Annotated in this window: 55 protein-coding genes (2 of these 55 cut by a window edge); 37 read left to right on the forward strand and 18 right to left on the reverse strand. The window is 73.9% G+C overall.

What is annotated here, in order from left to right:
• From BCAV_RS08270 to BCAV_RS08280, 3 genes are all read right to left on the reverse strand, one after another.
• Positions 1 to 612, reverse strand: the 5' portion of a protein-coding gene (locus BCAV_RS08270) for a hypothetical protein (protein WP_015882138.1). The gene continues 150 nt to the left of window position 1, outside the view; 612 of the gene's 762 nt are visible here — the first part of the coding sequence; the start codon lies at positions 610 to 612; its stop codon lies beyond the left edge, outside the window.
• A gap of 233 nt (positions 613 to 845) precedes the next feature.
• On the reverse strand, positions 846 to 1,253 hold the full coding sequence (locus BCAV_RS08275; RefSeq protein ID WP_015882139.1) for a DUF1304 domain-containing protein: 408 nt from the start codon (positions 1,251 to 1,253) through the stop codon (positions 846 to 848).
• 132 nt (positions 1,254 to 1,385) lie between these two features.
• Positions 1,386 to 2,132: a ZIP family metal transporter gene (locus BCAV_RS08280; RefSeq protein ID WP_015882140.1), complete on the reverse strand. Its 747-nt coding sequence runs from the start codon at positions 2,130 to 2,132 to the stop codon at positions 1,386 to 1,388.
• A 100-nt stretch (positions 2,133 to 2,232) separates the two neighbouring features.
• Here BCAV_RS08280 and BCAV_RS08285 point away from each other — a divergent pair, with 100 nt between their 5' ends.
• The gene (locus BCAV_RS08285) at positions 2,233 to 3,213 is read left to right on the forward strand and encodes a DNA topoisomerase IB (RefSeq protein ID WP_015882141.1); all 981 of its coding nucleotides are present in this window, start codon (positions 2,233 to 2,235) and stop codon (positions 3,211 to 3,213) included.
• 15 nt (positions 3,214 to 3,228) lie between these two features.
• On the opposite strand, the gene BCAV_RS08290 is transcribed toward BCAV_RS08285, so the two are convergent.
• Complete coding sequence (locus BCAV_RS08290; protein WP_015882142.1) at positions 3,229 to 3,645, reverse strand: VOC family protein; 417 nt, start codon at positions 3,643 to 3,645, stop codon at positions 3,229 to 3,231.
• 104 nt (positions 3,646 to 3,749) lie between these two features.
• Here BCAV_RS08290 and BCAV_RS08295 point away from each other — a divergent pair, with 104 nt between their 5' ends.
• Entirely contained in the window at positions 3,750 to 4,076 is a 327-nt protein-coding gene (locus BCAV_RS08295; RefSeq protein ID WP_015882143.1) for a histone-like nucleoid-structuring protein Lsr2, read from the forward strand.
• Position 4,077: 1 nt separating this feature from the next.
• On the opposite strand, the gene BCAV_RS08300 is transcribed toward BCAV_RS08295, so the two are convergent.
• Genes BCAV_RS08300 through BCAV_RS08310 form a run of 3 tightly spaced genes read right to left on the reverse strand, consistent with a single transcriptional unit; the run spans position 4,078 to position 6,146 of the window.
• Positions 4,078 to 4,458: a DUF3592 domain-containing protein gene (locus tag BCAV_RS08300; protein ID WP_015882144.1), complete on the reverse strand. Its 381-nt coding sequence runs from the start codon at positions 4,456 to 4,458 to the stop codon at positions 4,078 to 4,080.
• A gap of 8 nt (positions 4,459 to 4,466) precedes the next feature.
• On the reverse strand, positions 4,467 to 5,219 hold the full coding sequence (locus BCAV_RS08305) for a metallophosphoesterase family protein (protein ID WP_015882145.1): 753 nt from the start codon (positions 5,217 to 5,219) through the stop codon (positions 4,467 to 4,469).
• 30 nt (positions 5,220 to 5,249) lie between these two features.
• Positions 5,250 to 6,146 (reverse strand): LysR family transcriptional regulator ArgP, encoded by an 897-nt coding sequence (locus tag BCAV_RS08310; RefSeq protein ID WP_015882146.1) that lies wholly within the window; start codon positions 6,144 to 6,146, stop codon positions 5,250 to 5,252.
• Between the two features lie 28 nt (positions 6,147 to 6,174).
• Here BCAV_RS08310 and BCAV_RS08315 point away from each other — a divergent pair, with 28 nt between their 5' ends.
• Positions 6,175 to 6,834 (forward strand): LysE/ArgO family amino acid transporter, encoded by a 660-nt coding sequence (locus tag BCAV_RS08315; protein WP_015882147.1) that lies wholly within the window; start codon positions 6,175 to 6,177, stop codon positions 6,832 to 6,834.
• On the opposite strand, the gene BCAV_RS08320 is transcribed toward BCAV_RS08315, so the two are convergent.
• Complete coding sequence (locus BCAV_RS08320; RefSeq protein WP_015882148.1) at positions 6,800 to 7,588, reverse strand: class I SAM-dependent methyltransferase; 789 nt, start codon at positions 7,586 to 7,588, stop codon at positions 6,800 to 6,802. The genes BCAV_RS08315 and BCAV_RS08320 overlap by 35 nt on opposite strands.
• 1 nt (position 7,589) lies before the next feature.
• Positions 7,590 to 8,219 (reverse strand): GNAT family N-acetyltransferase, encoded by a 630-nt coding sequence (locus tag BCAV_RS08325; protein WP_015882149.1) that lies wholly within the window; start codon positions 8,217 to 8,219, stop codon positions 7,590 to 7,592.
• Between the two features lie 128 nt (positions 8,220 to 8,347).
• Between BCAV_RS08325 and BCAV_RS08330 the strand changes: the two genes are divergently transcribed.
• Genes BCAV_RS08330 through BCAV_RS08375 form a run of 10 tightly spaced genes read left to right on the forward strand, consistent with a single transcriptional unit; the run spans position 8,348 to position 18,293 of the window.
• The gene (locus BCAV_RS08330; protein ID WP_050761699.1) at positions 8,348 to 9,559 is read left to right on the forward strand and encodes an ROK family transcriptional regulator; all 1,212 of its coding nucleotides are present in this window, start codon (positions 8,348 to 8,350) and stop codon (positions 9,557 to 9,559) included.
• A complete protein-coding gene (locus tag BCAV_RS08335) occupies positions 9,556 to 10,833 on the forward strand; it encodes an ABC transporter substrate-binding protein (protein WP_015882151.1) in 1,278 nt (425 codons plus the stop codon). The genes BCAV_RS08330 and BCAV_RS08335 overlap by 4 nt, the downstream gene beginning before the upstream one ends.
• Positions 10,830 to 11,786 (forward strand): carbohydrate ABC transporter permease, encoded by a 957-nt coding sequence (locus BCAV_RS08340; RefSeq protein ID WP_015882152.1) that lies wholly within the window; start codon positions 10,830 to 10,832, stop codon positions 11,784 to 11,786. The genes BCAV_RS08335 and BCAV_RS08340 overlap by 4 nt, the downstream gene beginning before the upstream one ends.
• Positions 11,779 to 12,633 (forward strand): carbohydrate ABC transporter permease, encoded by an 855-nt coding sequence (locus tag BCAV_RS08345; RefSeq protein ID WP_015882153.1) that lies wholly within the window; start codon positions 11,779 to 11,781, stop codon positions 12,631 to 12,633. Before BCAV_RS08340 ends, BCAV_RS08345 begins: the two co-directional genes overlap by 8 nt.
• On the forward strand, positions 12,630 to 13,847 hold the full coding sequence (locus tag BCAV_RS08350; protein WP_015882154.1) for a Gfo/Idh/MocA family protein: 1,218 nt from the start codon (positions 12,630 to 12,632) through the stop codon (positions 13,845 to 13,847). Before BCAV_RS08345 ends, BCAV_RS08350 begins: the two co-directional genes overlap by 4 nt.
• Positions 13,844 to 14,899: a Gfo/Idh/MocA family protein gene (locus BCAV_RS08355; protein WP_015882155.1), complete on the forward strand. Its 1,056-nt coding sequence runs from the start codon at positions 13,844 to 13,846 to the stop codon at positions 14,897 to 14,899. The genes BCAV_RS08350 and BCAV_RS08355 overlap by 4 nt, the downstream gene beginning before the upstream one ends.
• Positions 14,896 to 15,936 carry a Gfo/Idh/MocA family protein gene (locus tag BCAV_RS08360; RefSeq protein ID WP_015882156.1) on the forward strand — a complete coding sequence of 347 codons (1,041 nt, stop codon included), beginning with the start codon at positions 14,896 to 14,898 and terminating at the stop codon, positions 15,934 to 15,936. Before BCAV_RS08355 ends, BCAV_RS08360 begins: the two co-directional genes overlap by 4 nt.
• A gap of 41 nt (positions 15,937 to 15,977) precedes the next feature.
• Positions 15,978 to 16,586, forward strand: coding sequence for a DUF4282 domain-containing protein (locus tag BCAV_RS08365; protein ID WP_015882157.1), 609 nt, complete (start codon positions 15,978 to 15,980; stop codon positions 16,584 to 16,586).
• A complete protein-coding gene (locus tag BCAV_RS08370) occupies positions 16,583 to 17,401 on the forward strand; it encodes an HAD-IIB family hydrolase (protein ID WP_015882158.1) in 819 nt (272 codons plus the stop codon). Before BCAV_RS08365 ends, BCAV_RS08370 begins: the two co-directional genes overlap by 4 nt.
• Positions 17,402 to 17,435: 34 nt before the next feature.
• Positions 17,436 to 18,293: an ankyrin repeat domain-containing protein gene (locus BCAV_RS08375; RefSeq protein WP_015882159.1), complete on the forward strand. Its 858-nt coding sequence runs from the start codon at positions 17,436 to 17,438 to the stop codon at positions 18,291 to 18,293.
• On the opposite strand, the gene BCAV_RS08380 is transcribed toward BCAV_RS08375, so the two are convergent.
• Positions 18,290 to 19,864: a molybdopterin-dependent oxidoreductase gene (locus tag BCAV_RS08380; RefSeq protein WP_015882160.1), complete on the reverse strand. Its 1,575-nt coding sequence runs from the start codon at positions 19,862 to 19,864 to the stop codon at positions 18,290 to 18,292. The two genes, BCAV_RS08375 and BCAV_RS08380, sit on opposite strands and share 4 nt — an antisense overlap.
• A 237-nt stretch (positions 19,865 to 20,101) precedes the next feature.
• Here BCAV_RS08380 and BCAV_RS08385 point away from each other — a divergent pair, with 237 nt between their 5' ends.
• Both BCAV_RS08385 and BCAV_RS08390 read left to right on the forward strand, forming a co-directional pair.
• Positions 20,102 to 22,000 carry an ABC transporter ATP-binding protein gene (locus tag BCAV_RS08385; RefSeq protein ID WP_015882161.1) on the forward strand — a complete coding sequence of 633 codons (1,899 nt, stop codon included), beginning with the start codon at positions 20,102 to 20,104 and terminating at the stop codon, positions 21,998 to 22,000.
• On the forward strand, positions 21,997 to 23,817 hold the full coding sequence (locus BCAV_RS08390) for an ABC transporter ATP-binding protein (protein WP_015882162.1): 1,821 nt from the start codon (positions 21,997 to 21,999) through the stop codon (positions 23,815 to 23,817). Before BCAV_RS08385 ends, BCAV_RS08390 begins: the two co-directional genes overlap by 4 nt.
• A 284-nt stretch (positions 23,818 to 24,101) precedes the next feature.
• Here BCAV_RS08390 and BCAV_RS08395 read toward each other — a convergent pair whose 3' ends face one another.
• Together BCAV_RS08395 and BCAV_RS08400 are read right to left on the reverse strand one after the other, a co-directional pair.
• Entirely contained in the window at positions 24,102 to 24,875 is a 774-nt protein-coding gene (locus BCAV_RS08395; RefSeq protein ID WP_015882163.1) for a putative protein N(5)-glutamine methyltransferase, read from the reverse strand.
• Positions 24,876 to 24,879: 4 nt separating this feature from the next.
• A complete protein-coding gene (locus BCAV_RS08400; RefSeq protein WP_015882164.1) occupies positions 24,880 to 26,853 on the reverse strand; it encodes an ABC1 kinase family protein in 1,974 nt (657 codons plus the stop codon).
• A gap of 441 nt (positions 26,854 to 27,294) precedes the next feature.
• Here BCAV_RS08400 and BCAV_RS08405 point away from each other — a divergent pair, with 441 nt between their 5' ends.
• Positions 27,295 to 28,032, forward strand: coding sequence for a GAF and ANTAR domain-containing protein (locus tag BCAV_RS08405; RefSeq protein WP_015882165.1), 738 nt, complete (start codon positions 27,295 to 27,297; stop codon positions 28,030 to 28,032).
• Positions 28,033 to 28,047: 15 nt separating this feature from the next.
• On the opposite strand, the gene BCAV_RS08410 is transcribed toward BCAV_RS08405, so the two are convergent.
• Genes BCAV_RS08410 through BCAV_RS08420 form a run of 3 tightly spaced genes read right to left on the reverse strand, consistent with a single transcriptional unit; the run spans position 28,048 to position 31,190 of the window.
• Positions 28,048 to 28,539, reverse strand: a complete 492-nt coding sequence (locus BCAV_RS08410) for a nucleoside deaminase (protein WP_015882166.1) — start codon at positions 28,537 to 28,539, stop codon at positions 28,048 to 28,050.
• Positions 28,540 to 28,599: 60 nt separating this feature from the next.
• Complete coding sequence (locus BCAV_RS21585; protein ID WP_015882167.1) at positions 28,600 to 29,907, reverse strand: FAD-binding protein; 1,308 nt, start codon at positions 29,905 to 29,907, stop codon at positions 28,600 to 28,602.
• A complete protein-coding gene (locus tag BCAV_RS08420) occupies positions 29,904 to 31,190 on the reverse strand; it encodes an ROK family transcriptional regulator (protein ID WP_144016747.1) in 1,287 nt (428 codons plus the stop codon). Before BCAV_RS08420 ends, BCAV_RS21585 begins: the two co-directional genes overlap by 4 nt.
• Before the next feature lie 179 nt (positions 31,191 to 31,369).
• On the opposite strand from BCAV_RS08420, the gene ggh reads away from it, so the two are divergent.
• The 20 genes from ggh (at position 31,370) to BCAV_RS08520 (ending at position 52,607) form a co-directional block, all read left to right on the forward strand.
• Positions 31,370 to 32,695: a glucosylglycerate hydrolase gene (ggh, locus tag BCAV_RS08425; RefSeq protein WP_015882169.1), complete on the forward strand. Its 1,326-nt coding sequence runs from the start codon at positions 31,370 to 31,372 to the stop codon at positions 32,693 to 32,695.
• Positions 32,692 to 34,911: a xanthine dehydrogenase family protein molybdopterin-binding subunit gene (locus BCAV_RS08430; protein WP_015882170.1), complete on the forward strand. Its 2,220-nt coding sequence runs from the start codon at positions 32,692 to 32,694 to the stop codon at positions 34,909 to 34,911. Before ggh ends, BCAV_RS08430 begins: the two co-directional genes overlap by 4 nt.
• Positions 34,908 to 35,390, forward strand: coding sequence for a (2Fe-2S)-binding protein (locus BCAV_RS08435; RefSeq protein ID WP_222836677.1), 483 nt, complete (start codon positions 34,908 to 34,910; stop codon positions 35,388 to 35,390). The genes BCAV_RS08430 and BCAV_RS08435 overlap by 4 nt, the downstream gene beginning before the upstream one ends.
• Positions 35,387 to 36,292: an FAD binding domain-containing protein gene (locus tag BCAV_RS08440; RefSeq protein WP_015882172.1), complete on the forward strand. Its 906-nt coding sequence runs from the start codon at positions 35,387 to 35,389 to the stop codon at positions 36,290 to 36,292. Before BCAV_RS08435 ends, BCAV_RS08440 begins: the two co-directional genes overlap by 4 nt.
• Entirely contained in the window at positions 36,289 to 37,266 is a 978-nt protein-coding gene (locus BCAV_RS08445) for an LLM class flavin-dependent oxidoreductase (protein WP_015882173.1), read from the forward strand. Before BCAV_RS08440 ends, BCAV_RS08445 begins: the two co-directional genes overlap by 4 nt.
• The gene (locus BCAV_RS08450; RefSeq protein ID WP_015882174.1) at positions 37,263 to 38,375 is read left to right on the forward strand and encodes an NAD/NADP octopine/nopaline dehydrogenase family protein; all 1,113 of its coding nucleotides are present in this window, start codon (positions 37,263 to 37,265) and stop codon (positions 38,373 to 38,375) included. The genes BCAV_RS08445 and BCAV_RS08450 overlap by 4 nt, the downstream gene beginning before the upstream one ends.
• On the forward strand, positions 38,369 to 39,574 hold the full coding sequence (locus BCAV_RS21590) for an amidohydrolase family protein (RefSeq protein ID WP_015882175.1): 1,206 nt from the start codon (positions 38,369 to 38,371) through the stop codon (positions 39,572 to 39,574). The genes BCAV_RS08450 and BCAV_RS21590 overlap by 7 nt, the downstream gene beginning before the upstream one ends.
• Before the next feature lie 17 nt (positions 39,575 to 39,591).
• Positions 39,592 to 40,884, forward strand: a complete 1,293-nt coding sequence (locus tag BCAV_RS08460; RefSeq protein ID WP_015882176.1) for an ABC transporter substrate-binding protein — start codon at positions 39,592 to 39,594, stop codon at positions 40,882 to 40,884.
• Positions 40,885 to 40,947: 63 nt separating this feature from the next.
• A complete protein-coding gene (locus BCAV_RS08465) occupies positions 40,948 to 41,898 on the forward strand; it encodes a carbohydrate ABC transporter permease (RefSeq protein WP_015882177.1) in 951 nt (316 codons plus the stop codon).
• Positions 41,895 to 42,722, forward strand: coding sequence for a carbohydrate ABC transporter permease (locus BCAV_RS08470; RefSeq protein WP_015882178.1), 828 nt, complete (start codon positions 41,895 to 41,897; stop codon positions 42,720 to 42,722). Before BCAV_RS08465 ends, BCAV_RS08470 begins: the two co-directional genes overlap by 4 nt.
• Position 42,723: 1 nt before the next feature.
• On the forward strand, positions 42,724 to 43,962 hold the full coding sequence (locus tag BCAV_RS08475; protein ID WP_015882179.1) for an amidohydrolase family protein: 1,239 nt from the start codon (positions 42,724 to 42,726) through the stop codon (positions 43,960 to 43,962).
• A complete protein-coding gene (locus BCAV_RS08480; RefSeq protein ID WP_015882180.1) occupies positions 43,959 to 45,146 on the forward strand; it encodes an MFS transporter in 1,188 nt (395 codons plus the stop codon). Before BCAV_RS08475 ends, BCAV_RS08480 begins: the two co-directional genes overlap by 4 nt.
• Positions 45,143 to 46,345, forward strand: a complete 1,203-nt coding sequence (locus tag BCAV_RS08485) for an enolase C-terminal domain-like protein (protein WP_015882181.1) — start codon at positions 45,143 to 45,145, stop codon at positions 46,343 to 46,345. Before BCAV_RS08480 ends, BCAV_RS08485 begins: the two co-directional genes overlap by 4 nt.
• Positions 46,342 to 47,292: a 2-hydroxyacid dehydrogenase gene (locus tag BCAV_RS08490; RefSeq protein ID WP_015882182.1), complete on the forward strand. Its 951-nt coding sequence runs from the start codon at positions 46,342 to 46,344 to the stop codon at positions 47,290 to 47,292. Before BCAV_RS08485 ends, BCAV_RS08490 begins: the two co-directional genes overlap by 4 nt.
• 30 nt (positions 47,293 to 47,322) lie before the next feature.
• The gene (gene fgd, locus BCAV_RS08495; protein WP_015882183.1) at positions 47,323 to 48,333 is read left to right on the forward strand and encodes a glucose-6-phosphate dehydrogenase (coenzyme-F420); all 1,011 of its coding nucleotides are present in this window, start codon (positions 47,323 to 47,325) and stop codon (positions 48,331 to 48,333) included.
• The gene (locus tag BCAV_RS08500) at positions 48,333 to 49,451 is read left to right on the forward strand and encodes an XdhC family protein (protein WP_015882184.1); all 1,119 of its coding nucleotides are present in this window, start codon (positions 48,333 to 48,335) and stop codon (positions 49,449 to 49,451) included. Before fgd ends, BCAV_RS08500 begins: the two co-directional genes overlap by 1 nt.
• A complete protein-coding gene (locus BCAV_RS08505) occupies positions 49,438 to 50,115 on the forward strand; it encodes a nucleotidyltransferase family protein (protein ID WP_015882185.1) in 678 nt (225 codons plus the stop codon). The genes BCAV_RS08500 and BCAV_RS08505 overlap by 14 nt, the downstream gene beginning before the upstream one ends.
• Positions 50,112 to 51,194, forward strand: coding sequence for a GTP 3',8-cyclase MoaA (moaA, locus tag BCAV_RS08510; protein ID WP_015882186.1), 1,083 nt, complete (start codon positions 50,112 to 50,114; stop codon positions 51,192 to 51,194). The genes BCAV_RS08505 and moaA overlap by 4 nt, the downstream gene beginning before the upstream one ends.
• Positions 51,187 to 51,498 (forward strand): MoaD/ThiS family protein, encoded by a 312-nt coding sequence (locus BCAV_RS08515; RefSeq protein WP_015882187.1) that lies wholly within the window; start codon positions 51,187 to 51,189, stop codon positions 51,496 to 51,498. The genes moaA and BCAV_RS08515 overlap by 8 nt, the downstream gene beginning before the upstream one ends.
• 317 nt (positions 51,499 to 51,815) lie before the next feature.
• Entirely contained in the window at positions 51,816 to 52,607 is a 792-nt protein-coding gene (locus tag BCAV_RS08520; RefSeq protein ID WP_245528986.1) for a type IV toxin-antitoxin system AbiEi family antitoxin, read from the forward strand.
• Positions 52,608 to 52,730: 123 nt separating this feature from the next.
• Here the strand turns inward: BCAV_RS08520 and BCAV_RS08525 are convergent, their stop codons facing one another.
• Genes BCAV_RS08525 through BCAV_RS08535 form a run of 3 tightly spaced genes read right to left on the reverse strand, consistent with a single transcriptional unit; the run spans position 52,731 to position 55,436 of the window.
• Positions 52,731 to 53,159 (reverse strand): molybdenum cofactor biosynthesis protein MoaE, encoded by a 429-nt coding sequence (locus tag BCAV_RS08525; protein WP_015882189.1) that lies wholly within the window; start codon positions 53,157 to 53,159, stop codon positions 52,731 to 52,733.
• Complete coding sequence (moaCB, locus tag BCAV_RS08530) at positions 53,152 to 54,231, reverse strand: bifunctional molybdenum cofactor biosynthesis protein MoaC/MoaB (protein WP_015882190.1); 1,080 nt, start codon at positions 54,229 to 54,231, stop codon at positions 53,152 to 53,154. The genes BCAV_RS08525 and moaCB overlap by 8 nt, the downstream gene beginning before the upstream one ends.
• A gap of 23 nt (positions 54,232 to 54,254) precedes the next feature.
• Positions 54,255 to 55,436 (reverse strand): HesA/MoeB/ThiF family protein, encoded by a 1,182-nt coding sequence (locus BCAV_RS08535; protein ID WP_015882191.1) that lies wholly within the window; start codon positions 55,434 to 55,436, stop codon positions 54,255 to 54,257.
• Positions 55,437 to 55,591: 155 nt separating this feature from the next.
• On the opposite strand from BCAV_RS08535, the gene BCAV_RS08540 reads away from it, so the two are divergent.
• Positions 55,592 to 56,054: the 5' end (the start) of a LacI family DNA-binding transcriptional regulator gene (locus tag BCAV_RS08540; protein ID WP_015882192.1), read on the forward strand. Its footprint extends 566 nt past the window's final position; the window shows 463 of its 1,029 coding nt (coding positions 1–463); the start codon lies at positions 55,592 to 55,594; its stop codon lies off the right edge, out of view.

Genomic DNA, 56,054 nt, shown 5'->3' on the forward strand with positions numbered 1-56,054 from the left:
GGTGGCGAGGGAGAGAACAAAGGCCGACTGCCCGCGGAGCCAGACCTCGTCGTACGCAACGTCGAGGAGGCGGCCGTCGCCATCAGTCGTAGCCACCACGCCGTGCTGAGCGCCGCCGTCATGGCGGGCGTGGCGGCGTGACTCGAGTCGCCCGCGCTGATCCACCACCGCACGCAGCACCTCGTCGACGAGACCCTTCAGGGCCTGCTCCGCGGCCCGCCGCTCGACGGCGCCCGCCGGCTGCTCGGCGATGATCGCGTGCAGTCCGCCCGGGAGGGTGTCCGACGCCGGCGGCATGGGCCGGGTAGCGGGCGGCGAGTCGCGCAGCCGCTCCGACACCGACGCCAGCACTGTCCGCAGCCGCCCGGCGTCGGCCGCTCGCACGGTGCTGCACACCACGGCCCCGAGCTCCTCCGGCTCGTAATGCTGTGGCCAGTCGGCGTCGACGACCACCGAGGAGATCGCCCCCGCCTTGTCGACGTGCACCGTGACTGACCCGGTGACGTCCGTCGCCTCGGCGGTCGCACCCTCGGCCTCGACCGCCTCCGCGACCTGGTGCATCCGATCCAGCGACTCCCGGATCTCGGCGATCCGGTCCAGGTCGACACCCATGCTTCCAGCCCCCGACGTGCTCGTGGACCCGCCCGCGTCCTCATCCGGTGAACGGCGATCGGAGGCGCGGCGGCGCGTGGTCGGTCCACGCAGGCTCCATCGTGGGCACGCCGGGATCGCGACGCGTCCGCCGTGCGGCGGCTCTCGGCCTACGTCACCGGACGTAGGCAGGTCCGGACGGGACGAGCCCGCCGGCACACGGGCGGCGAGACGCGAGCCCGACGACGTGGTCCTCAGCCGGCGGGCAGCGCCGCAGCGACCAGCGTCACCAGCGGCGGCAGGCTCGACCCGATCGTGCCGAGCACGCTGCCGCCCCGGGGGCGCCAGAGACCCATCAGGTCGGCGACACCCATCGCGAGGCTCGCGAGCAGCATGTACCAGGCCGCGGTGAGGACGATCGTCCGGCCGACGACGGCGTCTCCCGTCGTGAGGATCGCGAGCCCGACGAGCATCCCGACGCCGGCGAGCAGGTTCCGGGCGCCGACGACGAACGCCCACATCCGGATGTCGTCGACGTTGTCCGCCTCGACGTGCAGGAACCTCCGGGCGCGCTCGGAGGCGACGAGGAACATCTCGAGCGGAGCGGCCCCGAGGTACGCCACCGCGGCGACGAGCGCGGCGACCTGCGCGACGCCGTTCACGGTTCGTGCTCCGGAGTCATCGTCGAACCTCCCGCCGCGTCGGGCCGCGCCCATCCCACGACCAGTACCGCACCGAGCGTCCGCCGGGGCAACAGTGTTTTCCCTCGGCCCTCAGGGCTTCGAGCGGCCGCGTCAGCCGAACGCGGTGAGAGCCGCCGCGACGGCGAAGCCCAGCACGGCGAACAGCCCTGCCCCCATGCCGGCCTTCCTGGCCGCCTCCGGGATCATCGAGTCGATGAGCATCACGAGCAGTGCGCCGGCGGCGAAGCCGTCGACGGCGGCCTGGAACGTGGGCGAGGCGACGTCGGCGATCGCCCAGCCGGCCACCGTCGCCGCGGCACACACCACGGCGATCCCGAGCCACAGGCGCACGATCCACGCCCTGCTGTGACCCGACGCTCGCATCTCGACCGCGGCCCCGACCGACTCGGGCAGGTTGGACACGAAGATCGCCGCGAGCAGCCCGACGCTGACGCCGTCGCCGATCGCCAGCCCGATCCCGAGGACCGCCTGCTCGGGGATCCCGTCCAGGAACGCGCCGAGCGCGAGCGCCGTGCCGGACCCAGACCCGGATCCGGATGACGACCCGGTCCCCACGGACCCACCCGTGCGCCGACGCTCGCTCAGCCTGTCGAGCAACCGGTCCGCGGCGACGTACGTCAGCGCGCCGACCGCGAGCCCGACGGACACCGGCACGGCACCGGCCAGCCGTGCGCCCTCGCTGGCCAGGTCGAAGCTCACCGCGCTGATGAGCGCGCCGGCACCGAACGCGAGGACACCGCCGATGGCCTGGCGCGGCCAGTCCCTCACGACGCCCAGCACAGCACCGATCAGGAGGGACGAGGCGGCGACGGCGCCCCACAGGAGGGCCGCCGTCATCGCCCGGCCCCGGCAGGCCGGGCGTGGCTCGCGGTCGTCACCATGCCGGGATGATCCCACCGCCTAGGGTGTCCGGCATGACGTCGGAGGAGCACCGCTGATGCGCCTGCGCCGCAGCAACGTCCAGGGACGAGGCTTCCGGCGCGCCCGTGCCGGACGCGGCTTCACCTATACGGATCCGCGCGGGGCTCGCGTGACCGACCAGGCCACGCGCGCCCGCATCGAGGAGCTCGCTATCCCGCCGGCGTGGCAGGACGTGTGGATCTCGCCGCACGAGAACGGGCACATCCAGGCCACCGGCGTCGACGCCGCCGGACGTACGCAGTACCTCTACCACGCCGCCTGGCGCGCGAAGCGGGACCGCGTGAAGTTCGACCGCGCGCTGGAGCTGGCCGCGACGCTCCCTGCCGCCCGTCGCGGGGTGACTCGCGACCTCTCCGCACCGGAGCCGACGGCGGCTCGGGCGCTCGCCGTCGCGTTCCGCCTGCTCGACACCGCGTACCTGCGCATCGGGAGCGAGCGGTACGCCTCTCGGCACGGAAGCCGCGGCCTCGCGACGCTCCTCGTGCGTCACGTCGCCGTCGACGGCGACGTGGTCGAGCTCGAGTTCCCGGGCAAGAGCGGCGTCCTCTGGTCGGCACGGCTCGAGGACGCCCGGCTCGCTCGGGTGGTGGAGGAGATGCGGGACCGCCCCGCCCGGCAGCGGTTCCTGGCGTGGAGCGAGCGCGGCAGCTGGACGCCGCTCACGCCGGTGGAGATCAACGACGACGTCCGTGCCCGCACCGGGGAGGAGTTCAGCTCGAAGGACTTCCGGACCCTGCACGGCACGGTGATCGCGGCACGCGCCCTGGCCGACGCCGGACCGGCCCGCACCCGCCGGCAGCGGCAGGAGCGGGTCGTCGAGGCGGTGCGGCACACGGCAGCGACGCTCGGGAACACGCCGGCCGTGGCGCGCGCGAGCTACATCGACCCGCGCGTCGTGGACCGCTACCAGGCCGGGGAGGTCATCGTCGTACCCTCCGGCGGCTCGGCGGAGGCCGCGTTGCGGCGGCTCGTGCTCGGCGACGACGCCGAGTCGTGATCGGGCGCCGACGCGTCAGCCGCCCGCTCCGGCGGCGTTGACCATCCAGGCCACGCCGTACTTGTCGGTGACCATGCCGAACGTGTCGCCCCACGGCGCCTTGACGAACGGCTCCTGGACGGTGCCGCCGTCGGACAGCTTCTCGAACCACTCGCGGAGCTGCGGCTCGTCGTCGCCGCTGAGCGAGACGGAGTACGCGTTGCCCACCGTGTGGTCCATGCCGCTCGGGGTGTCCGCGCCCATGAGGGTGAACCCGTCGGCGGTCTCCAGCTGGCTGTGCATGACCCAGTCCTGCTCGGCCGGGTCCTGCGCCATCTGGAACTCACCGAACGTGCTGACGGTCAGCTCGCCGCCGAGAACCGACCGGTAGAACTCCATCGCCTCGCGCGCCTGACCGCGGAACGACAGGTAGGGGTTGAGTCGCGTGGCCATCGTGCATCCTCTCCGTGGACCTGGTGCTTCCAGTGTCGACCTACGCGGCGCCCGACGCGCGCGGTAGTGTTCGCCCGGCGTCGATGCGACGGATGGGAGTCTCGGTGGTCCAGAAGACGGTGGTGCACCTCACGGACGATGTCGACGGGGGGCCGGCTCAGCACACCCTGACGTTCGCGCTCGACGGCGTCGGCTACGAGATCGACCTGAGCGAGCAGAACGCCGGTCGGTTCCGCCAGTCGCTCGCTCCGTTCGTGCGTGCGGCGCGCCGGGCGGGCACGCCCCGTCGTCCGGTGCCGGTGCACGTCGAGGTCGACTCCTACGACCCCCAGGCCGTCAGGGCCTGGGCCCGCTCACGCGGGATCGACCTCCCGCCGCGCGGACGGATCCCGCAGGACGTCGTGGAGCAGTTCCACGCGGCGGGGAACTGAGTCACATCGCGAGCACGACGACGAGGATCGCGACCGCGACTGCGCTGGACAGCATCGTGATCCCGAGGAGGCGCTGCGTCCGCAGCTGAGCGTGCGTCGTGGTCTGCTCGGGCTGCACCGGGTGCACGAGGATCTCCACGGTGTCGCCCACGGTGTGCTGACCGCCGACGTCAGCCTCGTGCTCGGCGCCGCTGGAGTCGCGATAGGCGACGCGCGCGTTGTAGGTGGTGCCCTCCGAGGAGGGCGCCACCTGCGTCGAGCGCACGACGGCGCCGACGCGCCGCCACCCGGTGCGCCGGCCCTGGGCGCGAAGCAGGAACGTCGCCCCGATCGCGGCCTCGACGACGGCGAGCCCGAGCAGGACGACGGAGACGATCGGCATGGGCACAGTCAATCAGCCGGGCGGTCGATCCGTGCCCCGCGGTAGACGGCGGTGCGCAGCTCGTGGGCGTACTCCGCGAGCTGAGGCATGCCGGACCGCCGCGCGACGGCGAGCTCACCGTCCACGTCGTACGGCACGCGGACGATCTGGACCCCGAAGGGGTGGGCCGCGGATCCACCTGCCACGCCCTCGACGACGACGTACGCCGCCGTCGTCTCGTCCAGAGGGTTCCCGACGCTCCCGACGTTGAGCAGCGTCCGGCCGCCGCGCTGGGCGACGTAGGCCGCGTGGATGTCGCCGTAGCCGACGACCGACGGCGCCGGGCCGTCGCCCGTGAACGGCGTCGCCTGGAACATCCCGTCGAACTCGGCGTCGGTGTGCTGGGCGTGGACGCGGTCGAACTCGCTCGTCGCTGACGCGTGGAACAGACGGATCCGGCGCCCGCTGAGCTCGACGTCGTGGCTCCCCGGCAGGCCGGCCAGCCAGTCCCGGTTCTCCGCACCGAGCTCGGCGTGCCACCACTGCCCGCCCTCGGCGCGGTACACGTCGGGGCTCGTGAGGTAGTGCTCCCAGTTGCCGCGCACGGTGACGGCGCAGCGCTCCCTGCTGATCTCGGCAGCGAGGGCGCCGCGGGGACCCTTCCCGGCCACGTCGCCGAGGTTGTAGACGGTCGCGATGCCGCGGGCCGCGATGTCGGCGAGCACGGCCTCGAGCGCCGTGACGTTGCCGTGGATGTCCGAGACGATCGCGATGCGGTCCACGCAGGCACGCTACCGGCACGCCCGAGCGCGCTACCGGCGTCGGGTGGGTGGGCGCAGCGCCGCACGCGCACCGTCGGCCACGGCGGAGGCGAGCGCGTCGAGCGCCGGGGAGCGGAGCTTCCACTGCTGCCAGTAGAGCGGCACGTCCACGGGACGCTGCGGATCGAGCTCCACGAGCCCGTCGGCGGCGCCGACGACTCCGACGTCGAGCTCCATGAGCAGCCCCCAGCCGAAGGACAGCCGGACCGCCCGCGTGAACGCCGCCGTCGCCGGCACGTAGTGGCGGGGCGGGGACCAAGCCCGCTGCGACCGGCGGCGCAGGTACCGGTCCTGCAGGTCGTCCTTGCGGTCGAAGACCACCATCGGTGCCACGGCGAGGGCGTCGACGGTGACGCCGTCCGGGAACCAGCGCTCGGCGTACGCGGGAGTGGCCATCGCGCGGTAGCGCATCCGTCCGAGCGGGGTCACCGTGCATCCCTGGACCGGCGTCCGCAACGATGTCACCGCCGCCATCGCGGTGCCGTCGCGGAGCAGGCGTGCCGAGTGGTCCTGGTCCTCCCGGACGATGTCGACGCGGACCCGGTCGGCGACGGGCGCGAGCGCCGGCAGCGCCCAGGTGTCCAGCGAGTCCGCGTTGACGACGATCGGCACCGACGGGGGAGCGGAGGGCGCCTGGCCGAGCGCGCGGCCGGCGTCGTCCGTGAGCACCTCGACCTGTCTCGCGAGACGGAGGACCTCCTCGCCCGACGCCGTCATCCGCGCCGGGTGCGTGCGGACGACGAGCACCCGCCCGACCATCTGCTCGAGCGCCTTCACGCGCTGGCTGACGGCGGACGGGCTGACGTGCAGGCGCCGCGCCGCGCCGTCGAACGTGCCCTCCGACGCGACGGCGGCGAGCGCAGCGAGCTGGCCGAGGTTCCACTCCATGAAGCGATGCTAACGGGAGCGCAGAAAGATGAGCTGTACTTCATGGCCCCGTCTCCGTAGCGTCGCTCCCGTGCCCGCCTCGGTCCTCGCCACGCTCTCCGGCCTCGTGACCGGCCTGGGGCTCATCGTCGCGATCGGCGCCCAGAACACGTTCGTGCTGCGCCAGGGCCTGCGCCGGGAGCACGTCGGCCGGGTGGTGGCGGTGTGCCTGCTCTCCGACGTCGCGCTGATCGTGGCCGGCGTGGGAGGCATCGGCACGCTCGTGGAGCGGCTGCCCGCCGTCGTCACCGTGCTGACCTGGGCGGGCGCGGCGTTCCTGGCCGGGTACGGCGTGCTCGCCGCACGCCGGGCGTTGTCCCCGGACGGGGCTCTCGGCGACGCCGCGCCACCCCCGACGTCCGGCCGGTCGGCGGTCGCCGTCGCCGCCGCGCTCACCTGGCTCAACCCCCACGTCTACCTCGACACGGTGGTCCTGCTCGGTTCCGTCGCGAACGCGCAGCCGGGCGTGCTGCGGTGGTGGTTCGCCGCCGGGGCCGTCGTGGCGAGCGCCGTCTGGTTCGGGGGCCTCGGATTCGGAGCGCGGCTGGTGGCCCCAGCGCTCGCGCGCCCGAACGCCTGGCGCATCCTCGACGGCGCGATCGCCGTCGTCATGCTCACGCTCGCGGTGCTGCTGGTGCTGCGCGCGTAGGTGCCGGCCGGCGCGCGACCGCGTACCGGAACGCGCACGCCAGGCGGTAGCTGCCGTCCGTGCGGCGGAACGGTGCGGCGGCAGCGAGCACGACGGGCGCCGTCGTCGCGATGGTGGCGTCGTCCTCCCCGAGCAGGACGGCGCGCACGAGCGTCTCGTCGTCGGCGGCGTCCCACGGAGTGTCGACCAGGCCCGCCTCGACGAGGGTCAGCCCGGCATCGGCGAGGAGGGCCTCCAGGCCACCGGCCCCACGGAGCTCGCCCTCCGGGAGCGACTCCTCGCCGTCGGCGGCGGCGACGGCGGCCTCGATCGTGGCGAGGTCGTTGCGGCTGTCCTCGGCCCAGCTCGCGACCGCCACGTGCCCGCCGGGAGCCGTCACCCGGACGAGCTCCGCCAGTGCCGCGTCGACGTCGTCGGCGAACTGCAGGGCGTTCACCGCCGTCACGAGGTCGAACGCCCCGTCGCCCCACGTCAGCGACTCGGCGTCGCCGGGTCGCAGGTCAGCGCCAGGCAGCCGCGCCCGCGCCTGGGCCAGCATCCCCGGCGCCGGGTCCACGCCGGCGACCCGCAGGCCGCGCGCTTCCAGGTGGGCGAGCAGGTCGCCCGAACCGCAGCCGACGTCGAGCACGCGGGCACCGGCCCCGGCCTCGCTGGCGCGCAGCAGGGCGTCCCAGGCCGGTGCGGCGAGATCGCCCCAGAGGCGTGACCAGTCCTGTGCCACGAGCGACCAGCGGTCCGGGTCGGCGCCGTCCACCTCAGCGCGCCGCCCCGTCGGCGAGGGCGAGGCGCACCACGGCGCGCCCGGGGCGGGGGCTCGAGACGACGGTGAAGCCGGCACCCTCGAACAGACTCACGGTGCCGTGGTAGAGCTCGTTCGACGACACCCGCCGGGTACCCGGATCGACCGGGTAGGCCTCGACCGTGTGCGCGCCGTGGGAGCGGGCGTGCTCGACGGCGGCCCTCAGGAGCGTGCGGGCGAGGCCGCGGCGGCGATGCCCCGGCCGCACCACGAAGCACGTCACCGACCAGACGCCGTCGCGCTGCGAGCTCCCGCGCTCGACGTCGGCGCCCAGTGCCGACGGCGAGGTCCACAGCCGCGGGTAGGCGGACCAGGGCGCCACGGCGCACCAGCCCACCGGCTCGCCGTCGAGCGTCGCGACGACTCCCGGCGAGGGTCCGTCGGTGGCGAGATCGGTGCGCATCCGCTCCCGCAGGTCGTCGACGGCCAGCGGCCGCATGGCGGCGTTGGTCAGCCGGAAGAACTGGCACCAGCACCGAGAGGCGTCGCCCCGGGTGCCCATGACCGCGGCGACGTCCTCGAACGCGGGGGAGGACGTGGTGAGCATGCCGTCCCCGCCGCCCCGGGCTCCCGTCGACCCTGCCATGGCACGTGACCCTAGGCGACGGTCCAGTCAGCGGTCGAGAGTGGACAACAGCGCTCGTCGCCCGTACGGTCAGGTTCCGGCAAGGGGGTTAACATATTTCGGGACGGGGGGGTGCGACCGTGCGTGACGTGACCGCCGCGCGCCCGTCGGCCGAGCGCGCCGCCAACACCGATCGTGTGCTGGCCGCGCTCGCTCCGGACCTCTCGCTCACCCAGACGGAGCTGCGCGAGGCCACCGGCCTCTCCCGGCCCACCCTGGCCGCGATCCTCCGTGAGCTGCTCGCGGAGGGGTGGATCGTCGCCGTCGCCCCCACGAGCCGAGCCGGTGCCGCCGGCGCCGGCCGGCCGGCCCGCTCCTTCCGGATCGACCCGGACGCGATCACCGTCGCCGGCGTCGACGTCGGACTGCACGCCGTCCGCGTGGTCGTCGCCGACGCGACGGGCGCCCGGCTGCACGCCGTGCACGTCGACGTCGCCCCGGACGCGGCCGGCGCGGAGCGGCTCACGCTCGTGCAGCAGGCGATCGCCGGCGCGGCCCGCGCGACCGGGCGCGACGTGTCCGCCCTCGCGGCGATCTGCGTCGGCGTCCCCGGCATCGTGGACGCAGCGGGCCGGATCCGCAGGTCGTCGGTCATCGCCGACTGGAGCGGCTTCGACGTCGGCAGGGCGATCGGGCGGTGGGCGGGTTGCCCCGTCGACGTCGTCAACGACGCCAACCTCGCCGCCGTGGGCGAGCACTGGACGGGCGCCGCGCGCATGTGCGACGACGTCGTCTACCTCCACCTCGGCCGTCGGACGAGCGCGGGGCTGCTGCTGGACGGTCGCGTGCACCCCGGCCGCACCGGCGCCGCGGGCGAGATCGGGAGCATCCCCGCGCTGTTCCTCGACACGCCCAGCGTGCTGATCGAGCCCGACGCCGCGCAGGACGACCCGCGCATCCCGGAGGTCTTCACCGCCGCTGCGGCGGGCGACGAGGGTGCGGCGGCACGCGTCGAGGAGTTCGGCCGCCGCGTCGCGGAGAGCGTCGAGATGCTCACGAAGATCCTCGACCCCGACGTCGTCGTGCTCGGCGGCGGGCTCTCGCGCGCCGGAGCGGCGCTCCTCGATGTGGTGACGCGACACGTCGCGTTCGTCGACGGCGTCGCGCCCCCCGTCGTGCTCGGGGCGCTCGCCGACGAGGCGGTGACGTCGGGCGGCGTGCGCCGCGCCCTGCTCCTGGCGGCCCGCGAGGAGCCGCTGCTGCGCCCGCTGCTCGCCGCGGGCACGGCCCGCACCACGCGTCCGCCGGCGGACGTCGGCGGGCGTGAACCCGAGACCACCGCACCTGAGAGGTCAGCATGAGACGCCGCACGTTCCTCGGTGCCGCGGCCCTGGCGCCGCTGGGCGCCGCCGTCGCCGCCTGCTCCGACCCGCCGGACGGGGGAGAGCGGCCGGCCGGCCGCGCCCGGATCTCCTACGGCATGTGGGACCAGCTCCAGGTGCCCGCCATGCAGGAGGTCATCGACGCGTTCAACGTCGAGCACCCCGACATCGAGGTGACGATCCAGCTCACCCCGTTCAGCACGTACTGGACCCGGCTGCAGACGTCCATCACGGGCGGGGGAGCGGCCGACGTCTTCTGGATGAACGGCCCAAGCATCCGGAAGTTCGCGCACTACGGCACGCTCCTCCCGCTCGGTGAGCGGCTGGCGGCCGACGGCGTCGACCTCGCCGCCGACCACCCCGCGAACCTCGTGGACCTGTACGCCTACGACGGCGAGCAGTACGGGGTCCCGAAGGACTACGACTGCATCTCGCTCTACTACAACAAGGCGCTCTTCGACGAGATGGGCGTCCCGTACCCCGATGCCACGTGGACCTGGGACACCGTGCGCGACGCCGTGGCCGAGTTCCGCGACCCCGCGCGCGGACGCTACGGCATCAGCTCGGCGATCGACCGGCAGCGCAACCTCTACCCCCTCGTGTTCCAGAACGGGGGAGAGGTGATCGACGGCGGTCGGTCGGGGTTCGACTCCGAGGCCACGATCGGCGGCCTGGAGTTCTGGACGGACCTCGTCAACGACGGCCTCGCCCCGAACGCCATGGCCACCGCCGACACGCAGGGCCGCTCCCTCTTCCTCGGCGGCCAGATCGCCATGTACTACGGGCTGCCGAACGACGCCGTCGAGGCGTACGACGACCCCGCGATCCGGGAGCGCACGGACATCGCCGTCCTCCCGGCCGGGACCGAGCGCGGCAACGTCATCCACGGGCTCGCCAACGTCGTCAACGCCCGCACGGCCTTCCCCGACGCCGCCTACGAGCTCGTGAAGTTCATGGCGGGTCGCGAGGCGGGTGAGATCCAGGGCGCGAGCGGGTCCATCCTGCCGAGCTTCGCCGGCACGGAGGCGGCGTACCTGGCGTCGAAGCCCGAGTTCAACCTGCAGGCGTTCATCGACCAGATCCCCGACTGCACGGCCTACCCCGTGTCCATGAACACGAACACCTGGGAGAACATGCAGTACACCTACCTCGCCCCCGCCTGGATCGGCGACCCGTCCCGGTCCGTCGCCGACGCCTCGCGGCGGCTCGCGACCGAGATGAACCGGGTGCTCGACGCGGAGCCGGCCACGTGAGCGCCGCCACGCCGGTCACGGCGACGGCGCCGGCCGTCACGCCCGCACGCCGGCGCGGTGGCGCCGCGACCGCGCGCCGCCGCACCGCCGTCGTCGGCTACCTGTTCGTGGCGCCGGTGGCGCTCGGCCTGCTCTGGCTGTACATCTACCCGGCGCTCGCGACGTTCGTGCTGAGCTTCACCGAGTGGGGTCCGTTCGGCGGCAACACGTTCAACGGCTTCGCCAACTACGTCGCCGTGTTCTCGTCGCAGACGTTCTGGCGGTCCCTGCTCAACACGTTCGGGTACATGCTCATCGGGCTGCTCGTGATCCCGGTCGCGATCGTCGTCGCGGCGCTGCTCAACAAGCCCGGCCTGCGCGGCGTCGGCGTCTACCGCGCGCTGTACTTCATCCCGTTCATCACGCTGCCCGTGGCGAGCGGCATGGTGTGGAAGTGGCTGTACAACGGCGAGTACGGGCTCATCAACCAGTTCCTCGGGGTCTTCGGGATCTCCGGCACCTACTGGGTGGCGAACCCGGCGACGGCGCTCGTGGCCATCGGGATCGTGCAGGTCTGGTCGCAGATCGGCTACTACCTGGTGATCTTCATCGCCGGCATCAAGGGCATCCCGGCGGAGTACTCCGAGGCCGCCGAGCTCGACGGCGCCGGCTCCTTCCGGCGCTTCAGCCACATCACGCTCCCGCTGCTGAGCCCGAGCATCTTCTTCTGCACGGTCATCAACGTCATCGCGACCCTGCAGATCTTCGACCTCATCTACGTGATGTCGCAGAGCTCGAGCGCCAACCCCGCGTTCCAGGCGTCGCAGTCGATCGTCACGCTGTTCTACGAGATGGCGTTCGTCGACAACACGAAGGGTCCGGCGACGGCGCTCGCGTTCATCCTCATGATCCTCATCGCGGCCCTCACGGCCGTCCAGTTCCGGCTCCAGCGGAGGTGGGTCCAGTATGCGTAGCCGACTCGTCAGCGGCCCCTCCGCCCGGGGCACCCGGCTCGGAAGCGTCGGGACGCACGCCGTCCTCGCGCTCGGCGCCGTCGTGATGATCTTCCCGTTCGTGTGGCAGGTGCTCACCGCGTTCAAGTCGCAGGCCGAGGCCATCGCCGTGCCGGTGACGATCCTGCCGGCCGAGTGGCGGTGGGACACGTTCCGCGAGGTGTTCACGGTGCTGCCGTTCTTCGACCAGCTCCGCAACACGGCGCTCGTGGCCGTCGCCCGCACGCTCGGACAGCTCCTGCTCTGCTCGCTCGCGGCGTACGCGTTCGCGCGGCTGCGCTTCCCCGGCCGGAACGTCGTGTTCGCGCTGTTCCTGTCGGTGCTCATGGTGCCGAGCCAGCTGCTGATCCTGCCGCAGTACGAGATCATGGCGGACCTCGGGCTGCTCAACACGATCCCGGTGCTCATCCTGCCGGGCCTGTTCTCGGCGTTCGGGACGTTCCTGCTGCGCCAGTTCTTCATGACGATCCCGAACGAGATCGAGGAGGCGGCGCTGCTCGACGGCGCGAGCCGGTTGCGGATCTACTGGAGCATCATGCTGCCGCTCGTGCGCCCGGCCCTGGCGGCGCTCGCCGTCATCACGCTCATGAACGCGTGGAACGACCTCCTGTGGCCGCTCGTGGTCAACACCGACCCCACCGTCATGCCGATCAGCGCAGGGCTGACGACGCTCCAGGGCCAGTTCGCGACGAACTACCCGGTGCTCATGGCAGGCTCCTTGCTCGCCAGTCTTCCCATGCTCGTGGTGTACCTCGTGCTGCAGCGGCAGTTCGTCCAGGGCATCGCGCTGTCCGGAACGAAAGGATGACGCACGTGGGTGCGAAGGTGCTGAAGCTTGGGGTCGTCGGAGTCGGTGCGCGGGCCTCGCTCGCGCAGCATGCGGCGGCGGCCGGCGGGCGGGTGGTCGTCGCCGCGGATCCCGCCGCCGCGGGGCGCGCGCGGGCGCGCGAGCTCTTCGGGGACGACGTCGCGGTGGTCGCCGACCACCGCGAGCTCCTCGACGCCGGCCTCGACGGGGTGTTCGTGCTGAGCCCGGACGACACCCACGCGCGCATCGCCGTCGACCTGCTCGACGCCGGGATCGCCGTCTACCTCGAGAAGCCGATGGCCACGACGCTCGAGGACTGCGACGCCATCCTCCGCGCCCAGGCGAGGTCGGGAGCGCTCCTCGTGCCGGGGCACAACATGCGGCACATGCCCGTCGTCACCACCATGAAGCAGCTCATCGACGACGGCGCGATCGGTGACGTGCAGGCGGTCTGGTGCCGGCACTTCGTCGGGCACGGCGGGGACTACTACTTCAAGGACTGGCACGCCGACGCCAGCCGGTCCACGGGCCTGCTTCTGCAGAAGGGCGCGCACGACATCGACGTCATCCACTGGCTCGCCGGCGCGCACACCGACGTCGTCGTCGGCATGGGGGCGCTGCAGGTCTACGGCGGGATCGACGACCGGCGGGACAACTCCGACCGCCGCCTGCGCGAGTGGTTCTCGACGAGCAACTGGCCGCCCACCGCCCAGCGCGAGCTGCACCCCGTCGTCGACGTGGAGGACACGTCCATGATCCAGATGCACCTCACGAACGGCGTCCTCGCCAGCTACACGCAGTGCCACTTCACGCCCGACTACTGGCGCAACTACACGGTCATCGGCACCGCCGGACGGCTGGAGAACTTCGGCGACACCTCGGGCGCCGAGATCCGCGTCTGGAACCGGCGGCACGACTATGACGCTGACGGCGACACGCGCGTGCGGGTCGCGGAGCCGGACGGCGGTGCTGCCGGGCACGGCGGGGCCGACGCGTCGATCGTCGCGGAGTTCTGCGCCGCCGTGCGCGGGGAGCAGACGCCGCGCACCACGCCGCTCGACGCCCGCGCCGCCGTCGCGGCCGGGACGTGCGGGACGGCCTCGATCCGCGGCGGCTCGGTGCCCGTGCCGATCCCGCCCCCCGACCTCGGTCCAGGTGCGCAGCTCGACGACGCCCCGAACCGCAGACACACCGACAAGAAGGAGTCCGCGTGACGAACAGGCCGGGCGACGGGATCACCGTCGCACTCATCGGGGCCGGCGGGATCGCCGGCGTCCATCTCGCGGCATGGCTCGCGCTCGGCGCGACGGTGCGGGTGTACTCGCACGACCACGCGGCGGAGCTCGTGCGCCGGTACGGCGGCGGCGAGGTCGTGGCGACGCTCGACGACGCGCTCGACGGCGCCGCCCTGGTCGACATCGTGACACCCACGTTCGCGCACCACGAGGTCGTGCGGGCCGCCGTCGCCGCCGGCTGCGACATCGTCTGCGAGAAACCGCTGGCGCTCACGTCCGAAGAGGTCGCGGAGATGATCGCCGAGTGCGCCGCGGCCGGGGTCCGGCTGTACCCGGCGCACGTCGTGCGGTACTTCCCGGAGTACGCCGCCATGCGCGCCCACGTCGCGGCCGGCGGGGTCGGGCGCGTCGCCGTCCAGCGCTTCGCGCGGTCCGGTTCCCGCCCGGCGCGCGGCTGGTTCGCCGACGCCTCCCGGAGCGGCGGCATCGTGATGGACCAGATGATCCACGACCTCGACTTCGCCCGGTGGACGGCCGGCGACGTCGCACGCGTCTTCGCGCGCCAGTCCACCACCGAGGACTCCGGTGACCGGCTCGGCGTCGTCAGCGCCCAGGTCGTGCTCACCCACGTCTCCGGCGCGCTGAGCTATGTGACCGGGACGTGGGCCGCGCCGGGGAGCGCCTTCCGGACGCGGTTCGAGGTGACGGGCTCCGACGGTCTCGTGCACCACGACTCCGCCGAGCACGCACCCCTGCGGATCGACGGGGGTTCGGCGGGTGAGGGCCGCGGCCTGCTCCCGGGCACGGCGTTCACGGAGAGCCCGTACCTGACCGAGCTGCGCGAGTTCCTGCTCGCGTGCACGGCCGGCGGTCCGGAGCCGCGCGTCAGCGCACAGGACGGGCTCGAGGCCGTCCGGCTCGCCGAGGCCGCCAACCACTCCCTGCGTTCGGGGGACGTCGTCGACCTCGCCGCGGCCGGCACCGCCGGCACGGCAGCAGCAGTTCCGACCAGCACGGGAGCGCCCGCATGACCACGCCCAACCTCAAGATCGGCCTGGCGTCCTTCGCCCACACGCACGCCGGCTCGTACGCCCGCGTGCTCGCCTCCATGCCCGGGGTCGAGGTGCTCGCCACCGACCCCGACCACGCGGACCGCGCCCCGGAGAGCGGCGGACCCGCGATGGCCGCCGAGCTCGGGGTCGAGTACGTGCCCGACCTCGACGCGCTGCTCGCCTGGGAGCCCGACGGCGTCGTCGTCTGCGCGGAGAACGCGCGCCACCGCGCGTACGTGGAGCGGATCGCGGCGGCCGGCGCCCACGTGCTGTGCGAGAAGCCGCTGGCGACGTCGGTCGCGGACGCGGAGGCCATGGTGGCCGCGTGCGACGAGGCGGGCGTCTTCCTCATGGTCGCGTTTCCGGTGCGCTTCTCGCCGGCGTTCACGGCGCTGCGCGAGGCGGTCGACGCCGGCACGCTCGGCACGGTGGCCGCAGTGACCGGGACGAACAACGGCCGACTCCCGAGCGGGCGGTCCTGGTTCACCGACCCCGCACTGGCGGGCGGCGGCGCGATGACCGACCACACCGTGCACGTCGCGGACCTCATGGACGCGCTGCTGGGCGGCGCGCCGGCCACGAGCGTGTACGCGCAGTCGAACGCCGTCCTGCACGCCGGCGAGGTCGACGTCGAGACCGGGGGCCTGGTGTCCATCGGGTACGCGACCGACGCCGGCGACGTCGTCGTCACCATCGACTGCAGCTGGTCGAAGCCCGCCGACTACCCGACGTGGGGTGGGCTGACGCTCCAGGTGGTCGGCTCGGACGGCGTCGCCGACATGGACGCGTTCGGTCAGCGGGTGGACGGCTTCTCCCAGTCGGCGGCGGCGCCGGTGTGGCTCGCGTACGGGGCGAACCTCGACGAGGCGCTCGTGGCGGAGTTCGTCGACGGCGTCCGGACCGGTCGCGCGCCCCAGCCGGACGGGGCGGTGGGCGTCCGCACGACGCGGATCGTCGAGGCCGCCTACGCCTCGGCGGCCGCAGGGCGCCCCGTGGCACTGCACACGACCCCCTAGGCTGGGGCCGGATCCGTGACGCGCACCCGAGGAGACGCCGCATGAGTCAGCATTCCGTGCCGCCCCAGCAGCCGGGTTACCCGGCGCCCGGGCAGCCCACGCCGCCGCCTGCCCCGCAGCAGGGCGGTCAGGGCGGCTACGCGCAGCCCGGCGCCTACCCGACGCCGTCGCAGGGGTATGCCGCGCCGTCGCAGGGCTACGCGCAGCCTGGCGCGGCCGGACAGCCAGCCCCCGCGCAGCAGCAGTGGGGTGCGCACCCCGGGCAGCCCCAGCACCCGGGCTACGGCGGCCAGTACCAGCCGGTGGCGCGCACCGAGCCGGGGTTCTTCGGGCGCCTCTTCGACACGAAGTTCGCCCACCTGGTGGCGCCGAAGTACGTCTCCGGGGCGTACATCGCCGTCATCATCGTCGCCGGGGTCTTCACGCTGAGCGGTCTCGTCAACGCCGTGAACACCCTCTCGCTCGGGGCGTCCCTGTACGGGAGCGCGACCACCGTGCTCTCCGGCCTGGTGCAGATCCTCGTCGCGCCCGCGATCGGGCTCGCGATCCTGCTCGTCGGCCGGCTCGCGCTCGAGGCCGTCACGCACCTCGCCAGCTCGAGCGCGTCGCTCGCGGCACTGCGCAAGGACTCGGACGGCCCCGCGGAGTGACGACGCCCGACACCGACGCTCTGCCCAGCCGGATCGGGCTGGTGGCGTTCGACCTCGACGACACGCTCGCGCCCTCGAAGACGGCGATCGACCCGGTCATGTCCGCCCTGCTGGGCGAGCTGCTCGACCTCGTGCCCGTGTGCATCATCTCCGGCGGCCGGTACGAGCAGTTCGAGATGCAGGTCGTCCGCCGGCTCGACGCGCCCGCGCAGTCGCTCGCGCGCCTTCACCTCATGCCGACGTGCGGCACGCAGTACTACCGGTACGCGCCCGGGGCCGGGGACTTCGAGCAGGTCTACGCGCACACGCTGACCGCCGACGAACGCGACCGGGCGCTCGCCGCGCTCGAGGGCGAGGCGAAGCGGCTCGAGCTCTGGGAGGCACGGACCTGGGGCCCGATCCTCGAGGACCGCGGCACGCAGATCACGTTCTCGGCGCTCGGGCAGCAGGCGCCCGTCGACGCCAAGGCGGCGTGGGACCCGACGGGGGAGCGAAAGGAGCGGCTGCGCCACGCCGTCGCCGCCCTGCTGCCCGATCTTGAGGTCCGCTCGGGCGGCTCGACCTCGGTCGACATCACGCGGCAGGGGATCGACAAGGCGTACGGGATGCGCGCGCTCACCGAGCTCGCAGGAGTCGGCCTCGCCGAGATGTTCTTCATCGGTGACCGCCTCGACCCGGGCGGCAACGACCGGCCGGTGCTCGACCTGGGGGTCGCCTGTCACGCCGTCGAGGGCTGGGAGGAGACGGCGGAGTACCTCTCCGGCACGCTGCTGCCCGAGCTGCGCCGTCGTGCAGAGGCGATGACGCCGTCCTGACGTCCCCTCCGAGTGTTTGGTATACCATTCATGGATGCCATGTGACTCCGAGGTGCGCACGCGGGCGCGCGAGCCGTCCACCGAGTCGCGGCGACGGGCGCGTCTCCGGCGCGCCTCCCTCGTCGCGGGCTGCCTGGCGGTGATCGCCGTCGTCGCCGGCTGCACGGCGCCCGGCGACGGTGCCGAGGCCACCGACGTCCCCTCGGCCCCGAACGTCACCGAGCCCACCACCGCCACGGAGGTCCCGATGCCCACGACGACGCGGCCCGCGATGTCGCCCGAGGAGGCGACGGCTGCTCTGCACGCCGCCGTCGCGGCCGACGACGTCGCCGGCGTGACCTCGGCGATCGAGGCGGGAGCGGACCTCGAGGCACGCGGCGCCGGTGGGGCCACCGCGCTCGTCGTGGCCACCAAGGCGAACCGCGTCGCCATCGCGCGCGTGCTCCTCGAGGCGGGGGCGGACCCGAACGCGACGGACGACATCTCCGACTCCGCGTTCCTGTACGCCGGCGCGGAGGGCCTGGACGAGATCCTCGTCATGACGCTCGCTCACGGCGCCGACGTCACGAGCACGAACCGGTTCGGCGGCACGGCCCTGATCCCGGCGAGCGAGCACGGCCACGTCGAGACCGTGCGCATCCTCATCGAGGCCGGTGTCCCGGTGAACCACATCAACAACGTGCCGTGGACGGCGTTGCACGAGGCGATCGTCCTCGGCGACGGCGGGCCGGACCAGGTGGAGGTCGTGCGCCTGCTGCTCGGCGCGGGTGCTGACCCGACGATCCCGGACGGCGCCGGCGTTCCGCCTCGCCGCCTGGCCGCGGATCGCGGCTTCGACGAGATCGTCGCCCTGCTCGACGTCGCCCTGCTGACCTGGGACGCGCCCGCCTAGGGGAACCGCACGCTGACGTGGTGCCAGCCCTCGGCGCCGTCCGGGACGACGTCGACGGGACCCTCGGGCTGCGGGCCGTCGGCGTCCCAGGCGCGGACGGTGATCCGGTGGTCGCCGGACGTCACCTCGGTGGCGTCCCAGGCGTAGGACCACTGGCGCCACGTGTCGATCGTGTCCTCGGCCGCGAGGTCGGCGTCGTGCCACTCGCCGTCGTCGACGCGGATCTCGACCCTGACCACGCCGCGGTGCTGCGCCCAGGCGGTGCCGCCGACCATGATCACGCCGGGCTCGGCCCGGGTCGCGGTGCGCGGCACGTCGATCCGCGACGCCGTCTTCACCGGCCCGCGCTCGGACCAGCCGCGCTCCGTCCAGTAGGCCTCGGCGCGATCGAACCGGGTGACCTCGAGATCGACGACCCACTTCGTCGCGGAGACGAAACCGTAGAGGCCGGGCACGACGAGCCGCACGGGGAACCCGTGGTCGACCGGGAGGGGCTCCCCGTTCATCCCGACGGCGAGGAGCGCGTCGCGGCCGTCGGTGAGCGCCTCGATCGGGGTCGACGCCGTGAAGCCGTCCACGCTGCGCGACAGCACCATGTCGGCGTCGGGCAGGGGACCGGCCTCCGCGAGCAGCTCGCGCACGGGCAGCCCGAGCCACAGAGCGTTCCCGGCGAGATCGCCGCCGACCGGGTTCGACACGCACGTGAGCGTCACTCGCGCCTCCACGAGATCCCTCTCGAGCAGCTCGGCGAAGTCGATCTCCACCTCGCGCTCGACGAGGCCGTGGATCCGGAGGCGCCAGGTGGCCGGGTCCACGACCGGCACGCGGATCGCCGTGTCGATCCGGTAGAAGTCGTCGTTGGGTGTCACGAACGGCACGACGCCGGGCACCGGGCTCTGCACACCCTCGGGTGGTGGTGCCACCGGCGTCGCCGCGACCGGGAGCACGATCGTGTCGCGGACGGCCTGCACGGCCCGCGCCGCGCCGCTCGCGACGCGGGCGCCGACACCGGCACCGACGGCGACGAGCGCGGCCACGCCCGTCGCGCCGAGGAACGAGCGCCGGGTCGCGCCGCGGTCGGGCTCGCCCGCGGGCACGCGGGCCACGAGGGATCGGAGCACGACCAGGCCCGCCACGGCGCCGACCACGACGGCGGCGACGTCGGTCGCTCCGCCTCCGGGTCGGGCGGCGGCGGCCGCGGCGACGACGGCGGAGAGCGCGACCACGACGGCGGCGCCTCCGACGAACGAGCGTCGTGCCACGAGGCCCGCCACGGCGCTCAGCACGCCCGCGACGACGACGACGCACACGGCGAGGACGCTCTTGTCGGCGGTTCCGAACGTGTCCTTGGCGAACTCCACCAGCCACGGTGGCGAGGCGTCGACCACGGCCGAGGCCAGGGCGGACAGAGGCGAGTGCTCGGTGCGCAGCAGTGCGGCGACGAGGGAGGCGACGGCGATCGTCACGGCGCCGGCGACGACTCCGGCGAGCGCCGCCCACCATCGGCCGCCCCGGTCGCCGGTGCCCGCGGACGCGCCGGCATCGCCCTGCGTCGACCTGCCGGAGCTCACGCCTCAGTGTGCGCCACCGGCGGACGACAGGCGAGGACGGACGCGGCCGAGAACTGATGGCATTCATTCGCCGCGCTGATGGACCGCCTCCGCGGCCCGCGGGATTCCGCGGCTGGAGGCCGCCACGCCGGAGGGGACCGGCGGGCCGTCGGCACAGAGCGGCGCTAGGATGCTTGTTCGCCCCCACTTTCACCGATCGACCGCTGCCCGCGGTCGCCGGAGGCTCGAGAAGCCCGCATGTCGTCGCAGAACCCGCCCAGCCCTGCCGTCCCGCCACCTGCGTCCTCGCCCCCCACCGACACCCCGACCCTCGCCACCCTGCGTCGGCTCTGGCCGTTCGCCCGTCCGGCGATCCGCCGGCTCTCGCTCGGCGCCCTGTGCGCGCTCGGTGCGAGCCTCGCCGCGCTCGCCATCCCGCAGGTCCTCGAGGCCATGGTCAACGGCCCGCTGCTCGGCGACGCGGACGCCCGTCACACGTCGCTGTGGTGGGCCATCGCCCTCGTGCTCGCGATCGGCCTCGCGGAGGCGGCGTTCATCTACGGCCGCCGCGCGTTCATCCTCGGTCCGAGCACGCACATCGAGGCGCACATGCGCAGCGACCTGTTCACGAAGCTCCAGGACCTCCCGGTGGCGTTCCACGACCGCTGGCCCGGCGGGCAGCTGCTGTCCCGGTCGATGAGCGACCTCGGTCTGCTGCGCCGGTGGCTCGCGTTCGGCATCGTCATGCTCGTCGTGAACACCACGACGATCCTCGTCGGCGCCGGGCTGCTCATCTCGATGGGCGGCCCGCTCGGCCTCGTCTACCTGGCCGGCGCGGTGCCGGTGACGATCCTGTCGTTCCGCTTCTCGCGCCAGTTCCGCGCGATCTCACGGCTCTCCCAGGACCAGCAGGGCGACCTCGCGACCACCGTCGAGGAGTCGGTGCACGGCATCCGCGTGCTCAAGGCGTTCGGCCGGGGCAGGCACGCGCTCGCGAGCTTCGCCGCCCAGGCCGACACGGTGCGCCAGACGGAGATCCGGAAGGCGCGCACCCTGTCGCTGTTCACGTTCTTCCTCACGACGATCCCCGAGGTCGTGCTCGGCGTCACCCTCTTCTGGGGGATCGCCCGCGTCGTCGACGGCGACATGTCCGTCGGGGCGCTCGTGGCCTTCTTCGCGACGGCGGCGGTCGTCACGGGACCGGTCGAGCAGGTCGGTCAGCTGATGGCCATGACCCTCACCGCGAAGACGGCCATCGACAGGTACTTCGAGGTGCTCGACACCCCGAACGAGGTCACCGACCCCGTCAGCCCGGTGCCGATCGGCCGGGACGCGGACGGCGTCGCGACCGGGCGCGGTGAGCTCGCCTTCACCGGTGTGGAGTTCGCGTACTCGGACGCGCGGGAGCGGGTGCGGGACGACGGCGTCGTGCGCCCGGCGGAGATCCTCAGCCAGATCCACCTCCAGGTGCGGGCGGGCGAGACCATGGCGCTCGTCGGCCTCACGGGTGCGGGCAAGACGACGCTCGCGATGCTCGTGCCCCGCCTGTACGACGTCACGGCGGGATCGATCACGCTCGACGGCGTCGACGTGCGCGACCACACCCGTCACGACCTGCGCACCCTCGTCGCCGTCGCGTTCGAGGACGCGACGTTGTTCTCGGACTCCGTGCGGGAGAACGTGCTGCTCGGCGCACCCGCCTCCCGCCGGACGGACGCCGACCTGGACCGCGCCGTCCAGATCGCCCAGGCACACTTCGTGTACGACCTCCCCGACGGCGTCGACACCACGATCGGCGAGGAGGGGCTCAGCCTGTCCGGCGGGCAGCGGCAGCGGCTGGCCCTCGCCCGCGCCATCGCCGCCCGGCCTCGGGTGCTCGTGCTCGACGATCCCCTCTCCGCGCTCGACGTCAGCACGGAGGAGCTCGTCGAGGAGGCGCTGCGCCGGGAGCTCGAGGGGATCACGACCCTCGTCGTCGCCCACCGACCGTCCACGGTCGCGCTCGCCGACCGGGTCGCCGTGCTGCAGGACGGCCGGATCACCGGGGTCGGCACGCACTCGGAGCTCCTCGCCACGCACGAGCACTACCGGTACGTGATCTCGAGCCTCGAGGAGAGCGAACGCATGGCCGGACGAGCGACCGGGGTGGTCGCATGAGCACCCAGGCTACAGCGCCGATCGGCGTCGCCGACGAGGAGAACAGCCACCTCGACGCCACCCGCTCGCGGGCGATCCGCCGTCGTTCGCTGAAGCTGCTCGGGTCGCTCCTGCGCCCGCACCGCGTCGACTTCACCCTGGCGATCGTGCTCGTCGTCGTCGGACAGGCGGCGCGCGTGGCGGGGCCGGCGCTCGTCGCGCTCGCGATCGACCGCGGGCTGCCCGCGGCGCTCGACGGCGACTGGGGACCCACCTGGCTCGTCGCCGGTGGCTACGTCGGCGCCGCGATCGCCGCCGGGGCCTGCACGGCCGCCTACATCAGGATGGCGGCCAAGGTCAGCCAGGCGGTGCTGCTCGACCTGCGCCAGCGGGTGTTCCGCCAGACCCAGCTGCTCAGCCTCGAGTTCCACGAGAGCTACACCTCGGGGCGGATCATCTCGCGCCAGACGTCGGACCTCGAGGCGCTGCGCGACCTGCTGGACTCGGGCATCACGTCGCTCGCGCAGGGCTTCCTGTTCATGGCGTTCACCGGGGTGTCCCTGTTCATCCTCGACTGGCGGTCGGGCCTCGTGCTCCTGGTCGCCGTCGGCCCCGTGTGGGCGATCACCCGGTGGTTCCAGAAGCGTTCGCAGGTGCTGTACCGGATCTCGCGCGTCGCGTCGGCCCGGCTCATCGTCAACTTCGTCGAGAACATGACGGGGATCCGCGCCGTCCAGGCGTTCCGGCGAGAGCGCTACAACGAGCAGGTGTACGGCGGCTTCACCGAGGACTACCGCGAGATCAGCGCGCGCACGATGCGCCTCAACGGCGTCTACGACCCCGGCCTGACGCTCATCGGGAACGTGACGGTCGCCGTCGCGCTCGGGTTCGGGGCGTTCCGGGTGCTGGACGGCTCGCTCGAGGTCGGCGTGCTCGTCGCGACGCTCCTCTACACGAAGCGGTTCTTCCAGCCGGTCCGCGACATGGCGATGTTCTACAACGCGTTCCAGTCGGCGTCGGCCGCGCTCGAGAAGATCTCGGGCCTCCTCGAGGAGGTGCCGAGCGTGCGGCCCCCCGCACGGCCCGTGGCGCTGCCGAGCGCGCAGGGGCACGTGCGGTTCGACGACGTCACGTTCGGCTACGGGTCCGGGCGCACGATCCTCCCGCACCTCGAGCTCGACGTGCCGGCGGGGCAGACCGTCGCGCTCGTGGGCTCGACGGGGGCCGGGAAGTCCACGCTCGCCAAGCTGGTCACGCGCTTCTACGACGTCACGGCCGGGGCGATCACGCTGGACGGCGTCGACCTGCGCGACCTCTCGACACCCGACCTGCGCCGCGCCGTCGTCATGGTCACGCAGGAGGCCTACCTGTTCTCCGGGTCGGTCCGGGAGAACATCGCCCTGGCCCGCCCGGACGCGAGCGACGAGGAGATCGAGCGTGCGGCCCGGGCGGTCGGCGCGCACGACTTCATCCTCGACCTGCCGGACGGGTACGACACCGACGTGAACAAGCGCGGTGGCCGGGTCTCCGCGGGGCAGCGGCAGCTCATCTCGTTCGCGCGTGCCTTCCTCGCCGACCCGGCGGTGCTCATCCTCGACGAGGCGACCAGCTCGCTCGACATCCCGGGGGAGCGGCTCGTGCAGCGCGGCCTGGAGACGCTGCTGGCGAACCGGACGGCGATCATCATCGCGCACCGGTTGTCGACCGTCGCGATCGCCGACCGGGTGCTCGTCATGGCCGACGGCCGGATCGTGGAGGACGGCCCGCCGGCCGAGCTCATCGCCGGCTCCGGGCGGTTCGCGGCACTGCACGCGGCCTGGCGCGACTCGCTCGTGTAGGCGTTCGGCGCGGCGGCGCGGCGGCGCGGCCCGTCCTGGCGCCACCCTCGCGTTGCGGTCGGGCGCGGCGGAAGCGGCCCGTCCTGGCGCCACCCCCGCGTTGCGGTCGGGTGCGGCGGAAGCGGCCCGTCCTGCCCGGGCGCTCCTTCGTCGCGCCCCACGCCCAGCCACTCCGGGACGGGCCGCTTCCGCCGCACCCTCGGCGGTCGCCTCACCCTTCGCGAGAGGATCTGTGCGCGACCGCGAGAGGATCTGTGCGCGACCGCGAGAGGATCTTTGCGGGGCTACCGCCGCGTGCCGACGACGACCGTCGCGTCGAGGTCGTCGTCGTGCACGATGCGCGGGTCGAGGCCGCCGCTCGCCATGATCGCCGCGGCGGTCGGCGCCTGGCGGGAGCTCACCTCGACGAGCAGGTGACCGCCGGGCGTGAGCCAGCCGGCGGCGTCGGCGGCGATGCGACGCTGCACGTCGAGGCCGTCGCCACCGCCGTCGAGCGCAAGCGGCGCCTCGTGCTCCCGCGCCTCGCGGGGCATGAGGTGCAGCTCGTCGGTGGGGACGTAGGGCGTGTTCGCCACCAGGACGTCCACCCGCCCGCGCAGGTGCTGCGGCAGTGCCGCGAACAGGTCGCCCTCGTGCACCTGCGCGACGCCGTCGAGGGTGCGGCGCGCGTCCCGCACGGCGGCCGGATCGAGATCCGCCGCGTGCAGCTCGAGGCCCACGACGGCGTCGGCGATCGCGGCCGCCAGAGCGCCGGCACCGCAGCACAGGTCGACGACGACGGCGCCCGGCCGCGTCAGCCGGATCGCCTCGCGGGCCAGCAGCTCGGACCGTGACCGCGGGACGAAGACCCCGGGGCTCACGCGGATGCGGCGTCCGGCGAACAGCGCCCACCCGACCACGTGCTCGAGCGGCTCCCCGGCGATGCGGCGCGCCGTGAGCGCCTCGAGCTCCTCGGGCGTGGACGCGGCCTCCACCAGCAGCGCCGCCTCCTCCTCGGCGAAGACGCATCCGGCGGAACGCAGGCGCGCGACCAGCACCGGCGGCGCGGGGACCGGCACGGCGTCAGGCCTCCCGTCGGACGACGCCGGCCAGGGCTCGCAGAGCGAGCACGAACCCACCCAGCAGCAGCCCGTACCCGAGGTACGTGTAGAGCCGGACGCCGGCGACCAGGAACGGCCCGGTGTCCGCGACCAGCAGCACGATGGCGCCGAGCGTCGCCGCACCGGCGAGGACGGCGACGACGACGTGCTGCACGAGCGAGGTCACGTAGCGCCGGTCCCGCGGGTCGGCGAGGACCCGGACGTTCGCGGTGAACCGGCCCGTCGTCAGGTCGTCGGTGAGCCGGTCGATCCGGCGCGGCAGGCGCTGGACGAGCGGCAGGTACGCCGCCAGCTGCGTCTCGAGCGTCGTCCGCAGGGACGCCGGGTCGAACCGCGCCCCCATCAGGTCCCGACCGACGGACGTCGCCGTCGCCACGAGCGGCAGCTCCGGGTCGATCAGGGCGAGGGTGCCCTCGAGCGCGGCGAACGCCCGGAACGCCGCCGCGACCTGGGGCGGCACACCGAGCTGCGCCCGCTGGACGACGCGGAGCAGCTGCGCGAACACCCCGGAGGACCCGGCGGTCGCGGCGCCCGACGTCGCGAACATGACGACCTGGCCGACCTCCCGCTCGACCTGCCGGTCGTCGAGATGCTCGGGCCGCTCGAGCAGGTCGATGAGCGCGTCGGTCGCCCCGACGCCGTCCTGCCGCGCGAACGCGGCGAACAGCAGGGCGATCGAGTCGCGCGACGCCGGGTCGAGCCGACCGACCGAGCCGAAGTCGAGCAGGCCGAGCCGGCCGTCGTCGAGCAGGATCACGTTGCCGGGATGGAGGTCGGCGTGGAAGACGCCGACGACGAGGACCTGCCGCATCACCTCCCGCACGAGGTCGGTCGCGAGGCGCCGCCGCGTCTCGTCGTCGAGCCGGGCCAGCTCCCGCGACGCGGATCCGAGGGGGACGCCGTGCAGGCGTTCCATGACGAGCAGCCGCTCCCCGGAGTGCTCGCCGAAGACGCGCGGGACCACGACCCGACCGGAGCCCTGCCCGGCCCCGCCGGCGACGACCCGCATGTTCTCCGCCTCGACGCGGTAGTCGAGCTCCTCGCGCAGCGACGCCGCGAAGCCGTCCGCGAGGTCACGGACGCCGATCGAGCGCGCCCAAGCCGCGCTGCGGTCCAGGCGCGCGGCGAACCGGTCGAGGATGTCGAGGTCTGCCGTGACCTGGGCCCGGGCCTCCGGGCGCTGGATCTTGAGGACGACCTCCTCGCCGGTGCGCAGCGTGCCGGCGTGGACCTGGGCCACGGAGGCGGCCGCGAGCGGCTCGGCGTCGACGTGCGCGAGGACGTCCGACGGGTCGCTGCCCAGGGCGGTGGCGAGCGCCGGCTCGAGCTGCTCCCACGGCAGGGCCGGCGCCTGGGTCTGCAGGGTGGACAGCTCCCGCACGATGTCCTCCGGGACGACGTCGGGCCGCGTCGACATGAGCTGGCCGACCTTCACGAACGTCACGCCCGAGGCCGCGAGCGTGTCGCGCAACGCCTTGCCGTGCGTCTCGTCGGCAGCGCCGCGGAACGGTGCTCCCGCCACGGCCCCGAGCCCGTGCCGCGCCGCGATCGCGCTCACCTGGAGGTACCGCCTCGTGCGGCGCCGGCGACTGCGCCACCCGCGGAACGCCGCCAGCGGGTGGGGCAGCGACCCGGTCGGGACGAACACCTCGAGGATCACGAGCGCCAGCACCCCGAGCACGAAGACCCACGCGAACGCGAGCCCGCCCACGAGCATGGCGCCCAGCGGGTTCTCCTCGGCCGAGGTGAGGCTCATCCCGGACCGCAGCATGACCTCGCTGACGAACCACGCCCCGAGCGAGATCATCGCCAGGCCGACGAGCACCGACCGGGGCCAGCCCACCGGGACGCCGAGCAGGCGCCGCACCATGAGGGCAGCGACGACCGCGAGCACGACCGCGATGAGGACTCCGAGGACCGAGACGACGAAGGTCACCTGCCGGTTCTACCATCCAGGCTGGCCGGTCGCTGTCGCCTGGCAGCGACCATCTCCTCGCACGGGCGCTGCGGGGGCCCCTGGGCTATGCTCGGCGCGAGTCGAGACGAGGCTCATCCACCGCCGAACCGCGGGCCGGCCATGACCTCGTACATGGTCGGCGATCCGGAGGGACCGCATGACCGACGACGTCGTCATCGCCTCCGGGCGGCACGGGCGGAGCCCTCGCGGGCCGGGACCGGCTGGACCACCGGGGCTCGGCCACCCGAGGTATGGAGCGGCGGGTCCCGTGCCCGCCGGGGATCGGCCCGAGCGAGAGCAACGGCGCCTACGCGACGATCCACCGCCACACCTTGTGCGGGTGAGACGGTCACCGAATCCCACCTCGCCCGGGCGCTGTCGCCCGGGCGAGGTCTCCTGCTCCGCGACGGCCGGCGACGCGTGATCGACGACGAGCTGGTGCAGAACGGCTCCGCGGCCGAGCCACCGCTCACTGACCAGCTCGCGGACGCCGTTCGCCTGCTGGCCGCCGAGCCCACTCTCCAGCAGACCCTGGACCGCATCACGGACCTCGCCCGCACGATGATCGACGGGTGCCACGCCGCCGGCGTCTCGCTCGTGCGGTCCGGGCGGATCGAGACGCCGTCGGCGACGCATCCGCTGGTGCGGGCCGGTGACGAGCTGCAGTACTCGATCGGGGAAGGTCCGTGCCTCGACGCGATCCGCGACGAGGAGATCGTGCGGTCCGCGGATCTCGTCGACGACCTGCGGTGGCCGCGCTGGTCGGACCGGGTGGTCCGCGACCTGGGCGTGCGGAGCATGCTGGCGGTGCAGCTGTACACGTCGGACGCGGCGCACGGCGCGCTGAACATGTACTCCCGCGAACCGGGTGCGTTCCGGGACGACGTCGTGCCGCTGGCGACGACGTTCGGGGCCGTCGCCGCTGCCGCGCTGGAGGCGGCGCGGACCGAGGAGCAGCTGCAGTCGGCCGTGCAGACCCGGACGGTGATCGGTCAGGCGCAGGGGATCGTCATGGAGCGCTACGGCGTCTCGGACGCCCAGGCGTTCGCGGTGCTCAGCCGCGTCTCGCAGAGCTCGAACACCCGGCTCGCCGACATCGCCCGCGACGTCGTCCGCACGCGCCGCATCCCCGGGGTGGCGGACGCCGCGCAGTCCTGACGCCGCGTCACCGGCTCAGTACGCCGTGCGCCCCGCGGCGACGCTCCACGCGTCGAACGGCTCGCCCGCTCGCTCGATGCGGAGCGTGTCCACGGCGAGCGGGCTGCCCGCGCGGCCGGCGAGGACCTCGTGGAACACGGCGTCGTCGAACCCGGCCGCAGCGGCGTCGGAGCGGTCTGCGGCGTAGACGAGCCGGTCGAGCCGCGCCCACAGCGCCGCAGCGAGGCAGAGCGGGCACGGCTCGCACGAGGCGTACAGCGTCATGCCGGTCAGCGCGTGGCTCCCGACGGCGCGCCCCGCCGCCCGGATCGCCTCCACCTCCGCGTGCGCCGTCGCGTCGTGGTCGCGGGTCACCCGGTTCGTGCCCGTCGCGACGACGTGGTCGCCCGGCTGGGCGTCGCTGCGCACGATCAGCGCGCCGAACGGTCCTCCGCCGTCGGCGACGTTCGCTGTGGCGAGATCGACCGCCAGGGCGAGGAAGGCGGAGTCACGGCTGCTCTCGGGCATCCGGCCATCATCCCCCAGAGCCGGTGGTCGCCGGCCTCCTGACCCCGTGCGCGGCGTGGGTCAGGCCATGACCCCGTCCGGGTCATGACGCCTCGTCGTCGCGAGCAGCGCCTCGAGCTCCGCCGGTGGGAAGCAGTCGGAGAGCGCCGCGGCCCCGCGCGTGAGGTCCGCCTCACCGACGTACCGGCCCGTGCTCAGCGGATCCAGGGCACCGATCGTGCGTCGGGCCCACCCGATGGCGTCGGCATGACCCTGGGCTGCCGGATCCCAGTGCGCGTACGCCGACACGCTCATCGAGCCGCGTGGGACGTAGAGGGCGTCCGACGGAGCAGCCCCGTCGGCGCGTCGCGCCGACGTGGTCAGCAGCACGCTCGAGCACTCGGAGAGTCCCCTCTCGAGTGGGGGGAGCGCCGGCAGCACGGCGCGGAACGGCGCATCGGTCCACGTGTGGTGGGAGAACATCCCGTCGCCGCCGTGCCGGGGGACGGTCTCGATGAGGGCGGCGAGGGAGTCGACGACGACGACGTCCGGGGGAGCGGTCACGAACGGTGCCGACCGGACGGCGTCGAGCGCGTCGTCCGGACCGAAGGCCGTCGCCGAGACGAGCGCGCGCGGCGGCTCGCCGTCGGCCCGTCCGGGATGCCAGTACACGGTCAGCTCGACGTGCGGGGGCGACGCCGCGACGACGTCGTCCAGGGCCGCGCCGAGCGCGTCGGGTCGATCCGCGTCGACGGCCACGGTGAGCCTGCTGACGACAGGGCACCCGCGGACGAGCTGCAGCCGGAAGGCTACGACGACGGCCGGGAACGCGGATCCTGCTCCGCGCAGCGCCCGGAGCAGGTCGGGGTCCGAGGCGGCGTCGATCCGCGCGAGGGTCCCGTCGGGCAGCACGACGTCGGCGGCCAGGATGCGTTCGCACCCGTGTCCCCACACCGGCGTGTTCCAGCCGTTCCCACCCGCGAGCAGGTAGCCGCCGAGCCCCACGGTCGGCGCGTGGCCGAGCGGGAAGGACATGCCCGCGGCGCGGAGGGCACGGGCCGCCTCGAGCACCGTGACACCAGGCTCCACCCAGGCGGTCGCGGTCGCGGCGTCGAGCTCGACCGACCGCAGCTCACGCAGATCCAGCGTGACGGCGCCGTCCACGAGGTGCGTCCAGCTGAGCGAGTGCCCGCCGCTGCGCACGGCGAGACGCCGGCCGTCGTGGCGGGCACGGGTCACGGCGTCGACGACGGCGTCAGCGTCCGTCGGGCGCACGATGGCGGCCGGTGTGCGCGCCGGCTGCCAGGCGGACGCCGACAGCGAGGTCCGGGCTCGGTCGAAGGCGGTGTCCGAGGGCTCGGTCCACCGCGCCGTGGACGTCCCGCTCACGCCGGTGTCGCGGTGCCGGCGCCGGTCTGGCCGAGGATCGCGGCGTCGATCACCGCTGGGTCGTACACGAGGTCGACCACCTTCCGGCTGAGTCCGACGACCGCGCCGTCGGCTCCCAGGTGCGCGGCGCTGACCGTCAGGTGATGGCGCGCGCGCTCCGTGACGTCCTGGCGGATCGAGGCGTCGATCCGGGAGACGACCCGCGGGATGCGGCCGAGAGCGCCGCCGAGGACCAGGTCATCGGGGTTGGCTGCCGCGACCACGGTCGCGAGGACGCGCGAGAGCCTGGCCGTGGCGTCGTCCACAGCCGCGCAGACCGCCGGGTCGCCGGCGGCGACGCGCTCCACGATGTCGCGGAGGTTCCGGACGCCGGTGTCCGCGAGCCGGCGGAGCAGCGCGTGCCCCGACGCCCAGGCGGCGAGGCAGCCCCGCCGCCCGCACGTGCACACCGGACCGTCGTCGGTGATGCGGACATGGCCGATGTCCCCGGCCGCGCCGTCCGCACCCTCGAGGACGTGACCGGCGTCCACGATCCCGGCGCCGATCCCGGTCGCGTACTTCACCGCCAGGACCGTGCGGTCGGCCCCGATGACACTCGACTCGCCGAGCGCGAAGGCACGCGCGTCGTTCTCGATGACCGCCGGGACCTGCCAGTGGTCCCGGATGCTGTCCAGGACCGGGAAACGTTCCCAGCGGGGCATCGTCGTGGACGTCCCGAGGATGCCGGTCGCGGGATCGACCGGGCCGGGAATGCCGAGCGCGACGCCGATGAGCGTCTCGTCCTCCCCGGCCTCGACGAGCTCGTGGGAGATCCGGAAGAGCTCCGCGAGATAGGCGGGCGCGTCGGTGTCGATCTCGACAGCGACGTCCCGCATACGCAGGATCCGGCCGTCCACACCCGTCACGCACAGGCGCGCGTGGGTCTGCCCGAGATCGAGCACGAGGACGACACGCCCGCGCGTGTCCCACCGGAGCAGCTCGGAGCGCCGCCCCGGGCCGCGTGTGCCGGAGCCCGGCGGCGCCGACCCGTCCTGGTAGACGTACCCGTGCTGGAAGAGAGCCTCCAGACGCTCGAAGAGCGTGGTGCGGGACATCCCGGTCGCTGCGAGGAGCTGGTGCCGCGTGAGTCCGGGGCGTGACCGGATGAAGCTCACCAGGGCGCCGTAGGAGGTAGCGGGCATCGCGACGGGCCACGGCCCGCGAGCGTGGCCGACGGCGTCCGTCCCACTCCCGGGCGGGCCGCCCTGCCACGTCGCGCCGGTCGGTCGGTCGGTCTCGCTCACCACAGGTCGCCCTCCTCGCCTCGGCACTGCCGGAATGGCTCGTTGCCGCCCCCGGACGCACGGACCGCCGCTGGTTCGTGTGCGGTCATGATGCCACGTTGACGAACGTCAGACTAGCCGTTACGTTCGGCAACTGGACGTAACGGCCCGACGTCGGGCCCTGTGGGTGAAGGACGAAGATGACCGAAGTCGCCACCTCGTTCGCCGATGCAGCAGCCGAGGTGCTGCGGGCGAACGACCGGGGCCAGCGCACCGTCGCCGCACCCGAGCTGTACCCGCACCAGTGGTCCTGGGACGCCGCATTCGTGGCGATCGGCTGGGCCACACTCTCTGTCCCGCGTGCCGTCGAGGAGATGCGACACCTGCTCCGCGGGCAGTGGGCGACAGGCATGATCCCGCACATCGTGTTCACCGCCGACGCCGGGTACTTCCCGGGACCGGCGCGGTGGCGTACCGAGCGTGCCGAGCACGCGCCAGAGGTCGCGACATCGGGAATCTGTCAGCCAGCCATACACAGTCTCGCGCTCTACTCGATCGGTGAGCGCGCGCGGCGGAACGGGGGAGAGGACGCCGCGGTGTTCCGCTCCTTCCTTCTCGACACGTTCGACGACTGGGTGCGCTGGCACCGGTGGCTGGACTCCGCTCGGAGCACCCACCCGTCAGGTCTCGTCGAGATCCACCACCCGTGGGAGTCGGGGATGGACAACTCGCCGCGCTGGGACGCGCCGTGTGCGCGGATCACCGTCGGTCGGATGGCGCCCTACGAGCGCGAGGACGTCCGGCACGTCGCGGCGGCGGACGAGCGGCCCGAGGACGCGGACTACGACCGGTACCTCTGGCTCGTCGAACAGCTCGTCGAGGTCGACTACGACGACGAGGCCGCCCGCCGGGTCGTCGACTTCCGGGTCGGCGACGTGTTCTTCACCGCCACGCACGCGATCTCGGCCGACCTCCTCGCCACGCTCGGCGAGGACATCGGCCGCCCGGCGGAGGCCGCGGAGCTACGGGGCATGGCGGCACGGGCCCGGGGCGCCGTCGCCCGCACGGTCGATCCGCAGACCGGTCGCGCGCGCGACTTCGACATGCGCGCCGGCACCTGGATCGACGCCGACACCATCGGTGGGTTCGCCGCCCTCGTGTGCGGCACGGACCACGAGGCTTACGCAGCGCTCGTCGCTCAGCTGCTGGGGCCGCAGTGGTGCGCACACCCGGCGCTCGCGCACCCGGTGCCGCCGACCGTGACGCCGGACAGCCCCACGTTCGTGAGCCGCACGTACTGGCGCGGTCCTCAGTGGCCGGTGCTGGTGTGGCTGTTCACCTGGGCGCTGCGGCACCACGGGCACGACGACGCGGCGGACGCGATCGGCCGGGCGGGTCGGGCGCAGCTCGGCGACCTGACGTTCGCCGAGTACTACGACAGCCTGGACGGGCAGGCGCTCGGCAGCAGGAACCAGTCGTGGACGGCGGCGGTGGCCCTCGCGTGGGCGGCGGAGGCGGAGCGATGACGACGGCGTCGACCTGGGTCGGGCGGTCGCGCCCGGCTCTCGAGGGGCGCGAGATCGTGACGGGCGAGCTCGTCTACGTCACCGACCGCCGGATGCCCGGCATGCTGCACGGGCACGTGCTGCGCTCGACCGTCCCGCACGCGCGCATCGACGCCGTCGACGTGGCCGCCGCGAAGGCGCTCCCGGGCGTCGCGTGCGTGCTCACCGCTGCGGACGTGCCCGTCAACGCGCTCGGACCCCGGGACGTCGACGGGCCGGTCCTCGCGGACGGCGTCGTCCGGCAGGTCGGCGAGGCGATCGCGCTCGTCGCGGCGCGTGACGCGCGCACCGCGGAGCAGGCCGCCGGGCTCATCAGGCTCGAGCTGACGCCGCTCCCGGTGGTGGACGGGCCGGCGGCAGCGGCGGCCCCGGACGCGCCCCGCCTGCACGCGGGCGGGAACGTCTCGGGCCGGATCGCGTTCGCCTCGGGCGCCGTCGACCCGTTGCTCGCTGACGCACACCTGGTGCTGCGCCGGGAGGTGCGCACCCCGGGGCAGGAGCACGTGGCGATCGAGACGCCGGGCGGGGTAGCCGTGCACGAGGCCGGCTCGTTCACGATCTGGTGCGGCTCGCAGAACCCAGGACTGCACCAGCGCAAGGTGGCCCGGGCGCTCGACGTCGACCCCAACGCCGTGCGGATGATCGCGAACCCCGTGGGGGGCGCGTTCGGCTCCCGCAACGACGACCCGATGCCGGTCTACCTCGCGCTGCTCGCCCGTGCCACCGGGCGGCCCGTGCACGTGCACATGACCCGCGAGGACGTCATGGCGGCCGGCGCGAAGCGGCACCCGTTCGTCACGTCCATCGAGATCGGGTTCGACTCCCGCGGCACGATCCTGGGCTCGTCGGTGAACGCCGTCGCCGACACCGGGCCGGTGATCACCTCCGGCCCCAACGTCATGAAGACGTCGGCCGAGATGTCGACCGGGCCGTACGGGTTCGACGTGGCCTCGTTCGACGGCACCGTGTACTACACGAACAACGCGAACGCCGGCGCGTTCCGCGGGTACGGAGTGCCGCAGGTCGCGTTCGCCGTCGAGAACGCGATGACGGAGGCCGCGCACCGGCTCGGGCTGGACCCGGTCGAGATCCGGCTGCGCAACGTGCTCGACGGCGGCGACCGGCACAGCCTGTACCGTCACCGGACCACCACGAGCCTGGCCGTGCGCGAGACGCTGCAGACCGCCGCGGCGCACCCGCTCTGGGCAGATCGTGCCGCGTGGCAGGCCGAGGCGCGCGGACCGTGGCGCCGCGGGACGGGCGTCGCGACGGCGATGAAGGGCGTCGGGATGGGCAGCGGCACCGGCGACACCGCCCGGGCGCGCCTGCGGATCGACGAACGCGGCCACGTGACGATCTGGGCCGGGCCGAACCACACGGGGCAGTCCATCCAGACCACCTACGGCCAGGTCGCGGCGGACGCGCTCGGCCTGCCGATCGAGCACGTGGACGTGCGCGTCGGCGACACCGGCGAGGTGCCCGAGTCCGGGCCGACGGCGGCGAGCCGCTCGACGTACGCCGGCGGGAACGCCGTGCGGCTGGCGTGCGAGGAGCTGGTCGAGCGCTGCCGCCAGCTCGCGCTGCCCTTCGCCACCGACGCGGCGAGCGCCGGGACGAAGCTCGTCGAGCTCGGCGAGGCCGACGTGGTGGCGGAGTTCCGCCTCCCGGACACGGACGACATCGGGATCGTGCCGCCCGACCAGCTGGCGACGTTCGCCCCCCACCGCGTGTACGGGACGTGCACGCAGGTGGTCCGCGTCGAGGTCAACGTGCACACGGGCGAGCTGCGGGTGCCGGAGCTGCTGTGCGTGCTGGACTGCGGCACCCCGATCAACCCTGCGGCCACGATCGGGCAGGCGGAGGGCGGCATCCTGCAGGGTCTCGGCCTCGCGGTCATGGAGGAGCACCTGCTCGTCGCGGGGGTGCCTCGGACCACGAGCCTCGAGAACTACCTCGCGCCCACCATCACCGACACGCCGCTGATGACGACGCTCTTCGTCCCGGGGCGCGAGGACTCCGGACCGTTCGGGGCCAAGGGCATGTCCGAGGTCGTCGTCGTCCCCACGCCGCCGGCGATCGCGGCGGCGATCCTCGACGCCGTCGGCGTGCTGCCGCGGGAGCTGCCGGTGACGCCGGAACGGCTCCTGACCCTGCTGGAGGAGGCCCCGTGCGCGTGAACGGCACCGACGTCGGCGACGTCCCCGAGGAGCAGCACGGCCTGCGCCTGCTCGACTACCTGCGCGACGTCAGCGGCCTCACGGGGGCGAAGGAGGGCTGCGGCATGGGTGAGTGCGGCAGCTGCACGGTGGTCGTGGACGGCCGCGCGCTCACCTCGTGCCTCGTGCTCGTGGGCCAGGTCCTGGACGCCGACGTCCGCACGGTCGAGGGCCTCGAGGCCGCCGGCCACGCCGCGCTGCAGGAGGCGTTCGTCGCGCGTCAGGCCGTCCAGTGCGGCTACTGCATCCCCGGAGTCCTGAACTCCTGCTCTGCCCTCCTGGACCGCGAGGCCGATCCGGACGACGACGCCATCCGGCGCGCGCTCGACGGGAACCTGTGCCGGTGCACGGGCTACAACCGGTTCTACGACGCCGTGCACGACGCCGCGTGCGCCCGCCGGACCGCGCCGGCGGGAGCCGACGCCGGGGAGTCCTCATGAACCCAGCACCTCCGCGCGTGCTCCGCCCGGGCACGGCCGGCGACGTGGCGACCCTCCTGGCCGCGCACACCCCGCAGCCGCGGCTGCTCGCGGGTGGCACGGACCTGCTGGTACAACGCCGGGCCGGGCTCGACGCGGCCGTGCTCCTCGACGTCACCGGCCTGGCCGGTTCGGCGCCAGCCGTCGCCCGGGACGCGGCGTCCGCGTCCCTGACGATCTCCGCGGTGCATCCGCTCAGTGACGTCGCCTCGGCACTCGGTGACGACGTCGCGACGCTGCGTGCCGCGATCGACGAGTTCGCCTCCACCACGATCCGCAACCGGGCCACGATCGGCGGGAACCTCGTCACCGGCTCACCCGCGGCCGACACGGTTCCCGCGCTCCTCGCCGCGGGCGCCGTCGTCGACGTCGTGACGCCGGAGGGATCCCGCCGCACCGTGCCCCTCGCCGACTTCCTGCTCGGCCCCCGTCGCGTCGATCTCGGCGCCGGGGAGTGGGTGGCGTCGGTGACGGTCCCCGCGCCGCTGTCCGGAGGAGGCGATGCTGCGGGCGTGCTCGAGGGCGGCTTCCGGAAGATCGGCGGCCGGCGCGCGCAGGCCATCTCCCTCCTCAGCCTCGCGTGGCAGTGGCGTCGGACGGCGGACGGTCGCCTCAGCGACGTCCGCCTCGCCATGGGCGCCGTCGCGCCGACGGTCGTCCGGCTCGCCGCGGCCGAGGCACTGCTCGAGGGCGAGGCGCCGACGGCGGAGCTGACGGCTGCTGCCGCCGCTGTGGTCGGCGAGGACATCCGCCCGATCGACGACCTGCGCGCGAGCGCCGCCTACCGGCGGCGGTGCGCGGCGGGCCTCCTGCGCGAGGTGCTCGCCACCCCCCGCACGACCACGAGAGAGAAGGACCTGTGAACGTAGGCGTCACCGTCCGGCTGGACCAGCCGATCACCGAGGCCGCCCGATGGGCGCAGCGCGCCGAGGACCTGGGGTTCTCGAGCGTGTGGCTGGCCGACCACTACTTCCACCGGGACGTCGCGGCGGCCCTGGCGCTCATGATGACCGCGACCCGGCGCGTCCGCCTGGGTACCGCCGTCGTCTCGCCCTTCCTGCGCCACCCGACGCTCCTGGCGAGCCTCGCGGCCACGCTGCGCGAGATCGGGCCCGACCGCTTCGTGCTCGGCCTCGGCGCCGGCGGCTACGAGTTCGCCGGCGAGATGGGCATCTCGATGCGGCGGCCCCTGCAGCTGACGAGGGAGGCCGTCGACATCATCCGCCAGCTCACCGCCGGGACCGCGGACGTACGGGGCGAGACGTTCAGTGCCGACGGCTCCGCGCTGCGTTGGCCGGCCCAGGACGGCCCGCTCTACCTCGCCGCGCGCGGCCCGAAGATGCTCGAGCTCGCCGGCTCGTGCGCCGACGGCGTCATCACCCACGGGATCTCCGACGGCCACATCACGTTCGTGCAGGAGCGGGTGGCCGCCGGCGCCGCCGACCGCGCGAGCGGTCGTGCGGAGGTCTGCCTCATGCTCGACGTCGAGATCGGCGACGACCGCGCCGCCGCGCTGCGCGCTCTGGCTCCCCGCTGCGTGACGATGGCCGGCGGCGCCTACGCCGACGAGCTCATCGAGGTGTACGGGCTCGACCGCGACGAGGTCGCCGCGCTGCGCACCACCGTCCGCAGCGGCGATCGTGCCCTGGCTGCGAGTCAGGTCACGCCGGCCATGGCCGAGGCGTTCGGGCTCGCCGGCGCGGCGGACGAGGTGGCCGACGGCCTCCGTCGCCTTGCCGACCGCGGCGTCGACGAGGTCATCGTCTCCGTCGGCGGCAGCGACCCTGCCGCCGTCGACCGTCAGCTGTCCGCCCTCGCGCAGGAAGTCTTCGCATGAGCACCCTCCCGTCCTCCGTCACCGTCCTGGGCTCCGGCGCCGGGGCGCTGTCCAGCGCCACCGAGCTCTCCCTCGCCGGCGTCGACGTCACGGTCGCCGACTTCGAGCGGTTCCGCGCGAGCATCGACGCCATCGCGGCCAGCGGCGTCATCCGCCTCCGGTCGCCGTGGCACGGGATCACCGAGACGCCGGCCCGCGCGAGCCTCGACCCCGCCGCCGCGGCCGCCGCGGCCGACGTCGTCGTCGTCTCCGTGCCGGCGTTCGGTCACGACACGTTCGCGACCCTGCTCGCGGAGCACGTCCGCCCGGGCTCCCAGGTGATCTTCGCGGGCGAGGGCGGCGGCAGCCTCGCGCTCGTCGCCGCGATGCAGCGCGCCGGCCGCACGCTCGATGTCGACGTCGCCGAGCTCAACAGCCTCCCGTACGGCGCGCGGGTGCGCGCGCCCGGCCTCATCACTGCCTCGCGCAAGGTCGGCGGCACGATCGCCGCCGGCATGCCGGCGGGGAACGCCGCCGTCGCGACGGCGTGCGCGATCTGGCCGTCCGTGAGCGCCGGTGAGAGCGTGCTCGAGACGGTGCTGCTGAACTTCAACGCGATCGACCACGTCCCGCCGATCCTGGCGAACCTCGGCGCGATCGAGGGCCGCCCCGGCAAGTTCCTGCTGTGGGGCGAGGGCGCGAGCCCGGCCGTGGCCCGGTTCATCGGGGCGATCGACGCCGAGCTGGTCGCGATCCGCCGCGAGCTGGGCTTCGCGAACCTCAAGGGGTACGAGGAGTACCTCGTCGAGCAGGGTTTCGCGCCGGAGGTGCTCGGCGACCTGCACGCCACCCTGGCCTCGTCGGCCTTCGCCGACTCGACGTTCGGCACCGGGCCTCGGGCGCTCGAGAGCCGGTACATCACCGAGGACGTGCCGTACGCGCTCTGCCTCATGGCGTCGATCGGTCTCGAGGTGGGCGTCGCGACGCCGACGATCGACTCGATGATCCACCTGGCCGGCGTGGCGACCGGCACGGACTACCGGGCCGCGGGCCGCACCCTCGACGTGTTCGGCCTCGCGGGCCTCGGCCGCGACGGGCTCCTCGAGGCGACGAGGACCGGGCGATGGTGACGTACGACGCCGCGACCACCTCGGTGACGGTGCCCGGCCTCGTCAACATGCACGACCACCTCCGCGCGTTCGTGCCGGGATCCGTGGCGTCGGAGGGCGCACCGCTGGGCGAGGCGATCAGCGCCGGGAACGCCCGGCAGGCCGTGGCCGGGCCGGCCGAGTACCGCGCGCTCACCGCGCTCGGGGCGGCCCGCCAGGTGGTGGCCGGCACCACGAGCGTCGTCGACCACGTGTACCCGCTGCACCGCCCGGGCCTCCTCGAGGCCGTCGTCGCGGGGCACGCCGCCGTGGGCGTACGCGGCTACGTCGCGCTGGGCATCATGACCCGCGGCGCCGACGGGCTCACGACGTCCGTGGCCGACGTCGTCTCCCTGGCCGAGCGCACCGCGGACGAGCTGCTCCCGCGCGAGCAGCTGTTCCTCGCGCCTGTGTCGCTGCGGCAGAACGCGCCGGAGGACTACGCGCAGGCCGTGCGGGCCGCCGACCGGCTCGGGTTGCGGCTGTACACGCACATCTCCGAGAACCGCGCCGAGGTCGACGCGTGCCTCGCGGAGCACGGGGTGCGGCCGATCGGGCTCCTCGACCGGGCCGGGTTCCTGCGGCCCGGCACCGTCCTGGTGCACGGGGTGGAGCTGACCGACGCCGAGATCGACCTCCTCGCCGAGCGCGGAGTCGCCCTCGTGTACTGCCCGACGAACCATCTGCGCTTCGCGAAGGGTGTCGCCCGCGTGGTCGACCTGCTCGACGCCGGTGTGCCCGTGACGCTGGGCGTCGACGGCATGGAGAGCCTCGTCCACGAGATGCGCCAGGCCGTCTACGCCCAGGGACAGGCGGCGGGAGACCCCGGTGCGTTGTCCTCCTCCGCCGCGTTCGCGATGGCGACGGCGACGGCGTCGGGCGTGCTCGGCCTTCCCGGCGACGGATCCGGGGGCGATCTCGTGCGGCTGGACGTCGGCGCCCCCGCGTGGCAGCCGCTGGTCGACCCGCTGTGGTCCCTCGTGCACCGCGCCTCGCCCGCGCACGTCACCGACGTGCACGTTGCCGGGCGCCCCATCCTCCGCGACGGCGTGCTCCTGTCGGCCGACGTCGCCGAGCTGGCCGCCGAGGCGGCGTCCGCGATCCGGACGCTCGCCGAGCGGACCGGTTCCCGTCCATCCAGCGGGGTGGACACCCTTCCCCGCGTTGCTCCCCCTCAGTGAAGAGACAAGGACCGATCATGCCTGCACGTTCCTCCCGCCTCAGCCGACGCCAGATGCTCGCCCTCACCGGTGGGGCAGCGGCCGGACTCACCCTCACCGCCTGCGGTACCGGATCCGGGGGCGGCGCGGCGCCGTCGGGCGGCTCCTCCGGTGGCGGCGGCACGCTCGAGCTCTGGGCCAACGCGGCGACAGCCGGTGACTCCGACTCGCAGCTGCACCAGGCCGCCGCGGCGTTCGGAGAGGCGCACGACGTCACGATCAACATCCAGGGCATCCCGACCGAGGATCTGGTGCCGAAGCTGACCACCACGTCCAGCGGCGGGTCCGGCCCCGACCTCGCGATCGTCGACGTCGCCTCCGTGCCACAGCTCGCTGCCGCACAGGTGCTTGCCGACATCACCGAGCCCAGCGCCGCCGTCGCCGACGCGTTCGGCACGGAGCTGCTCGCGGGAGCCGGCTACGACGGCAAGCAGTTCGGCCTGCCCTACACGACGAACAACGTGGCGCTCTACTACAACGAGGACCTGCTCTCGGGCGCCGGCATCACCGTGCCGACCACGTGGGACGAGCTGCGCGAGGCCGCCATCGAGCTCACGGGCGGCGAGCAGTACGGCTACATGATGGGGGCGTCCGGCTTCGGGTCGTTCCTGTTCTGGCCGTGGCTGTGGCAGAACGGCGGGTCGATCCTCACCGAGGACCAGACCCAGGCGGCGTTCGCGGACGACCTCGGGCTCGAGGCGTGGGAGTTCTACGCCGGTCTCGCGCTCACGGACCAGGTCGTGCCGTCGGAGTTCATCGCGGCCAACGCTTCCTGGGACCAGTACGTGGCGCCGTTCGTCCAGGGCCGTGTCGCGATGATGGCGATCGGGCCGTGGGGCACCGCGCCGATCACGGAGGGCAACCCGGACCTCGCCTGGGGCGTCGCGCCGCTGCCCGGCCAGGCCGAGAACGCGACGACCCTCGGCGGCACCGCGATCGGCGTCGGATACAACAGCCAGCAGGCCGACCTCGCCTGGCAGTTCGCGGAGTGGGTCACGGCGGCGGATCAGATGCCGTACATCCAGGAGACCGGCAACATCCCCGCGCGGCTGGACGTCATCTCCTCGGACTGGGCGGCCGAGGACCCCGATCGCCAGGTCTTCATCGAGCAGATCGCCGTCACCCGCGCGCGCCCCGCTCTCCCGGTGTGGGGCGACATCGAGTGGGGCGTCATGGCCGACGCGTGGGACTCGGTCATCCAGGGCCAGCAGGAACCGGCCGCCGCGCTCACAGCAGCGGCCGAGGCCGCGAACGAGAAGCTCTCCAGCTAGTCCGTACCCCGGGCGGGCCGCCTGTTCGAGGCGGCCCGTCGCAGGACACGAGCCAGGGACGACATGTCAACCATCACCTCCGCCCGCCCCGAGACGGCGACGCCCGGCGCAACCGCAGCCCGGCGCCGTCGGCTGCGCGCCCGGCGCCTCGAACCGTTCGCGTACATCGCCCCGGCGTTCGTCGCGCTCGCGGTGATCATCGGGTACCCGGTGTTCAACGCCATCGGCACGAGCTTCCTGAACGCGAGCCTGCTGCGGCCCGGGCAGGACACGTTCGCCGGCCTGGCGAACTACTCCAACCTGTTCGCCAGCCCCACGTTCTGGACCGTCACCGCCCGCACGCTGGTGTGGGCCGGGGCGGCCCTCGTGGTGCAGGTCGGCCTCGGCCTGCTCATCGCGACCACGTTGAACAAGCGGCTCCTCGCCCGGGGCGCGATCCGGACGACGCTCATCGTCCCGTGGGTCGTACCGACCGTGCTGGTCGCGCTCATCTGGCGCTTCCTGCTCGACCCGGTCTCGGGGCCGATCAACTCCGTGCTGCGCAGCAGCGGGCTGCTGGACGACCCGCCGGTGTGGCTCGCGGACCCCACCTGGGCCCTGCCGGTGCTCGTGCTCATCAGCGCGTGGAAGTGGACGCCGTTCACCGCGGTGATCCTGCTCGCCGGGATGCAGCAGATCCCGCCGGAGCAGTACGAGGCGGCGATGGTCGACGGCGCCAGCCCCTGGCAGCGGTTCTTCCACGTCACGATCCCGAGCATCCGCACGTCGCTCGCGCTCGTCACGCTGACCACGATCTCGGGGGCGATCAACAACTTCAACGGGATCTGGATGTTCACGCGCGGCGGCCCCGTCGGCGCGACGGAGATCCTCACGACCTACGCGTACCGGACGGCGTTCATGGAGTTCGACTTCGGGAAGGCGTCGGCCATCTCGGTCGTCATCTTCGTGCTGATGATGGTCCTCGCGGTCACGTACTTCTACGTGGTCGAGGGCCGCAAGGGGGAGAAGCGGTGAGGCGCACCCGCACCCGCGCCTCGTTCGGCGCGCACCTCGTCGCCGTCGTCCTCATCCTCGGCACGGTCCTGCCGTTCCTGTGGATGCTGGTGTCGTCGTTCAAGACACCGAGCGAGCTCAACGGCGTCGACAAGCGACTCCTGCCGTCAGGGCTGTTCCTGGGCAACTACACGAAGCTGCTCGACACCAACTTCCTCACGTACTTCGGGAACTCGGTGATCGTCGCTGCGGCGACGACGATCGTCGCGCTGTTGCTGGCGATCCTCGCCGGCTACGGCTTCGCCCGGTTCACCTTCATCGGCAACCGGGGCATGCTGCTCGTCGTCGTGGCCGCCCAGATGTTCCCGGCGGTCATGCTCGCCATCCCGCTCTTCATCACCGTGAAGAACCTGGGACTGCTCGACTCGCTCGTCGGGCTCGTCGTCGTGTACGTCTCGTTCGCGCTGCCGTTCTGCATCTGGCTCATGCGCAACTACTTTCTCGCCGTCCCGGTGGAGACGGAGGAGGCGGCGCTCATCGACGGATGCACCCGGTTCCGCGCGCTGTGGCGCGTCGTGCTGCCGCCGGCGCTGCCTGGCGTCATGGCCGCCGCCGTGTTCACGATCATCCAGGTGTGGGAGGAGTTCCTGTACGCAAACACCTTCATCGACACGGACAGCAAGCGGACCCTCTCGGTGGGACTCAACTCGCTCATCGGCGAGTTCACGACCGACTGGGGTCGCCTGCTCGCCGCCGGCGTGCTCGTGATGATCCCGGTGCTGCTCATCTTCGGGTACCTGCAGCGGTACGTGACGCAGATCGCCGGAGGAGGGGTGAAGGGCTGAGATGACGGTCCAGCTCCTCCGTGGCGGTCGCCTCGCGAGCGGCGAGGTGGTCGACGTCCGTGTCGACGCCGACACCGTCACCGCCGTCGTGCCAGCCGACGGCGGCAGCGGACTCGACCGCGCCGGCGCCGCGGTGACCGACCTCACCGGGTACGTGCTGTGCGGGGCGTTCGCCGAGCCGCACACGCACCTCGACAAGGTGTTCACCGCGGACCGGGTCACCGGTCACGACGGGACGCTCCGCGGTGCGATGGAGCGGTACGCGACGGTGCTCGGCGAGGCGAGCGACGCCGACGTGCGCGCCCGCGCGCACCGGGCGCTGCGTCTCCTGGTCGGCCACGGGGCGACGGCGGTGCGCAGCCACGTCGGCTGCGGCCGGCTGCTCGGCGTCCGCGCGGTGGAGTCGCTCGTGCGCGTGCGCTCCGAGGCCGCCGACGTCGTCGACCTGCAGCTCGTCGCGCACGTCGGTCCGCCCGGTGTCGGCGAGTCCTGGCGGTCGCACCGCGCCCGACTGCACGACGCCCTCGACGCGGGGGCGGACGTCGTCGGCGGCAACCCGTCGATCGAGCCGGACCCGGTGGCGGCGATGGAGGAGTGCTTCGCCGTCGCCGTCGAACGCGGCCGACCCGTCGACTTCCACGTGGACGAGACGACCGAACCGGCGGTCCTGACCCTGCGGCACCTCGCCCGTCTCGCACGGCAGGCGGACGTGCCCGTGACGGCGAGCCACTGCGTCTCGCTCGGGCAGCAGGACCCGGCGCTGGCCGCCGACGTTGCGGCGGAGGTCGCCGAGGCAGGGGTTCAGGTCGTGGCGTTGCCGGCCACGAACCTCTACCTCCAGGGCCGTGGCGGCGGCCCCAGCACGCGCGGCCTCACGGCGATCGACACGCTCCGCGCCGCCGGCGTGCGCTGCGCCGCCGGAGGAGACAACGTGCGCGACCCGTTCAACCCCGCGGGCCGGCTGGACCCGCTCGAGACCGCGGCACTCGTGGTCACGGCCGGGCATCAGGCACCCCGCGACGCGTGGCACATGGTGGGCCGCGACGCGCGCGCCGTGCTCGGGCTGCCCGCGGCCGGACCGCGCGTGGGCGATCGGGCGGATCTCGTGGCCGTGCGCGCGGACTCGCTCGAGGACGCGCTCGCCCTCGCACCGGCGGAACGCATCGTGTGGCGGGCCGGTCGCGTCGTGTCGCGCATCGCCGTCACCCGGCGCGGCCCGGTGCACGAGGTCGGCGCATGAGCGTGACGACGGCGTCGGCGACCGGCTCCCTGTGGGGCATCCGCGAGATCCGCGCGACCTTCGTCGTGAGCTTCGCCGGCCTGACGAGCTTCTCGCTCACGCTCGCGGCCCTGCCGGCCTGGGCCGGCCAGCTGGGCCACCCGGAGTCCGTCGTCGGGACGATCACGGGGGTGATGCTGGCCACGACCGTCGTGACCCAGCTCCTGGCGCCGCGTCTGATGCGCCGGTTCACGATCCGGAGCCTCCTGGTGGTCGGCTCCCTGCTGCTCGGCCTGCCCACCCCGCTCTACCTCGTCGCGAGCGGCCTGCCCGTGCTGTACGGGCTCTCCGCCGTCCGCGGCGTCGGGTTCGCCCTCGTGACGGTCGTCGCGGCGCTCGCGATCCCGCGGGCGGCCCCGCCCGAGCGACGCGGCGAGGCCATCGGGATCTTCGGCCTGTCGGCCGCCATCCCGATGATGGTCGGGATCTCCGGAGGCGCCGCCCTGACGCTCGGCGGATCGTTCGCCGTCGTCGCCGTGCTCGGCGCGCTGCCCGTCCTCGCGCTCGCCGTCGTCAGCGGGCTGCCTGCGGAGCGCGCGGGCGCCGCGGGGTCGACGCCGCTGCGCAGGGTGCTCAGGGCGCTGGCGCTCCCGGCTCTCCTCCTCGTGGTGACCACGGCCGCCGGTGGCGGGCTCGTCACGCTCCTGCCGCTGCAGCGCCCCGAGGGCTCCGTGGCCGCCCTGGCCCTGCTCGCGTTCGGCGCGGTCGGGATGATCGCCCGCTGGCGCATCGGCACGGTCCTGGACCGGTTCGGACCGCGGCTCGTGCTGCCCGTGCTGGTCGGGTGCGCGGCGGTCGGCCTCGTGCTGCTCGCCGTCGGTCTCACCACGGCCGGCGCTGGCGCGGTCACGGCGGGGGCGGCCGTGTTCGGGCTCGCCTACGGTGGACTCCAGACCGTCACCCTTGATATGAGCTACCGGACGCTCCCCGCGGCTGACGCCTCCGCCGCCAGCGCCGTCTGGAACGCCGCGTTCGACGCGGGGACCGCCGTGGGCTCGGCGCTGCTCGGGTTCGTCGGTGGCACCGCCTGGGGCGGCGACGGCGCCCTCGTGGCGAGCGCCGCCGCCGTCGCCGCCGTCGGAACCGCCGCGGCGTGGTCCGCCCGCAGCGCGGCCCGATCCACCGACCCTGAGGGAGTCGCATGAGAGTCACCGACGTGACGTGCGTGGAGTACGTCAGCCACGTCGAGGCACCGGAACCGATCTTCGCGGACCGGCTGCGTCGACCCACGGACGTGTACCCCGAGTTCCGCGCGCGCGGGCCGCAGACGTTCCGCGAGGTCGCGTCGGGACGGTACGAGATCCGGTCCGTCTTCCTCCACGTCGACACGGATACCGGGCTGCGCGGCAGCACGGCCCAGCTGTCGCCGGAGCAGGCGTTCATCGTCTCCACCGTGCTCCGCCCGCTGCTCCTCGGCGCCGACCCGCTGGCGACGGAGCGGCTCTGGGACGTGCTGTACCGCTCGGCGATCCACGGCCGTGCCGGTGCCGGGATGACGGCGCTGTCCGCCGTCGACTGCGCGCTCTGGGACATCCGAGGGCAGCACCTCGGAGTCCCGGCGCACGTGCTGCTCGGCGGCCCGACGCGGTCCGAGATCCCGGCCTACGCCTCGACGCTGGGCGACAGCCTCGAGCCGGAGCACGTGGCGGCGCGCACCCGGGAGCTGGTGGCGCAGGGGTTCGCGGGCCTCAAGTGGTTCCCTCGGTGGGGCCCGGAGGACGGCGCGGCCGGGGTCGAGTCCGTCGTCGAGCTCGTCGGCACGGTGCGCGACGCCGCAGGTGACGGCGTCGCGATCATGCTCGACGCGTGGAGCGGGTGGGACGTGCCGTTCACGCTCGAGGTCGCACGCGCCACCCGCGACCAGGGCGTCGCCTGGATCGAGGAGCCCCTGCTGGCAGACCAGCTCGAGGGCTACCGCACGCTGCGGCGACGCCTGCCCGACGGCGTCCGGATCGCGGGCGGGGAGCACGAGTACACGCGGTGGGGGTACCGCGAGCTCCTCGCCGCTGACGTGCTCGATCTCCACCAGCCGGACCCGCACTGGGCCGGCGGCATCTCCGAGCTCACGAAGATCATGGCGCTCATCAGCGCGGCCGGTGGGCAGCTCGTGCCGCACGGGCAGTCCCTGCAGTGCAACGCCGCGCTGTCGTTCGCCGCGTCGCCCGCGCTCGTGCCGCAGATGGAGTACCTCGCTCGCCTGATGCCGATGTACCAGCACGTCCTGCGGGAACCGGTCGTCCCGGTCGGTGGCGTGATCGCCGCGCCCACCGCGCCCGGCCTGGGGATGACCGTCGACCCAGCGAAGGTCGTCTCCTCGCGCGTGATCGGCGGTGACGCCGCATGAGCGCCGTCCTCGTCTGCCTGTCCGACTACCCGCGCGACCTCGTCGAGGGGTGGGTGGCCGACGGCGACGTGGAGGTCGTGCTCGCGCGCCGCGGGGCGCCGATGGCGGAAGTGCTGCCCGATCTCGAGCGGGCCGACGTGGTCATCGGCGACGCCGCGCGCACGTTCCCGCTCGACGGTGCCGTCCTCGCCCGGATGCGACGGTGCCGCCTGCTCGTGCACCCGGCCGTCGGGCTGGACGGCGTCGTCGACCTCGACGCAGCCCGCGCCCACGGGATCACGGTGGTGAACGCGCCCGGCTACAACGCGGAGGCGGTCGCCGACTGGACGCTCATGGCGATGCTGCTCATGCTGCGCGACGGCACCGCCGCGGATCGCGACCTGCGCGAGCACGGCTGGCACGCGCGGCCGCTCGGCCGCGAGCTCGGGGCGATGACGGTGGGCATCGTGGGCTACGGTGCGATCGGCCGCGCCGTGCACCGCCGGCTCCGCGGGTTCGGGGCCACGGTGCTGCTCACCGACTCGCGCCCGGTGCCGCCCGGCGACGCCCTCGACGGCCGGCAGGTCGAGCTCGACGACCTGCTGGGCGGGTCCGACGTCGTCACCCTCCACGCTCCGCTCACCGACACGACCCGCCACCTGCTGGACGCGCGCCGGCTGGCCCGGATGCGGGACGGAAGCGTTCTCGTCAACGCCGCGCGCGGCGAGCTCGTCGACGAGGTGGCGCTCGCCGCAGCGATCGAGGCAGGGCGACCTGCCGCCGCCGCCCTCGACGTGTTCGCGACCGAGCCGCTGCCGCCGTCGAGCCCGCTGCTGGCGCTCGAGAACGTGTACGCCTCGCCACACATCGCGGCGGGTACCGTGCAGGCGCGACAGCGTGTCCGCGCACTCGTCGGCGACGCCGTCCGGGGCGCGCTGCTCGATCTCACCACCACCGACGCGGGCTGAGAGCCCAGGCACCACCACCGAAAGGACACCATGCTGCGACTCGGGTACAAGGCGTCGGCGGAGCAGTTCGCGCCGCGGGACCTGCTCGCGTACACCGTGCTGGCCGAGCAGGCCGGGTTCGACTCCGTGTTCGTGAGCGACCACCTGCAGCCGTGGCGGCACACCGGGGGCCACGCCCCTGCGGCGCTGCCGTGGCTCGGCGCGGCAGCCGCGAGCACCGAGCGCGTGCTGCTCGGCACGAGCGTGCTCACGCCTACCCTGCGCTACCACCCGGGCGTCGTCGCCCAAGCGTTTGCCACGCTCGGCTGCCTCGCGCCCGGGCGGGTCACTCTCGGCGTCGGCTCCGGCGAGTCGATGAACGAGGCGCCGCTCGGCCTGCCCTGGCCGGACGGCAAGGAACGGTACGCACGGTTCCGGGAAGCGATCGCGCTCATCCAGGCGCTGTGGGCGGGGGAGCGCGTCACGATCGACGGCACGTACTACAGCGCCCGGGACGCGACGATCTACGACCGTCCGGACGTGCCCGTCCCGCTGTACGTCGCGGCGTCGGGGCCGTCCGCCACCCGGCTGGCGGGGCGCGTCGGCGACGGCTTCATCTGCACGAGCGGCAAGGGGCGGGAGCTGTACACCGAGACGCTGTTGCCGGCGCTCGCGGAGGGCGCGGCGAAGAGCGACCGGACGCTCGCCGACCTCGACCTCATGATCGAGATGAAGGTGTCGTACGACCCGGACCACGCCCGGGCCCTCGAGGCGACGCGGAACTGGGGCGCGCTGGCGCTCACGTCCGAGGAGAAGGTCGGTGTCGAGGACCCCGTCGAGATGGAACGGCTGGCGGACGCGCTCCCGACCGAGCGCACCGCGAGCCGGTGGATCGTCTCCGACGACCCGGACGAGCACGTGGAGCGGATCTGGTCCTACGTCGAGATGGGCTTCACGCACCTCGTCTTCCACGACCCCCGGGCGGACCAGGCAGCGTTCCTCGAGCGCTACGCCGAGGAGATCCTGCCGCGGCTGCGGGCCCGGGAGCGGCAGGTGAGCTGATGGACGCCGTCCTCGCGGCCGTGGCCGAGGGCGCGGAGCCGTTCGCGCTCGCCACGGTCGTGGCCACCTGGAGCTCGGCGCCGCGCGGCGTCGGCGCGCGCATGCTCGTGCGCTCGGATTCCTCGGTGCTCGGCTCGCTCACGGGGGGCTGCGTCGAGGCGGACGTGCACGCGCGCGCGGTGGAGGTGCTCGACAGCGGAGTCCCGCAGCTCGTCCGGTACGGCGTGAGTGACGAGGACGCCGGGGCCGTCGGCCTCACCTGCGGCGGCACCGTCGAGATCTTCCTGCAGCGGGTGCGGGACGCAGAGCCGCTCCGCGCTTTCGCGCAGCGCGTTGCCGACGGCGTGCCGGTCGCCTTTGCGACGGTGGTGGCGCACGACGGCGGGACGCCGGGGGCGTCGGTCGCCGTCGGACCGGAGGGTCTGCTCGCTGGCGGGACCGGTTCGGACCGGCTCGACTCCGCCCTCGCGCACGACGCGGCGAGCCTCGTCGCCGCCGGCCGGACGGCTGAGCTGACGTACGGGCTCGACGGCAGCCGGCAGGGCGTCGGGATCCGCGTGCTCGTCGACGTCGTGGCGCCGTCCCCGCGTCTGATCGTCGCCGGCGTCACGGACTTCGCGGCTGCCGTGACGACGCTCGGGGCGTTCCTGGGGTTCCGCGTCACGCTGTGCGACGCCCGCGCCACGTTCGCGACCCGGGAGCGGTTCGCCGACGCGCACGAGATCGCCGTCGACTGGCCGCACCGCTACCTCGCGGCGGAGCTGGGGGCCGGGCGCGTCGACGGGCGGACCGTCGTCGTCGTCCTCACGCACGACCCGAAGTTCGACGAGCCGCTGCTCGAGGTCGCTCTCGCGGCCGACCTCGCGTTCGTCGGCGCGATGGGGTCGCGGCGCACGCACGCCGACCGGCTCGCGAGGCTGCGTGCACGCGGGGTTCCCCAGGAGGCGCTCGCACGGCTGCGCTCGCCGGTGGGTCTCGACCTCGGCGGGCGCAGCCCCCGCGAGACGGCGCTGTCGATCATGGCCGAGGTGGTCGCCGTCCGGTCGCGGGGAAGCGGGGCGCCGTTGAGCGGGACGGCCGGGCCGCTGCACCACGAGGTGGCGCGTGAGCACGCCTGAGGCGCCGCGCCTGGCAGGGCTCGTGCTCGCCGCCGGGGCCGGCCGCCGCATGGGTGGACCCAAGGCGCTGCTGACGACGGCGTCCGGCGAGACCTGGGTGCGGCGCGCCGCGCGGATGCTGCGCGACGCCGGGTGCGACCCCGTGCTCGTCACGGTGGGGGCAGCGGCGGACGACGTCGTGGCGGCGCTCGACAGTGACGTGACCGTCGTTCGTGTGCCCGACTGGGAGGAGGGGCTCGGAGCCGGGGTGCGCGCCGGCCTGGCGCGGATCGACCCCGAGGCGAGCGACGCCGTCGTCGTCGTGCCCGTCGACGTCCTGACCACCGCCGCAGCCGACGTGACAGCCGTCGTGGACGCCGTCGTCGTCGCCGGTGCGAGCGGTCAGCCTCCTGCCGCGGCTCTGCGGCACGGCCTCGGCCGCGCGCTGCACGACGGCGCCCCGGGGCACCCGGTGGTCATCGGGGCGGAGCGCGTCGCCGAGGCGATCGCGCAGGCTCGCGGCGACGCCGGGCCGCGGGCGCTGCTGGCGGGCGCCGTCGGCGTCGAGATCGGGCCGCGACCGGACCTCGACACGCCCGCCGACGTGGCGGCGGCCGCCGACGCCCCCGGCGGGCACGGTCCCCGCGGCGCCCTAGGCTGGAGGGGACGGGAGGAGGACGGATGACGCTGCTCAGCCTCGGCATGCCGCGCGTGCGCTTCACGCCGCCGGACGCCGCGGAGCGTCCCGCCGTCCCCAGCCTGGTCGACTCGTTCGGACGCATCGCCCGCGATCTGCGGATCTCCGTGACCGAGAAGTGCTCGCTGCGCTGCACGTACTGCATGCCGGCGGAAGGGCTGCCGCTGATCCCGCGGAGCGACCTCCTGACGCCGTCGGAGATCGGGCGGCTCGTCGAGATCGCCGTCCGCGACCTCGGCATCCGCGAGATCCGGTTCACCGGCGGCGAGCCGCTCGTGCGGAAGGACCTGCCGGAGATCGTCGCGCAGGCACGGGCCGCGGCCGGGCGCGCGGGACGGCCCGACCTGCCGCTGGCGATGACCACCAACGGGATCGGGCTGGACCGCAAGGCCGACGAGCTCGTGCGAGCGGGGCTCACGCGCGTCAACGTGTCCCTGGACACCGTGCACCGCGAGGCGTTCGCGGCGCTGACCCGCCGAGACCGGCTCCCGGACGTCATGGCCGGTATCCGGGCGGCGCGCGAAGCCGGCCTCGGTGGCGGCGCGCCAGTGAAGGTCAACGCCGTGCTCATGGCGGCGACGCTCGACGGCGCACCCGACCTGCTCGCGTGGTGTCTCGCCGAGGGCGTCCGGCTGCGGTTCATCGAGGAGATGCCGCTGGACGCCGACGAGGCGTGGCGCCGCGAGGAGATGGTCGACGCCGCGACGCTGCTCGAGCGGCTCGGGCGGCGCTTCACGCTCACGCCGGTGGGTCGCGACGACCCGGCCTCGCCCGCGGAGGAGTGGGAGGTCGACGGCGGGCCGGAGCGCGTCGGCATCATCGCCTCGGTGACCCGGTCGTTCTGCGCGGCGTGCGACAGGACGCGGCTCACGGCGGAGGGCACGGTGCGCTCCTGCTTGTTCAGCGACGACGAGACCGACCTGCGCGGCCCGTTGCGCGCCGGGGCGGACGACGTCGCGATCGCCGAGCTGTGGCGCGGCGGGATGTGGCGGAAGTGGGCCGGGCACGGGATCGACGCGGAGGGCTTCCGGCCACCCGCACGGAGCATGGGAGCAATCGGTGGCTGAGCTGCACACGCGGACGGCGCCCGGCGGCACGGCAGGCGTGGACGGCCGGGATCGCGCGCCGCGGACGGTGACGGTCCGCTACTTCGCGGCCGCGGAGGAGGTGACGGGGCGCTCGGAGGAGGAGCTCGTCGTCGCCGGGGGGACGATCCGTGACCTGCGCGCGGCACTGCTGGCGCGGTACGGGGACGCGATGGGCGCCGTCGTCCGGACGGGGTCGTTCCTCGTGGACGGGGTCGTCGAGACTGACGACGCCGCCCCGCTCGCCGGACGCGTGGACGTTCTCCCACCGTTCGCCGGCGGCTGACCCCCGCCTCCCACTTCGCGAGAGGTTTTCTGCGCCACCGCGAGAGGTTTTCTGCGCCACCGCGAGAGGTTTTCTGCGCCACCGCGAGAGGTTTTCTGCGCCACCGCGAGAGGATCCGTGTGCCGGCGTGAGCCGGCGGTCCATGAGCCTGTGGATATCCCGAACGAGAACAGCGCCGGACCTGGCTGAATCAGGCGATGGCCGTTCTCAACGTCGGTGCCCCGTTCCTCGTCTCTGACGCTCGTCACCTCGGGCTGTCCCCGCATGACGTGCGGGAGGGCGTCCGATGCGGTCGGCTTCGTCGGGTCTTTGCCGGTGTGCTCGTCGACGCGTCGGCGGAGGACGGCAAGGAGCTGAGGCTCGCGAGTGCCCGGCTCGTCGTCCCCGAGCACGCAGTGGTGTGCGACGACTTCGCAGCGTGGCTGTTCGGCGTCGAGACCCATGCGCCAGCCGACCGGTTCGAGATCGTGCCCTCGTTCGTCGTCCCCCACGGTCGGAACCGCATCGCGTCCTCTCGAGCGAGGACGAGGCAGACGGTCTTCCCGGATGCCGACGTCGTCGACCTCGATGGCCTCCGGGTCACGTCGCCGATCCGCACCGCCTCGGACCTCCTGCGTCGTCGGTGGAGGCCGTACGCACTGGCGGCGGCTGATGCGATGGCGCACGCCAAGGTGATCGACGTCGTCGAGCTTCGGGAGTTCGTCGCAGCGCTTCGCCGCTTCCCGGGAGTGCGTCAGGCTCAGGAGCTCGCGCCACGCGTGGATGCGCGCTCGGAGTCGCACGGCGAGTCGTGGCAGCGGTGCCGGATCCTCGATGCCGGGTTCCCAACCCCCGCCGTACAGCACGTGGTCGAGCGCGGCGACGGCAGGATCTGGCGGCTCGACATGGCGTTCGTGGAGCACGGAGTGGCCTCGGAGTACGACGGGCGAGAGTTCCATTCTGAGGACGACGACGTCGCGCGCGATGTCGCCAGGCGAAGCGACCTCCGGAAGCGTTTTGGTTGGCGATTCTCGATCGGCAACCGCGAGAACATCTTCGGCACGGACCCGGCGTTCGAGCTCCGGCTCGGTGAGCTGCTGGGGATGGCGCCACGCGCTCGGACGTGGTGACGCCCGAGTCGGGCGGCCCGTCGTGGCCCCACGGTGGCGCGCACGGATCCTCTCGCGGTGGCGCACGGATCCTCTCGCGGTGGCGCACAGATCCTCTCGCGAAGGGTGGGGCGGGAGGAGAGGCTAGAGGCCGACCCAGCCGGAGTCGCCGTCGGCGTAGTGCTGCCGCTTCCAGATCGGCACCTCCGCCTTGATCGCGTCCACGAGCCGCGCGGCCGCGGCGAACGCCTGCGCCCGATGGGGCGCGGCGACGGCGGCGGCGAGAGCCAGGTCCCCGATGCGCAGCTCGCCGGTCGCGTGCACCGCGGCGAGCCGGACGCCGTCGAACTCGGCAGCGACCCGCGCGCAGCACTCCGCCAGCAGCCGGGCGGCGTCGGGATGCGCCGAGTAGTCCAGCCGCAGGACGCCGCGTCCGCCGTCGTGGTCGCGCACCACGCCCGCGAACTCCACGACGGCGCCGCAGTCGGGGGAGGCGACGGCGTCGCGCACCTCTCCGGCGTCGATCGGCGCCGGGGCGATGCGGGCGAGCACGACGGCGGAGGGCTCACTCATGCGCCCCACCTCCGGCGACCTGGGCGAGCAGGTGGTCGAGGACGCCGTCGAGCACGGCGAGACCGTCGGTGACGCCGGACGGTGAGCCGGGCAGGTTCACGACGACCGTCCCACCGGCGCTCACCCCCGCGAGCGCGCGGCTCAGCACCGCCCCCGGCACGTCGGCCCCGGCGCGCCGGACGGCGTCCGCGAGCCCGGGCAGCTCCCGCGCGAGCAGCGGCGCCGTCGCTTCCGGCGTGCGGTCCGTGGGGGAGACCCCGGTGCCGCCCGTGGTGACGACGAGCGCGGGCGGGGACCCGCCCGGCGGAGCGAGGCTGCCGGCGAGCGCCGCGGCGACGTCGGCGTCGGCGGTCACGTCCGACTCCGCGGCGAACCCGCGCTCCGTCAGCCAGTCCACGATCGCCGGTCCGGTGGTGTCGGCCCGGGTGCCGACCGCGACGCCCGTCGAGACGACCAGCACGCGTGCCGTCCGCGGCAGGGGCCGGGCGGGGGCCGCGGAGGCATCGGCGGCCGCGAAGATCCTCTCGCGGTCGCGCACAGATCCTCTCGCGGAGGGGTCGGGTCGCGTCCACGTCCCGTGCCGCCCCCCGGTCTTCTGGACGAGCCGGACGTCCGTCAGCACGGCGGCCGGGTCGACGGCCTTGATCATGTCGTGCACGGTCAGCCCCGCGACGGCGACGGCGGTGAGCGCCTCCATCTCGACGCCCGTGCGCCCGCGGGTACGGGCCGTCGCCGTGAGGTGGACGTGCGCGACGTCGTCGTCGTCGGCACCGTCCGCCACGTCCGTGCGCACGTCGACGTCGACCCCCGACAGCGGGATCTGGTGGCACAGCGGGACGAGCTCCCACGTGCGCTTCGCCGCACCGATGCCCGCGAGCCGCGCCACCGCGACGACGTCGCCCTTCGCCAGGTCCCGACCGCCCTGAGCGATCGCGCGGACGACCCGCGCCGTCGTCACGACGGTCCCTGCCGCCGTCGCGACGCGGTCCGTCACGTCCTTGTCGCCGACGTCGACCATCCGGGCGCGGCCCTGCTCGTCGAGATGGGTGAGGCCGGAGTCGTCAGGGGGCACGGCGGCAGCGTATCGAGATGGACCTAGTACCGACGCACGCCAGGATCGACCGTGCGCGACCACGCGTCGATCCCACCCGCGAGGTGACTCACACGCGAGCGGCCCGCGGCGAGGAGGAACCGTGCCGCCTGCTCGGACCTGACGCCGTGGTGGCAGAGGACGACGACGTCGGCGTCGGCGGGGATCTCGTCGATGCGTTGCGGCAGCTCGCGCAGCGGGACGTTCCGCGTGCCGGGGAGGGCGGCGAGGCTGATCTCCCAGTCCTCGCGGACGTCGAGGACGAGGGGCGGCGCGTCGTCGGCGCGGAGGGCCGCGAGCTCGTGGGGCGTGAGGGCGCGCGGCTCTCTCGCGGAGGCTGCCGGGACCGCTCGTGCGGACGGCGCTGCCGGTGCGGACGGCGCCGCAGGGACGGACGGCGGCGGGCCGGGCGGGGCAGCGGCGGGCGGGGCACCGGCGCGCCCGCCGGTCGCGGCGCGGTAGGCCACCTCCTTCAGCTCGGCGCGGCGTGCGTCGTACAGCAGCACGCGGCCGAGCAGCGGGTCGCCGACGCCGGTCAGCACCTTGACAGCCTCCGTGGCGAGCAGGGCGCCGATCGTGGCGCAGACGCCCGGCAGCACCCCGGCCTCCGCGCACGACGGGATCTCGCCGGGCGCGGGCTCGCGCGGGAAGAGGTCCCGGTACGTGGGGTGGTCGGGCGCCCAGGCGACGCCGCACTGGCCGGCGAACTGGTGCACGGCGCCCCACACGAGCGGCATGCCGAGCGCGGCCGCGGCGTCGTCGACGAGGTACCGGGTCGGGAAGTTGTCGCTGCCGTCGACCACGAGGTCGTACCCGCTCAGCAGCTCACCGTCGTTCGTGGCGTCGAGCCGCGTCCGATGGCCGACCAGGCGAGCGTCCGGCGCCAGCCGCCCGAGCTGCGCGAGCGCGGCCTCGACCTTCGGCGTGCCGACGTCCGCGGGACCGTAGAGCGTCTGGCGGGCCAGGTTCGAGGTCTCGACGACGTCGTCGTCCACGATGCCGATCGTCCCGATGCCGGACGCGACGAGCTGGGGGAGGACCGCGCAGCCGAGCCCGCCCGCGCCGACCACCAGCACCCGCGCGCCCTGCAGTCGTTCCTGCGTGGCGACGTCGTACCCGGGAAGCATGAGCTGGCGGACGTGGCGCTGCAGATAGTCGGCATCGAGGGGGGTGCGTGCGCCGTCCATACGTGCGAGTCTGCCACCGTGCGCCGTGCACCTGTGGTCCACGTCCCCGCCGACGGGCTCGTCTTGACGTCCGCGCGCCCTCCCGCGTACGGTCGCCGGTAATCGATTACAGGACGAGTGCCGGACCACCCGGTGGCGTGAGGCGAGGAGGCCCGATGAGCGAGCGGACGATCCGCCCGGGCGCCGCGACGATGATCGACGTCGCCCGCCTCGCCGGCGTCTCGACCGCCACCGTCTCGCGCGTGCTGAACGGGGTCGCCACCGTCGACTCGGCGCTCGCCGAGCGCGTGAGGTCCGCCGCCGACGAGGTGCGCTACGTGACGAACACCACGGGCCGCGCCCTGCGCCGCCAGCGGATCGACACGTGGGCGGCTGTCGTGGCCGACGTCGAGAACCACTTCTTCACCAGCATGGTCGCCGCGCTCGAGAACGTCGCCCAGGTCGCGGGGTTCTCGGTCATGCTCTGCAACAGCGACGAGGACGTCGCCCGCGAGCGTCGGTACCTCCAGGCCGCGATCGCGCAGCGGATGTCCGGCGTCGTCATCGCCGTCGTCTCCGAGACCGACTCCTCGCTGCAGAGCCTGCTCGACGCCGGCATCCCCACCGTCGCCGTCGACC

The sequence above is a fragment of the Beutenbergia cavernae DSM 12333 genome, from assembly GCF_000023105.1.
GTDB classification, from domain to species: Bacteria; Actinomycetota; Actinomycetes; order Actinomycetales; family Beutenbergiaceae; genus Beutenbergia; species Beutenbergia cavernae.

What these genes read in the sequence shown, in the direction of transcription:
- BCAV_RS08280 (WP_015882140.1), bottom strand. Translation starts at nt 2,132, where the DNA reads ATGACGGCGGCCCTCCTGTGGGGCGCCGTCGCCGCCTCGTCCCTCCTG.
- BCAV_RS08285 (WP_015882141.1), top strand. Translation starts at nt 2,233, where the DNA reads ATGCGCCTGCGCCGCAGCAACGTCCAGGGACGAGGCTTCCGGCGCGCC.
- BCAV_RS08290 (WP_015882142.1), bottom strand. Translation starts at nt 3,645, where the DNA reads ATGGCCACGCGACTCAACCCCTACCTGTCGTTCCGCGGTCAGGCGCGC.
- BCAV_RS08300 (WP_015882144.1), bottom strand. Translation starts at nt 4,458, where the DNA reads ATGCCGATCGTCTCCGTCGTCCTGCTCGGGCTCGCCGTCGTCGAGGCC.
- BCAV_RS08310 (WP_015882146.1), bottom strand. Translation starts at nt 6,146, where the DNA reads ATGGAGTGGAACCTCGGCCAGCTCGCTGCGCTCGCCGCCGTCGCGTCG.
- BCAV_RS08315 (WP_015882147.1), top strand. Translation starts at nt 6,175, where the DNA reads ATGAGCTGTACTTCATGGCCCCGTCTCCGTAGCGTCGCTCCCGTGCCC.
- BCAV_RS08325 (WP_015882149.1), bottom strand. Translation starts at nt 8,219, where the DNA reads ATGGCAGGGTCGACGGGAGCCCGGGGCGGCGGGGACGGCATGCTCACC.
- BCAV_RS08335 (WP_015882151.1), top strand. Translation starts at nt 9,556, where the DNA reads ATGAGACGCCGCACGTTCCTCGGTGCCGCGGCCCTGGCGCCGCTGGGC.
- BCAV_RS08345 (WP_015882153.1), top strand. Translation starts at nt 11,779, where the DNA reads ATGCGTAGCCGACTCGTCAGCGGCCCCTCCGCCCGGGGCACCCGGCTC.
- BCAV_RS08350 (WP_015882154.1), top strand. Translation starts at nt 12,630, where the DNA reads ATGACGCACGTGGGTGCGAAGGTGCTGAAGCTTGGGGTCGTCGGAGTC.
- BCAV_RS08360 (WP_015882156.1), top strand. Translation starts at nt 14,896, where the DNA reads ATGACCACGCCCAACCTCAAGATCGGCCTGGCGTCCTTCGCCCACACG.
- BCAV_RS08365 (WP_015882157.1), top strand. Translation starts at nt 15,978, where the DNA reads ATGAGTCAGCATTCCGTGCCGCCCCAGCAGCCGGGTTACCCGGCGCCC.
- BCAV_RS08375 (WP_015882159.1), top strand. Translation starts at nt 17,436, where the DNA reads ATGCCATGTGACTCCGAGGTGCGCACGCGGGCGCGCGAGCCGTCCACC.
- BCAV_RS08385 (WP_015882161.1), top strand. Translation starts at nt 20,102, where the DNA reads ATGTCGTCGCAGAACCCGCCCAGCCCTGCCGTCCCGCCACCTGCGTCC.
- BCAV_RS08390 (WP_015882162.1), top strand. Translation starts at nt 21,997, where the DNA reads ATGAGCACCCAGGCTACAGCGCCGATCGGCGTCGCCGACGAGGAGAAC.
- BCAV_RS08410 (WP_015882166.1), bottom strand. Translation starts at nt 28,539, where the DNA reads ATGCCCGAGAGCAGCCGTGACTCCGCCTTCCTCGCCCTGGCGGTCGAT.
- ggh (WP_015882169.1), top strand. Translation starts at nt 31,370, where the DNA reads ATGACCGAAGTCGCCACCTCGTTCGCCGATGCAGCAGCCGAGGTGCTG.
- BCAV_RS08430 (WP_015882170.1), top strand. Translation starts at nt 32,692, where the DNA reads ATGACGACGGCGTCGACCTGGGTCGGGCGGTCGCGCCCGGCTCTCGAG.
- BCAV_RS08440 (WP_015882172.1), top strand. Translation starts at nt 35,387, where the DNA reads ATGAACCCAGCACCTCCGCGCGTGCTCCGCCCGGGCACGGCCGGCGAC.
- BCAV_RS08450 (WP_015882174.1), top strand. Translation starts at nt 37,263, where the DNA reads ATGAGCACCCTCCCGTCCTCCGTCACCGTCCTGGGCTCCGGCGCCGGG.
- BCAV_RS21590 (WP_015882175.1), top strand. Translation starts at nt 38,369, where the DNA reads ATGGTGACGTACGACGCCGCGACCACCTCGGTGACGGTGCCCGGCCTC.
- BCAV_RS08460 (WP_015882176.1), top strand. Translation starts at nt 39,592, where the DNA reads ATGCCTGCACGTTCCTCCCGCCTCAGCCGACGCCAGATGCTCGCCCTC.
- BCAV_RS08465 (WP_015882177.1), top strand. Translation starts at nt 40,948, where the DNA reads ATGTCAACCATCACCTCCGCCCGCCCCGAGACGGCGACGCCCGGCGCA.
- BCAV_RS08475 (WP_015882179.1), top strand. Translation starts at nt 42,724, where the DNA reads ATGACGGTCCAGCTCCTCCGTGGCGGTCGCCTCGCGAGCGGCGAGGTG.
- BCAV_RS08480 (WP_015882180.1), top strand. Translation starts at nt 43,959, where the DNA reads ATGAGCGTGACGACGGCGTCGGCGACCGGCTCCCTGTGGGGCATCCGC.
- BCAV_RS08485 (WP_015882181.1), top strand. Translation starts at nt 45,143, where the DNA reads ATGAGAGTCACCGACGTGACGTGCGTGGAGTACGTCAGCCACGTCGAG.
- BCAV_RS08490 (WP_015882182.1), top strand. Translation starts at nt 46,342, where the DNA reads ATGAGCGCCGTCCTCGTCTGCCTGTCCGACTACCCGCGCGACCTCGTC.
- fgd (WP_015882183.1), top strand. Translation starts at nt 47,323, where the DNA reads ATGCTGCGACTCGGGTACAAGGCGTCGGCGGAGCAGTTCGCGCCGCGG.
- BCAV_RS08500 (WP_015882184.1), top strand. Translation starts at nt 48,333, where the DNA reads ATGGACGCCGTCCTCGCGGCCGTGGCCGAGGGCGCGGAGCCGTTCGCG.
- moaA (WP_015882186.1), top strand. Translation starts at nt 50,112, where the DNA reads ATGACGCTGCTCAGCCTCGGCATGCCGCGCGTGCGCTTCACGCCGCCG.
- BCAV_RS08525 (WP_015882189.1), bottom strand. Translation starts at nt 53,159, where the DNA reads ATGAGTGAGCCCTCCGCCGTCGTGCTCGCCCGCATCGCCCCGGCGCCG.
- BCAV_RS08535 (WP_015882191.1), bottom strand. Translation starts at nt 55,436, where the DNA reads ATGGACGGCGCACGCACCCCCCTCGATGCCGACTATCTGCAGCGCCAC.